Origin of the sequence: Methylophaga sp., assembly GCF_048266885.1 — a bacterium.
Classification (GTDB): Bacteria; Pseudomonadota; Gammaproteobacteria; order Nitrosococcales; family Methylophagaceae; genus Methylophaga.
Genome location: NZ_JBLWYR010000014.1, coordinates 1 through 57,671, shown reverse-complemented (window position 1 = coordinate 57,671; position 57,671 = coordinate 1). Strand labels below are relative to the sequence as shown.

Genomic DNA, 57,671 nt, shown 5'->3' with positions numbered 1-57,671 from the left:
CCGGTTTGCCAATGCCTTTTATCGATAAAATTATTTACACCCTTGAAAAGGAGAGCACGTCTTATTGGGGGAAATTCATCCAAGGCTATTACGATGTTAGTGGCTTAACTTCTGATAGTTTTGAGCAGGCTATTCAAGTTTCATCAGCAGGTTCATTTGGGCTGAGTGAAGACATGATGAAAAAAGGCATTGATTTACAATCCGCGGTTGGCACTACCACCCATTACATCGGGTTTAATATGCTCGATTCTGTAGTGGGTGGAAAGAGTGAAAGAGCGCGTAAATTGAGGCAGGCCATCGCAATCGCTATTGATCAAGAGGAATTTGTTTCTATCTTTTTTAATGGACGGGGAATACCCGCTCAAGGGCCTATACCTCCCGGTATTTTCGGCTACCGTGAAGGCAAAGACGGGCTGGATCCGTATGTATATGAGTGGCGTGACAATGCGGTGCGAACAAAGCCAATTGAATATGCTCGACAATTGCTTGTTGAAGCTGGATATCCAAAAGGCCGTGATGCTGAAACAGGTCAACCTTTAGTGCTGTACTTTGATATTTCAGCAGTTGGACCCGATGCTAAGTCGCAATTAGATTGGATGCGCAAACAATTCCAAAAACTCAACATTCAGTTAGTGATTCGTTCAACTGATTACAATCGTTTTCAAGATAAGATGCGTCGCGGCCAAACGCAGATATTTAAAGTCGGCTGGAGTGCTGATTACCCTGATCCGGAAAATTTTCTGTTTTTGTTATATGGACCCAACGCTAAAGCTATTCATAATGGTGAAAATAGTGCGAATTATCAAAACACTGAATTTGATAAATTATTTGAGCAAATGCGAGTAATGCCAGATGATGCTGAACGCCAAAAGATTATTGATGAAATGGTCAGTATCGTAAGGCATGATGCCCCTTGGGTGTGGGGATTTCATCCCAAAGAGTTAACCTTGTTTCATGCCTGGAACAAAAATATTAAACCTAACTTGATGGCAAACAATACATTAAAGTATCACCGAATCGATCCGCTATTACGAGACCAGTTAAGGGCGAAATGGAATAAGCCAACAATTTGGCCAATAATGTTATTGGTATTATTTATTTTTCTGGCAATGTTGCCAGCAGTCATTATTTATCGCCGAAAAAAATACCAACAGGCTGTGAATACTTGATACTGTTGATTTTGAATATCATCCGGTACAATTATGTGCCACACTTGTTAAGTAATTTCAGGCATCACTCAATCAGGGAGAAAAGCACGTGGATTTGGCTACTTTACTGGGTTTCTTGATTGCCTGGAGTGTAATTATCGCCACCATCGCTCTGGGTGCCGCGGCAAGTACTTTTCTTAATACCCCTTCATTTATGATCGTCATCGGCGGAACCTTTGCCGTTGTAATGATGCGCTTTACCCTTAAACAGTTTATTGGCTCAATGAAAACAGCCACAAAAGCTTTTTTGCATAAATCTGAAGACCCTAGTGAAATTATTGCCAGTGTAGTTCAGCTGGCCAGTATTGCTCGTAAAGAAGGTTTACTAGCGCTCGAAAGGCAAGAAGTAAAAAATCCAGCTCTAGCATTGGGTATTCGGATGCTGGTAGATGGTCATGAGCCTTCCGTCGTCAGAAAAGCACTAAATACTGAGATGAATGAAACCGTCAATCGACACACTATCGGCCAACAAATTTTCCAACAAATTGGTGATGCTGGCCCAGCGATGGGCATGATTGGTACCTTAGTAGGCCTAGTTCAGATGCTGTCAAATATGTCAGATCCAAAGTCAATTGGTCCTGCTATGGCTGTTGCTTTATTAACAACGCTTTATGGTGCCATGTTGGCCAATATGTTCGCATTACCGATTGCCGATAAACTAGCACTTCGCAGTAATGAAGAGCTTATGAGTAAAAGCATTATTATCGAGAGCGTAATGGGTATTCAAGAGGGACAGAATCCCAAAGTATTGGAAGAATTGCTGAAAAATTATCTGCCTTCCTCTAAGCGTGATGCTGAAGCTCCGGCTCCAGCTGAAGCTTAATCGGCATATAGACGATATAAATCATGAGTGATTCTGAAACGCAGAGTTTCAAAAAGCAACAGAAGAAAGGATTACCTGCCTATATGGCGACATTTGCCGACTTAATGTCGTTATTAATGTGCTTCTTTGTTTTGTTGTTGTCGTTCGCTGAAATTGATGCCATCAAATATAAAATGGTCGTCATGTCCTTGGAAAAAGCCTTTGGTGTGCAACGAGAAGTCGTGGATGAAGCGATCCCAAAAGGCACTAGCATCATTGCTCAGGAATTCAGTCCAGGTGAGCCTAAACCGACTCCACTGAATATTGTCAGACAGGAAACAACTGACGATACAAAAGATGTCTTAAAAGTCACAATGGATGCAGAAGCCGTTGCAGAGGCTCAGGCAAAACAAGTCGCTGAAGAAGTCGAAGAATTTAAAGAAGCACTCGAGTCCGAGATTGAGCGTGGTCTAATTGTGGTAGAAAATCAGCTAAACCGTATCGTGATCCGAATCCGTGAACGGGGGTCTTTTCCTTCGGGTGACGCTACTTTAAATCAGGATTTTGTACCCATCCTAAAAAAAATTAATGAGGTGTTAACCCAGACTGACGGGTTAATTGCTGTTGCCGGACATACGGATAATATTCCGATTAACACTTCCCGTTATCGTTCTAATTGGGAGCTATCAACATCAAGGGCAACTTCAGTGGTCCACGAGTTACTTAATTACAATACCATTCCGCCAGAGCGCTTTGTATTAGAAGGCTACGCGGATACCCGCCCATTGGCACCGAATGATTCTTCAGCTAACCGTGCGACTAATCGCCGAGTTGAAATTGTTGTATTGAAAGGTTCGATAGACAGCGACTTGACTAAGTCAATCGACGAGTTAATTCAACATGACGCAATTGAAAGTGAAATCCAACAAGTCCGTTAGACCCCAATAGATTGCTAGCAACGAAATATATCACTGCAAACAATGGTATTATTTGTAGGTTTTCGATATCGCTCATGACGCGAGCAATAGCTTCGTGAGGTGAGCGTTACAGCAGGTTGAACCGCCTTAACATAATGTGTCATTGCAAGGCCCTGCGATAAAAATTAAGAGGTGAATATGCAAAAAATTTCCGTCGAAACCGGATTGGTGATACCAATGGATCGGCCTAATGTCGACACTGACGCAATTATTCCAAAACAGTTCTTAAAATCGATTAAACGCAGTGGGTTTGGGCCTAATCTTTTTGATGAATGGCGTTATCTGGATCATGGTGAGCCTGGACAGGATTCCACTAATCGGCCGTTAAATCCTGATTTTGAATTGAATCAACCACGTTATCAGGGGGGCACAATATTATTGGCTCGAGAAAACTTTGGTTGTGGCTCGAGTCGTGAACACGCGGTTTGGGCTCTTGAAGATTTTGGCATCCGGGTGATTATCGCGCCGAGTTTCGCTGATATCTTTTTTAGTAATAGTAGTAAAAATGGCATCCTCACCATCAAGCTCGATGAAAAACAGGTTGATACATTATTCGAGCAGGTCGAGGCTAGACCGGGTTACCAGCTGACAGTTGATTTACCTGAGCAAACTATTCTGTTGCCAAATGGTGAAAAATTTCATTTTGAAATTGATAGCTTTAAAAAACACTGTTTGCTTGAAGGCCTGGATGATATCGGTCTCACCCTGCAGCATACTGATGATATTAAAGCCTACGAAGTCCGTCGTCGCGAACAAGCGCCGTGGCTGTTTTCCTAATTTTATTAATTTATAAGTAATAACATTCATGACAAAGAAAATTGCAGTATTAGCCGGTGATGGAATCGGCCCAGAAATCGTTGCCGAAGCTGTTAAAGTTTTAAATGCGTTTAAACAAGATGGTTTGGAGATTGAATTAGAATACGGTTTGATCGGCGGGGCTGCCTATGATGAAACCGGGAGTCCGCTTCCAAATGAAACTCTGCAGATGGCTAAACAGGCGGATGCCATTTTATTGGGTGCAGTGGGTGGTTATAAATGGGAGTCACTGGATATCAGTGTGCGCCCTGAAAAAGGTTTATTGGGGATTCGTTCACAATTAAACCTGTTTGCCAATTTACGTCCAGCCTTGTTATATCCACAATTAGCTGATGCTTCCACCTTGAAACCCGAAGTAGTTGCTGGTCTGGATTTAATGATTGTGCGGGAATTAACCGGTGGCATTTATTTTGGTCAGCCAAGAGGTATTCGTACCCTGGAAAATGGCGAAAAAGAAGGCTACAACACCTTGGTGTATCGCGAAAGTGAAATTAACCGGATTGGTCGAGTAGCATTTGATATTGCTCGTAAACGTCAAAGTCGTGTTTGTTCGGTGGACAAGGCCAATGTGTTGGAATGTACTGAATTATGGCGTGAGACCATGACAACCTTATCCAAGGACTATGCTGACGTCGAATTGAGTCATATGTATGTGGATAATGCGGCAATGCAGTTAGTGCGTGCACCTAAACAGTTTGACGTTATGGTGACGACTAATATGTTTGGCGATATATTGTCTGATTGTGCATCCATGCTGACCGGCTCAATTGGAATGTTGCCTTCTGCATCATTGGATGAAAATGGTAAAGGCATGTATGAACCTATTCATGGTTCAGCGCCTGACATAGCAGGGCAAAACATTGCTAATCCACTGGCAACCATTTTGTCAGCTGCTATGATGTTACGTTACACGCTTGACCAGCCGGCTTTTGCCGATCGTATCGAAAGTGCAGTGAGCAAAGTACTGGATCAAGGTTTGAGAACAGCAGATATTTTCTCCGCGGGCATGACTCGGGTGACCACTGCTGAAATGGGCGATGCCGTTGTGGCAGCGCTGTAATAAAAGAATTTAGGTGAATTGTGACTAAACAAATTGATATTGCTGTTGTAGGTGCTACTGGTGCGGTGGGTGAAGCCATGCTGGATATCCTTCACCAACGTAAATTTCCTGTCGGTAAAGTCTATGCGTTAGCCAGTGAACGTTCGGCTGGCTCAACTGTGCAATTCGGTAATAAATCGTTAATGGTTGAAGATCTGGCTCAGTTTGATTTTTCCAAAGTTCAAATCGGTTTGTTTTCGCCAGGAGCAAGTGTTTCCGAAATCTACGCGCCTAAAGCGGCGGCTGCGGGTTGTATCGTTATTGATAATACTTCGCAGTTTCGCTATGACGATGATGTGCCGCTGATCGTACCTGAAGTGAATCCAGATGCAGTAGTTGGCTACAAAAAGCGTGGCATCATTGCTAATCCCAACTGTTCAACCATTCAAATGTTGGTGGCGTTAAAACCAATTTATGACGCGGTTGGCATCAAACGCATTAATGTCTGCACTTACCAAGCTGTATCGGGCAGTGGTAAACCGGCTATGGATGAACTGGCTAAGCAAACTGCTGCCTTATTAAATGGACGTCCGGCTGAATCAGAAGTTTACCCTAAACAAATCGCCTTTAATGTGATTCCGCAAATCGATGTTTTCATGGATAACGGCTACACCAAAGAAGAAATGAAAATGGTGTGGGAAACTCGCAAAATCATGGGTGATAATGATATTCAGGTGAATCCGACGGCAGTTCGAGTACCGGTGTTTTTTGGCCACTCAGAAGCTATTCATATTGAAACTCGTGACAAAATCACTGCTGAAAAAGCCAAAGAGTTACTCTCAGCATTTGATGGCATCGTGGTGATAGATGAACATAAAGATGGCGGTTATCCAACTGCGGTCACAGATTCATCTGGCAAGGATCCTGTATACGTAGGGCGTATCCGTGAAGATATCTCACATCCTAACGGATTAAATATGTGGGTGGTTTCAGACAATGTCCGTAAAGGGGCTGCACTGAACAGTGTGCAAATTGCCGAGCTTCTGGTAGATAAATACCTCTAGGCATAGCTGAGAGTGTCAAGGAAGGGGAGTTAAATGAAACAAAAAACGTTGACCCGTTTGTCGGTAGCCACGGCACTTGGTTTCTTAACTCCCTTACCGGGTTATGCTTTTGGGCTTGGGCAGATAACCTTGCATTCAGCGTTGAATGAGCTTTTCAGGGCTGAAATAGCTGTTAATGCCTTAAGAGACGATGAACGTGGAAACCTCGAAGTGAGGTTGGCGTCTACTCAGGATTTTGAACGAGCAGGGCTAGATCGCAATTTTTTATTAACTCAATTGAAATTTGAGGTAGTCGAAGAGGCAAGTTCCACGCGGATTATGATCACATCTGATGTGCCAATAAAAGAACCCTTCTTGGGTTTTTTATTGGCCGCCACCACCGGCCAGGGCAAATTGCTGCGTGAATATACGGTTCTTTTAGATCCGCCTAAAGAGTTGTACCCCAATCGAGCAACCAGTACACCATCTCGTTCACCTGCATCGCCACAAGCAGCGACAATGCCAGCTGATTCGAGATCTCAACCTGCCTCATGGTCTCCAACTAGAGACAATATTTCAGAGTATAAAGTACAGTCACGAGATACGTTGTGGAGCATTGCCGAAAGAACGCGGCCTTCAGCGGATATTTCGATGCATCAGATGATGATTGGTCTGCTCAATGCAAATCCACAGGCATTTCAGCAAAACAATGTAAACAGTCTTTATGCCGGCAGCACACTTAACATTCCCACCACGAATGAAATCACCCGTTTATCTGCTAGTGAAGCGAAATCAGAAATAGATAGGCAAAACACTGCATGGAGGAATCGAAACACTCCACAAACTATAACCGCTGCACAAACGACCAATAACGACACTGATTCAGCTGTTATTGATAGTGAAACAGAGACTACCAGTGTTAGTGACGATGAAGAGCTATCACCAGGAAATGATGAAGCAATTTCAGATGCTGAGAGCGCACGGTTAAAGTTAATAGCGGCCACCGAAAATAGCTTGCTTGAAGCCGATCCCGACGTAACTGGAGATCCTGATTTACAACGTATTAGTGAACAACTAACACTTGCACAGGAAACGATTGAAGCCCAATCTCAGGAAAATATTGATTTTAAAAATCGTATGGACGCAATGGAGCGCCAACTCGATACGATGCGACGTCTTATTTCATTGAAAGATGCCGATATGGCAAGACTGCAAAGCTTGCTGGAACAGGACGAAACCCAGATGGATTTGGCAACGCTGGTTGATGAAGCTAATGCGATTTTAGAGGGAAGTGAAGCAGACAGCGAAGCAGCAGAAGCGACCATAGATACTGATGTCACTGATGTCACTGATGTCACTGATGACCCTGAGGAGTGGGAACCAGTTTCGATTGATAACACGGTATTAGCAGATGCTGCTGAACCGAATGTTGAGACAGCTACTTCCAACCAAGAGCCACCTCAGCAGGAAGACACCGAAACGCTTACCGACACCACTGTAGCGGGCCAAACCGATATATTAGATACCGAAGAAGGTATTGATAATGCTGAATTGGATACAGCTACAGCTGAGGTTGATGCTGCCATCAATGAAGCTGCTCAACTATTGGATCTTGATCAACAGCAGATGGATTCACTCTACCAGCGGGTTCAAGCTTTTGTGATCGCTCATAAAGTTGAATCATTACTTGCCGTATTACTGCTATTGCTAATCATATGGATGGTGATACGACGCAGTCAGCGTGAAGTGAGTTGGGATGATGCCGTTAGTAAAATCAACACCAATAAACCTGCCAAATCAGCTCCGGAAATGGGTAGTGTGAATATTGTTACACCAGTAGCAGGTGAAACGATTACAACCTCAGAAAGCAAAACAAAGTCGGTTGACGAATTAGTTGACCAAGCCGATATGTTTGTTGGATATGCTGACTACGTGCAAGCAGGAAGCGCACTTGAGCAAGCCCACCAACAAGCTCCAGACAATAAAGAGATCGTAGCAAAATTGATGTTTGTGTATTTCAAACAACAAAAGTCTGCAGATTTTATTGCGTTGCTGAATACATCAGGAATTGATGAAACCCATTCACAATGGCCGGAAATTAGAGTTTGGGGTAATCAGTTACTGCCGCATAATCCCTTGTTTGCTGAACCGGTCGAATCATCTGAACAAACTGATATTGATGAAGATTTAGATCAAGAAGAAGCTGAGTTTAAGATTGAAGAAGAAACTGTTGCAGAAGAAACCACAGCTGTTTCTTCTGAGGCTGAAGATTCCGATCATATTGAATTTAATCTGGATGATTATAAAGTCGATTCGGCAACATCTTCTCAGGCTGATGAAGTCTATGAACGCGATGAAGAAGATTTATTGCAGTTTGATACCAATTATGTGTCAGCAGGAAAAGTCACAGAGATTGAACCTGAACATTCTGAAATCGAGACTTTTGCCGAAGATGATGATCTGAGAATCGATTTGGATCAAGACAATGTATTGCAACCTGACTTGTCGGCTCCCGAAATTCTGGATTTGGATATTGATGAGTCAGAAGTTGAAACAGACACTATTGCAACAGATAACTCTGAGGAAATGTTATCTCTTGATTCGGATGAATTGGATTTAGTTGCATTTGAAACTGAAGATGATGCTTCAACAGAATCCGATGATGTTATCGAAGATTATCTCAATCTGGATAGTAGTATTGATGATGAAGAGCTGGATTTTGATCTCAGTGATTTTGATTCAATTGATGAGGCTGAAACCAAACTAGATCTTGCTGCAGCGTATTCTGATATGGGTGATCCGGAAGGTGCCAGAGGAATCCTTGAAGAAGTACTTGAGCAAGGTACTGATGAACAGAAACAACGAGCACAAGAACTGCTCGACGCTTTGTCCTAAAGAGTTATGTTGTGAGGTTAGCATTAGGTGTCGAATATGACGGCAGTCATTTTCACGGCTGGCAGTTTCAACCAAGGCAACGCACTGTTCAAGGCGAACTGCAAAAAGCCGTATCACTGATCGCCAATTCTGAAACGGAAGTTTTTGCTGCAGGTCGTACAGATACCGGGGTGCATGCATTAAATCAAGTTGTTCATTTTGACACTGAGGCGATTCGTGAGGATCGCAATTGGTTATTGGGATTAAACTCTAATCTTCCACATGATGTTTGTGTGAAGTGGGTTAGTCCTGTTTCTGAACACTTCAATGCTCGTTTTAGTGCCGTAAAACGTCGTTATCGTTATTTAATACTCAATCGAGATAGTCGTTCTAGTGTGCATCATCAACGGATGTGGTGGGTCTACAAATCGCTTGATGAATACAAAATGCAACTTGCTGCGAATTTGTTACTTGGGCAGCACGATTTTTCTGCTTTTAGAGCACAGGAATGTCAGGCAAAGAGTCCGATAAAAACGCTGGATAAATTAATTGTCACGCGTCGGGATGATTGTATTGCAGTTGATGTTGAGGCCAGATCATTTTTGCATCATATGGTGCGTAACCTGATGGGGGTACTGGTTCCTGTTGGCGAAGGCAAAAAACCTGTGGAATGGGCCCAACAAGTACTGCAAAGTCAGGATCGCAATATGGCTGGTGTCACCGCACCACCTCAAGGGCTTTATCTGACAGAGGTGATTTATCCCGACGAATATTTGCTGCCAGCAGTGTCAGGTTTTCCAGTGCTCTGGTAAAGTATCAGGCTAACTTTTAGAAAGCTGATAATCTCAAATGAGAACCCGCGTTAAAATATGTGGCATTACGCGTCGCCAAGATGCTGAATTTGCAGTTAAAAGCGGGGTGGATGCAATTGGTTTGGTTTTTTATGAACCAAGTCCACGGGCTGTGACTATTGAACAAGCTGCCGCGATTACCGCGCAGTTGTCTCCGTTTGTCAGTGTTGTCGGTTTATTTGTCAATGCGACTGCAGAGAATGTTCGACAAACACTTGAACAGGTCCAATTAAGTTTGTTGCAGTTTCATGGTGATGAATCTGCTGAGTTTTGCGAGCAGTTCAATATGCCGTATATCAAAGCAATTCGCATGCAGTCTGCCGCAGATTTAATTCAAGCTAGCAAAGATTTCTCTGCTTCATCGGCGCTTTTGTTAGATAGTTATCAATATGGGGTGCCGGGGGGAACCGGTCAGACCTTTGACTGGTCAATGATTACGGCTGTTAACAAGCCATTGATACTAGCGGGTGGCCTGACAACTGAAAATGTTGCAGAAGCTATTCGGCAAGTCTCGCCTTATGCAGTGGATGTGAGTGGCGGGGTAGAAGAGTCGAAAGGACTTAAAAGTAATAATAAAATAAGCGCATTCATGCGAGAGGTGGCAAATGCCTGAAATACAGATTGATGATTACTTTAAACATTACCCAGATGAGTTTGGTCATTTTGGCCCCTATGGTGGGCGCTTTGTCGGCGAAACATTAATGGGTGCTATTTATGAGCTGGAAGAAGCTTATAAACAGTATAAAAATGATCCAGTATTTCAGGCTGAGATGGATAAAGATCTTGCCGATTTTGTAGGTCGTCCATCTCCCATTTACCATGCTGAGAATTGGACTCGTAAACTGGGTGGTGCGCAAATCTATCTAAAGCGTGAAGATCTCAATCACACCGGTGCACATAAAGTAAACAATACGATTGGTCAGGCTTTGCTGGCCAAACGGATGGGCAAAACTCGTATTATCGCCGAAACTGGTGCTGGTCAGCACGGTGTGGCTACCGCGACGGTTGCAGCCCGATTGGGTATGGAATGTGTCGTATACATGGGTGCCGAAGATGTGGCTCGTCAGGCACAAAATGTTTATCGAATGAAATTGTTAGGTGCTGAAGTAGTACCTGTTCAATCTGGTTCTAAAACCCTGAAAGACGCTTTGAATGAAGCGTTACGTGACTGGGTCACCAATGTTGATGATACTTTTTACATCATAGGCACTGTGGCTGGACCGCATCCTTATCCAGCGATGGTACGTGATTTTCAATCGGTTATCGGACGTGAAGCACGTCAGCAAATGCTCAATACTACTGGCAAACTTCCAGATGCATTAGTTGCTTGTATAGGTGGCGGTTCAAACGCGATTGGCTTGTTTTATCCTTTTATTGAGGATAAATCGGTGGCAATGATTGGCGTCGAAGGTGCTGGTCATGGACTGAAAACAGGCCAACATTCCGCGCCATTATCTGCGGGTACACCTGGTGTATTACATGGAAATCGTACCTATCTAATTCAAGATGCCGCCGGACAAATCACCGAAACCCATTCTATTTCTGCTGGATTGGATTATCCTGGTGTGGGGCCTGAACATGCGTGGTTAAAAGATATTGGCCGTGCACAATATGTCACGGTAACGGATACTGAGGCCTTAGATGCATTCCATGAGTTGACGCGTACTGAAGGCATTATCCCGGCTTTAGAAACCAGTCATGCATTGGCTTATGTCTCAAAATTAGCTCCAACAATGTCCGCCGATCAAAGTATTCTTATTAATGTTTCAGGACGTGGTGATAAAGATATGCACACAGTTGCTGCCATGGCCGGGCTGAATTTCTGAGGAATATAAAATGAGTCGTATTAAAGAATGTTTTAAAAATCTTCAGGCAGATGGACAAACCGCACTAATTCCTTATGTGACAGCTGGTGACCCTGAACCATGGGTAACGGTACCATTGTTGCATGCTCTGGTAGAAGCGGGAGCTGATATTATCGAACTGGGCGTGCCTTTTTCCGATCCGATGTCAGATGGCCCTGTTATTCAAAAAGCCTGTGAACGGGCTTTGAAAAACGACGTCACGCTGAATTCAATTCTGGATATGGTGAAACAATTTAGAGAAAAAAATACCCATACGCCGATCGTGCTGATGGGATATGCCAATCCACTGGAAGCAATGGGATACCAAAATTTTGCTAAAAAAGCCCAAGAAGTTGGTGTGGATGGTGTGCTCACGGTGGATATGCCACCAGAAGAATCAGATGAATTCTTACAGCTGATGGATACACATGATATCGACACGATTTTCTTAGTTGCTCCAACAACTTCGGCAGAACGCATGCAGAAAATCGCCAAACATGCCAAAGGCTTTATTTATTACGTATCGATTAAAGGTGTGACAGGAGCAGCGGCACTGGAAATTAATGAAGTCACTGCCAAACTAGAAGAAATTCGTAAATACACCTCTTTACCTGTCGGTGTAGGGTTTGGGATTAGAGATGGTCGTTCAGCTGCTGCGGTGGCCCAGGTTGCCGATGCTGTAGTGGTGGGCAGTACCTTGGTACGTTGCATTGAAGAACATGCCAATCGTCCTCAAGAATTACCCGCCGCAGTGGCAAGTATGTTAGCTGAAATGCGTCATGCAATTAATGCGCGTGATTTAGCCAGCGTCTCGGCTTAATTAGAGTTAAGGTGACCCAATGAGTTGGTTTGAAAGATTATTACCGTCGAAAATTCGCACCAGTGGCCGGAGCCGCTCAGTTCCTGAAGGTGTTTGGTGTAAATGCCCAGAATGTGACAATGTTCTGTACCGTGCAGAATTGGAACGAAACCAGATGGTGTGTCCAAAATGCGACCACCACCAACGGATTAACGCTCGAGTTCGGTTGCAAAATTTTTTAGATGAAAGCAATCGCCAGGAAATTGGTACCGAAGTAAAACCCGTTGATACCCTTAAATTTAAAGATAGCAAGCGCTATCGTGATCGTATTGTTCAGGCGCAAAAAACTACCGGCGAAAATGACGCATTATTAGCCATGCAAGGTACCTTGAAAGGCTTGCCTGTTGTGGCCGTCGCGTTTGATTTTGGCTTTATGGGCGGATCAATGGGCTCAGTGGTCGGTGAAAAATTCGTCCGTGCTGCTAAAGTTGCATTGGCAAAAAAGCTCCCATTAATTTGTTTTGCCGCCAGTGGTGGGGCACGTATGCAGGAAGGTTTGTTTTCGCTGATGCAGATGGCAAAAACCAGTGCTGTGTTATCCCAGCTGGAAGAGGCCGGAATCCCGTTTATTTCTGTTATGACTGATCCTACTATGGGTGGTGTTTCTGCGAGTTTGGCAATGCTTGGTGATGTTAATGTGGCTGAGCCCAAAGCATTGATCGGTTTTGCAGGGCCACGCGTTATTGAACAAACCGTGCGTGAAAAATTACCAGAAGGCTTCCAGCGCAGCGAGTTTCTGTTGGAACATGGTGCTATCGATATGATTATTGATCGTCGTGAAATGCGGGATCGTCTGAATAATCTGTTGACCATGATGCAAAACCGAATTGCTGTATAAATAGAGTTTATGCGATTTAATAGCTTGCCACAGTGGCTGGCATGGCAAGAGCAACTGCATTTCACTGAAATAGATCCTGGTTTAGATCGGATCCGAGTGGTTTGGCAGCGAATGTATGCCGATAAAAAATTACCATTTCGAATCGTGACGGTTGCTGGGACTAATGGTAAAGGCTCGTCAGTTGCTTTATTAGCCTCGATTCTCTCTACCTCCGGCTATCGTACGGCATGTTATACCTCACCACATTTATTGCGTTATAACGAGCGCATCGTGGTAGATGGTCAAACGGCATCAGATCAACAAATTTGTGAAGCCTTTGATCGTATTGATACGGCTAGAGGTGACGTTTCACTCAGTTATTTTGAATTTGCCACATTAGCTGCCGCGGATATTTTCTGTCATCAAGATATAGATATTGCAATACTCGAAGTCGGTATGGGCGGCCGCCTTGATGCGGTGAATTTGTTTGATGCAGATATTGCCCTAATTACTCCTATTGGTTTAGACCACACTGTATGGCTGGGAGATACTCGTGAACTTATAGGGGTAGAGAAAGCAGGCATTATGCGAGCTCATCATCCGGTGGTTTGCAGTGAATCCTCACCTCCCGCCACAGTTCTTGATATCGCACAAAAACTGGCCGCGCCAGCGTATGTTGCTGGCAAGGATTATACGGCTGAAACTGATGGCGATTTATGGCATTGGCACAACGCCACTGAACAATTTAAAGTTCTGCCTCACCCGGCATTACTTGGTTGTTATCAAATCCAGAATAGTGCAGCAGTGTTACAAGTGATCAGTTTGTTGAAAACTGCTGGTATGGAAAAGATAAATGAATCCGCTATTCGGACAGGTTTACAGCAAGTCAAATTGTCGGGTCGTTTTCAGCTAATTGAAGGACCTGTCACCCATATCTTCGATGTAACTCATAATCAGCAAGGCGCAGAAAACCTGGCAAAACTGTTACGGGAGATTCCATGCAAAGGTAAAACTCATGCCGTTATTGCCATGTTGCGGGATAAAGACAGTCGGGCTGTTTTTGATGCCTTATTGCCAGTTATTGATAATTGGTTTCTTGGTGGGTTAACCGGTAATCGAGGACAATCATCAGAAGAGTTGGCTGCAGGTTTGAAAGAAAAAAATTTGGATGGCAAGGTGCATGTCAATGAAACTGTAGAAGCGGCTTATGATCGCGCATTTAAATGCGCTGTTGCTGGCGATCGTATTTTAATTTTTGGCTCATTTCACACCGTTGAAGCGGTAATGCGCCATATCCCAGATTTTATTAATGAAACCTTGTCGGTCTCAGCTTGATGTGTCTTTATACATGGCCTGAATCTGAGGTTTAAACTTTTCCAACACCAATGCTCGTTTCACTTTTAACGTCGGTGTTAATAACCCATTTTCGATGGTCCAAGGTTCCAACATTAGATAGACCCGTCGAATTCGGGCATAAGCTGGAAACTCGAATAACCACTGCCTCAGCAATCGAACAAAATGCTGTTGCAGCACCTTGCTATTAACACTGTCTTTTAATAGTGGATCCAGACCGAGCTGCTGTGCAATTTGCGGCCACTTTTCACCATTAATTACCAGTAACGCAGACAAATAAGGCTGACCTTCACCCAATACTAAAGCCTGCTCAATCAGCCCGTTGCTAATAATGGCTGCTTCTATATCACCGGGCGGGACTTTTTCACCATTATTGAGTACCAAGATATCTTTGATGCGTCCAATAATATAAATATGTCCACTATCATTTATAAGGGCTTTATCACCCGTATGTAACCAGCCATCAGCATCAATCGTTTGGGCGGTTGTTTTGTGGTTATTCCAATAGCCCAGCATATTGCCAGGCCCCTTAACTTGAAGTTCTTCATCCTGACCAATGCGTACTTCAACACCTTGAATTGGCCGACCCACACTCGCCGGATCATTGCTTGAGGGTTCGTTCACACTTATAACTGGACTGGTTTCGGTTAGTCCGTATCCCTGAAGCAAGGTTAAATCTAAGCCAATAAACATTTTAGCTGCATAACTAGGCAATGCGGCGCCACCACTGACAGCCAGACGTAATTTACCACCTAAACGCTGATGAAATTTGCTCACGACTAGTTTATTAAGTAATGGCCATAACAGTAATGAAGGGAACCAATATTTACGGCCTTGTTGATAATGAAATCTTTTCCAGCCGACATTCATTGCTGACTTGAAAATTAGATGTCGAATCCAGTTACCCTCAGAAAGTTGTTTTTGGACCCGATCATAAATTCGTTCAAAAATCCTGGGTACAGCGATCATGATAGTGGGTTGAACTTGTCGCATATCCTCGGCCAACAGCGGAATACTGCGTGAAAAGACGACTTTGGAACCTGCCATCATTGGCAAATAGTATCCACCGGTACGCTCCAAAGTGTGAGACAACGGCAAAAATGATAAGAAAATATCGTCAGGTAAAATTTCAAAAAATTGTAATGAACCGTAGGCCACGGACAACATATTTTGATGGCTCAACATAACGCCTTTCGAGCGGCCTGTGGTACCGGAGGTATAAATAATTGATGCTAATTGATCAGCTTCAGCAGGGGAGATAACGATGTCACTATCAGCTTGTTCGAGCCATGCGGCCATTGAAGTCAAAGGAGGATCGTTATCGTTCGATTCATCATTAACAATAACAATTCGTTTAAGATTATATTCTTCGGGTAAAACTGCTTTAATTGCTGACCATTGTTTTGTGCTGTTTAATATCAATAAACGTACATCAGCATCCTGCAGAATATAGGCGACATTATCTGGTCGATCATCTGGGTAAAGAGGTACCACCACTAAACCAAGACTTAATGCCGCTAAATCGAAAAAAATCCACTCTTTGCTGTTTCGTAAATTTAGTGCAACCCGATCGCCTTTTCGCAGGTTTTCTTGTTGTAAGGCTTTTTGCCAATGCTGAACTGAATCTGCAACCTGCAGCCAACTTAGACTTTGCCAACTGCCATCATCAAAATACCCGTAGGCATCCTTGTCAGGGCTGAGTTTTACTCTTTCACAAAACAAGCCATAAAGGGTTTGCGCCTTTTCAGGTGAGATGTAATCGTTGACGGCCATTATTAATCAAATAACCAGCGTAACTGGACACCAACGATATCTACCGAATTTTTATAGCGGCCTAGCAACTGATTGCCATTCGAATCTGTATCATCAATGCTGGTGTCTTTCATAAATATATGGGTATAAGCAGCATCGAAAATGATGTTGTCGCTGTAGTGGTAACTTGCCCCAAATGCCAACCAAGTGCGGTCGCTGTCAGGGATGCGGGGAGTTCGACGTTGAGCATTAGGAATAGGCGTTTCATCATAGGCAACACCGGTACGCCATGACCAACGTTCATTAGCTTTATATTCGACGCCCAATCCGTAACGCATGGCATTTTCCCAGTCTTCTGCTTTAACAGAATTTAGACTCTGTACATCTGAGTTAATACGTAATTCTTCAAAGCGATTCCAGCGTGTCCAACTGGCATCAGCCATAACTGACCACTTTGAATTCAACTGATGATGTAAAGCAATCGATGCGGATTCAGGTAAGGTCACCCGGCCAGCAATATTGCCATCCCGAATGCCGGCAGCGGCGGCAGGACCACTGAAATTCTCTGGAATACGAAATTCCCCATCACCGGTTAAGTCATGCGTGATTTTTGAACGATAACTTAAGCCCATGCGCGTGGCTTCGGTGAACTGATAAGTCATGCCAAGGTTATAACCCCAACTCCAATCATCCGCCGTTAAACGGACTCGACCATCATTTTGTTGTGAGGCACCAGCAAAAGCGCCAAAGTTGGCTGCCTGACTTAATTCCAAATCAATATATTGAAGGTTTACGCCAAATCCTAACGACAATTTTTCGGTAGTTTTAAATGCAATACTGGGATTGATATTTATTGTTAATAAATCTGAGCGAATCGCATGGTAACGCCCCTGCCAACTATCTCCATAATCGGTCACCAGACCAAATGGTGCGCCGACACCTAGACCAATTACTGTTCTGTCATTTAACGGTTGGGAGTAATAAAAATTTGGAACGGCTGCAAGTTCACCAGCGTTACTGCCATCACCACCTGTTAATGGTGTGCCGCTAATATTGGAGCCGTTATCCGAGAATTCGGCTCTTGGCGCGATTAGATTCAACCCCAGATTCATTTCTTTTCGCGATAAATTAGTCAGTCCGGCTGGATTGAAAAAGATAGTGCTGGCATCATCCGCTACGGCGGCACTACCTGAAAATGCTCGGCCCAGGCCGGTAATGCTCTGTTCTATCAATGCATAACCTGCCGCCAAAGCAGAATTGCTGGCCGCCCCGAACAAAAGATAAAAACTAAATTGAGTTGCACGAGACATGGGCATGGCAGCGTTACCTAGTAAGAATGAATTATATAAAGGGCAAAACTAGCTCAAGCATGCAAATGAAGCAAGTTTGTAATAATTAGTTACGCTGAAATAATAAATCCCAAACACCATGACCCAGACGATGGCCGCGTTGTTCAAACTTGGTCAATGGTCGATAATCAGGCCGAGGAATGTAATCTCCTGTAGCACTGATATTGGCAAATTCTGAGCTTGCAGAGAGATCCTGCAGCATTTGCTCAGCGTAATCCTGCCAATCGGTTGCCATATGTAAAAAACCAGTCGGATGAATTTTTTGTGCCAATATCGTTACAAAAGTGGGTTGGATAATACGGCGTTTGTGATGACGTTTTTTATGCCAGGGATCGGGAAAGTAAAGTTGCACACGCTCCAGTGCGTTATCAGCAATCTGAAGTTTTAGTAATTCAACAGCATCAGTACATGCCACCCGCAGATTGGTTAGATTGTTATCTTCAATCGCTTTTAATAGTTGGCCGACCCCTGGGCGATGTACTTCAACACCGATAAAGTTGTATTCAGGTTGTTGCATCGCCATTTCGACAAGCGAAGCGCCGTTGCCAAAACCGATCTCAAATACAACTGGCGCATCACGACCAAACAAGTTTTGCATATCGATCGGCTGACCATCAGCTTCAATACCAAACTTTGGCCATAAAAGATCTAACGCTTTTTGCTGGCCGGGGGTTAAGCGACCTTCACGTTTGACAAAGCTTTTCACCTGACGGAGGCGTTTACCTTCTGTCATTTTGTTCACCTTAAAATAGAGCAATAGGTCATCGATAGGTCGATGAAAAATAGCGTGACATCATACCTAAGCCCTGTGGGAAAATCCTCTGGAAGTGGTGTTTTACCCTCGCACTATTTAAATCTTAGCGAAGCGGATAGTGGTATGTTTAGGATCTCTGGCGGGGAATTCGTCCCATAGGGAAAGTGATTGTTTTTCTGTCAAGCAAGTAATTCTGGGATTGATCTGCTAATTAATACAAAAAATGGAGAACATTATTTTGATAATTGTAATGACAAAACCCCAGAAACAGTGCGAAAAAGAGTGATAAGGACTATAATGCTCCGTCTGAATATAAATTTCTGATGGATTAACGCTGCTGCAACCACGCGGCCTCGAATCCCGCTACTTCGACATTACAAGTAAACGAAAGAGAGACTCATTTTATGGTTCATCCGGTTTTAGACTCGCTCACTAACGAAGTGATCGAACGTAGTAAAAAATCTCGCACGGCATATCTTGCTCGTGTAGACGAAGCTGCAGGCCAAGGCCCTCATCGTCTGACGTTGGGTTGTGGCAATCTAGCACATGGTTTTGCTGCCTGTTCAGTGAATGAAAAAAGTGATCTTGCAGGAAACAAAAAAGCCAACATCGGGATTATTACAGCCTATAACGATATGCTGTCAGCTCATGAGCCTTACAGAGATTTCCCGCCATTAATTAAAGATGCTGCTAGAGAAGCCGGTGGTGTTGCACAGGTTGCTGGCGGTGTTCCAGCTATGTGTGATGGCATAACGCAGGGCTTTCCAGGTATGGACTTATCCTTGTTCAGCCGCGACGTTATTGCGATGTCCACTGCGGTTGGCTTAAGTCACAATATGTTTGATGCAGCAATGATGCTGGGTGTATGCGATAAAATCGTTCCGGGCTTATTAATTGGTGCATTAAGTTTTGGTCATTTACCGACCATTTTCGTGCCAGCAGGTCCGATGCCAAGTGGTCTACCTAATAAAGAAAAAGTCCGCATTCGCCAATTATTTGCTGAAGGTAAAGTTGGCCGCGAAGAATTGCTTAAAGCAGAGTCTGAGTCTTATCACAGCCCAGGTACCTGTACTTTTTACGGTACAGCGAACAGCAACCAGATGATGGTCGAAATCATGGGTCTGCATTTGCCGGGCGGCACGTTTATTAATCCAAATACGCCCCTACGTGATGAGTTAACCAAAGAAGCTGCACGTCAGGTATTGAAATTTACTGCGATGGGTGATGATTATCGTCCTATCGGTCATATGATCGATGAGAAAGCGATTCTTAATGCCATTATCGGTCTGCTGGCAACCGGTGGTTCAACTAACCACACGATGCATATCGTTGCTGTTGCGCGTGCTGCAGGTATCTTAATTAACTGGGATGATTTTGATCGTTTATCGCATATTGTTCCATTATTAAGTCGTGTTTATCCTAATGGTAGTGCGGATGTGAATCACTTCCAGGCAGCTGGTGGCATGGGCGTGTTGATTCAGGAACTGGTTTCTAGCGGCTTATTGCATGAAGACATTATTACTGTCGGTAATGAAAAAGGCTTGAAACAGTACAGCCAAGAGCCAAAAATAATTGACGGTAAATTGATTTGGCAAGAAGGCCCTAAAGAGTCGTTAGATAAAGACGTTATCGGTACCGTAGATGAGCCATTTGCTAAATCAGGTGGTGTGCATCTTATCCAGGGTAACTTGGGACGAGGTGTTTCCAAAGTCTCTGCAGTAGATGTTCAGCATCGTGTAGTTGAAGCACCTGCCATGGTTTTTGATGACCAAGATGATGCGGTTGCCGCATTCAAAAATGGTGAGTTAGAGAGAGACGTGATTGTTGTATTACGTTTCCAAGGACCAAAATCCAATGGTATGCCAGAACTACATAAACTCAGTTCACCGCTCGGTGTATTGCAAGATCGTGGTTTCAAAGTTGCATTGGTGACTGATGGTCGTATGTCTGGTGCGTCAGGTAAAGTACCATCTGCTATTCAGATGTGTCCGGAATCAGCTGATGGTGGTCCACTGACCCGAATCAAAGATGGTGACATTATTCATCTCGATACCGAAAATGGCATTATGAATGTCCTGGTTGATGAGGAAGAATTTAATGCACGCCTGTCTTGTATGATGGCTAATACCGAACATCATTATGGTAGCGGTCGTGAACTGTTTGACAGTTTCCGGGCCGGCGTTTCTTCAGCTGAAGAAGGCGCCATCAATATGTTCAACGTTGAATAATCTACCCACCAGAATTAGGGATATCTTTTTATATGAGCAAAACGATTCACGAAATTATGCAAGTTTCACCGATTGTTCCGGTGATGGTCATCAACAATGTTGAGCATGCAGTTCCTTTAGCCCAAGCGTTGGTTAAAGGTGGTCTGAGAGTGTTGGAAATTACCTTACGTACTGACGCAGCACTTGAATCTATTCGCCGCATTAAAGCTGAAGTGCCAGATGCGATTGTAGGTGCAGGTACTATTATTAATATCGAAACATTAAATGCAGCTATTGATGCTGGTGCTGAATTTATCGTCAGCCCGGGCACAACGGATACGTTGATCGAAGCCGCTTTAAAAACTGGCGTGCCATTATTACCAGGTGTTGCTAATCCAAGTGAAGCCATGCGTTTGTTGGAACGTGGTATCACTGCAATGAAATTCTTCCCAGCCGAAGCGGCGGGTGGTGTGCCAATGTTGAAATCAATTGGTGCACCGATTCCACAAATCCTGTTCTGTCCAACAGGTGGAGTGAGTCAGAAAAATGTTAAGAACTATTACAGCTTGCCAAATGTTGGCTGTGTAGGCGGATCGTGGATGTGTGCAGCGAATTTGGTAGAAGCAGAAAACTGGGATGAAATCACCCGTTTGGCTGCGGAAGCGATTGAACTCGCGACTAACTAAGATAAAACAAGCTTAAAATTAAAACCGGGTTAGTTCACTAACCCGGTTTTTTTATGTCCGTAGGTCCTGTTTAATTTTCATAACCTAGATCACTATGCCCCGTTCCAGCCAGTCTGCAATGAGCTGTCTGGCACCTTGCGTAACAATCTCAGGGTTAGTGTGCTGCAAAGCTTCAGCAATGGCTTCAGCGGCTTGCTGGCCAGTCTGACCACTATCAAGTAAATCGAGTAATCGGGCACTGACGGGATTTAATTCAATGAATTTCACCTGATCATTTGCATTGCGGTATAGCAGCAGAAAAAACGGCGTCTCTGCAGGTTTTTCCGGCAGATTATCTGGTGCGATTTGGTGAACAGGATAATGATAGGCAAAACTCCAACTTAGGGCTGAGCGTTGCAAGGTGAGTTGCAGAACATCTTCATGTGCATCAACTTCGCGTTTTTCAAAATCTGGCGTGGCAATTCCTAGCGCCAATTCCACCCATTCGTAGTGAGCTAATTCGGCGATAAATGGCATGGATGAATAATGCTGGGGATGGTCTTCCAGATAACTAACAAATTCGCGCGCAATATCATTGAATAACGGGGAACTACAGCGATGTTGACGTATGAAATCAGCTGCCAGATTGTGCCAAGTTGTTTCACCGAGAATTTGCTTTAACACCGGACAAGCATTGCTTAAAAAACTCTCAATATTGTTATAAACCAGACGTCGGTAAATCGCCATGCGGCGTGATTCAATATCAGCCGGTTCCGGTACAGAATTCGGATCACGCAGATGCGCGGTGAATTGTTGTTGGGTCTGTTTGAAATCAGGCACTTGCGACATGTTCTGATCGGTATTGAGATTGGATGTCACGAATATGGGCCACCTCATCAAATAAGGTGCTGAGCGAGGGGATATTAAAGTCACGTTCCAGCAGGGTGGGAATAACGCCGTGCTGCTGATAAGTGTGATGTAATAATTGCCAGACCGGATCAATTACATCCGCACCATGCGTATCAATAATCAAATCTTCGGCTTCGTTGTAATGGCCAGCAATATGCAGATAAGCGATGCGTTTGCTGTTAATCGCGCCAATATAGGCCTTGGCATCATAGTGGTGATTAATGCTATTTACATAGACGTTGTTTACGTCAAGCAATAGCTCACAATCCGCCCGTTCAAGAATGGCATTAATAAATTCAATCTCGTCGATTTGTTGTCCGGGAGAGGCGTAATAAGAGACATTTTCAATTACCAACCGCCGCTGCAGAATATCCTGTACCCGGCTGATGCGGTCAGCAACATACACCACGGCTTCTTCCGTAAACGGGATCGGCATCAAATCATAGAGATGCCCATCATCACTGCAGTAACTCAGATGTTCGCTGTATAAACGTACGTTGTGCTGATCCAAAAATTGCTTAATGCGTTTAACAAAAGCTTCATCAAGCGGAGCAGGGCTGCCAATCGAGAGTGAAAGACCATGGCATAACATCGGAAAGCGCTCACTGAACGCCCGCAGTTTTTTGCCCAATCGTCCCCCCATTTCCATCCAGTTTTCCGGAGCGACCTCAATAAAGTCGATAGGCGGGTGATCCAGTTGCATGATATCGTCAACAAAGCTACGTCTTAATCCAAGACCGGCTCCATTAACGGCATAACCTTGTGTTCTCATGCGGTTACTCATTTTGATTGTGATACTGAATAGACGACATCAAACACAATTTGTTACAAATAAACATGACTAAAGCTTAAGGTGCCTCTGGAATTTCAAACATTGACCTATCGACACCAACATTGCCCGTTTTAGCATCGTACAAATACACAACGGCTTTGTAATGTCCTGGTTCAGTAATTGTGGTTTTGCCACTAAACATGCCGGCTGGGCCGGTAAAGTTCAGCGTTACTTCATCGATGTTTTTATCGTCACGCATGATGATGGCTTTTGCTTCGTAGTTATCCGCCTGCCAGAGCCCATCTTTAGTGATTGGACAACCACATAACAAAGAGGCTTTGGTGTAGATATCGACCTGACCACCTTCTAACACTCGGGTCCAAGCATCAACTATGAAGCCTGTTAACGTAATAATAATGCCATCACCAAGAATATCTTTTCCTGGCACTACCCAGCTGGTCACACTGGCTTCTTGATAGGCTTGTTGATAGCCATACGGACCGATTAATTTAAAACGCAGCAATCTTGGAGTATCAATATCTACTTTCGCTAAAAAGCCGGCTGTTTTTTCATCGGTTTGAGGTTCGCCACGTTTTAATGGGTTTTCCATCAACAAAGCTGTATCGCCAGTGCCACCATTTATCCAGCCTTCATCAAGAATCTCGCCGGTTTCAGCATCTTCCACAATGGTACGGATCCCACCAACACTGGTACCAATGAATTTTGAATCAACCGCTTTAGCACGAACCATTATCTGCGTTTCAGCGGCGATGGCTGACAAGCTGATCATCATCAATGCGACTATCACCCAAAAGCGTGTATACATGTATCCCCCCTCGAAACTTTTTTCTAATAATATTTATTCATCATCATTTGATGCGGCGCACCAAGCATCATAACCGCCAATCATTGAATACACATTGGTATAACCAAGTTGTTGTAATGTTGCGGTTGCCAATGCACTGCGACCACCAGATTTGCAATAAACCACAATAGATCGAGTTTCATCTTGAAAATCAGGATGGTTCTCTATAGAAAACTCCAGCATCCCGCGAGGAATATGTCTAGCATCAGCGATATGGCCCACCGCAAACTCGTCTGGTTCACGCACATCCAACGCGATACTGTCATCTTCCAACATTTGCTGAGATTGAGAAACGCTGATCTGCTGAATCGCTGCCTTAGCTGCCTGAACGAGATCCATTGCTGTTTTTGCCATGCTTTCCTCCAAAGTTATTCAAATCTGTGACCATAGTAATCATTAATAGTTGTCTTACAAACCTTCAATATTAGTAATCACTTGATAACCAATCTGAGGATAGCACTGTTACAATGTTTTACCTTAATTCCTGTTAACCCGGCTGATCCATAACATCCACTTGAGCAACGCAAAATTTGCGTCTCAATGCAGAACGTTATATCAGTGCCTGAGATAATTATGCTGGCTTATATTATCCGCCGTATTTTGTATGCTTTTCCTATTCTGCTGGGCGTGAATGCGCTGACATTTGCGTTATTTTTTATGGTCAATACGCCTGACGATATGGCGCGTATGCAGTTGGGCGAGCGCTATATTACTGAGCAGGCTATTACCACCTGGAAACAAGAGCGCGGGTATGATCGAGATTTGTTGTGGAATGAATCCGCCGAAGGCGTTGAGAAACTAACCGATACGATCTTTTTTGATAAATCCTTAGCGTTATTCAGTTTTCAATTTGGCCAGGCAGATGATGGACGGGATATTGGTCAGGATATCCAAACCCGTATGTGGCCAAGTCTGGCGATTGCTATTCCGGTTTTTATTGTTGGCTTATTGGTCAATATCACTTTTGCTTTGATGATGGTGTTTTTTCGAGCGACGTATGTCGATCTGGGCGGGGTAGTGCTGTGTGTGATTTTGATGTCGATTTCCAGTTTGTTTTACATCATTGCAGGGCAGTTTGTTATCGGTAAGGTGATGCAGCTGGTCCCTGTATCTGGCTTTGGTGAAGGTTTCAGTACCATTAAATTTCTGCTGTTACCGGTAGCAATTGGTATTGTTTCAGGTATTGGCTCCGGTTCGCGTTGGTACCGTACTTTATTTCTGGAAGAAATCTCCAAAGATTATGTACGCACTGCCAGAGCCAAAGGTCTTTCTGAAATAAGGGTTTTATTTCAGCATGTCTTGAAAAACGCCATGATTCCAATTTTGACTGGCGCGGTTGTGGTGATACCAACCTTGTTTATGGGCAGTCTTATCTTGGAATCTTTCTTTGGCATTCCGGGGCTGGGCAGTTACACCATTGACGCCATTCATGCACAGGATTTTGCCATTGTTCGCGCCATGGTGTTTCTGGGGTCAGTCTTATACATTCTGGGACTGCTGCTAACGGATATTTCATACACCTTTGTTGATCCACGAGTACGAATGGATGGTTGATTCAAAAATTGATTTACGTGCTCGGGCATTAGATTGCTTGCTAATAAGTAACGCGGCTGAGAAAGCCCATCAAACTCGTCAACTGGCAACAGAATGTCATGAACATGGTTACAACATCGTGCATACACCTTTGCCTGTTCCAGTGAATCCAGGCCGACCGGATAAACCACAACTGGTTTCACCTCGCGATTTACCACGCCGCCGAAACAATCAACAAACCGGTCATACCACCCTGATTCATGCAATTTGTCACATCGAGTTTAATGCGATTAATTTAGCGCTGGATGCCGTTGCACGTTTTAGCAATATGCCGGACGATTATTATCGTGACTGGATGCAAGTTGCCGATGAAGAAGCCAAGCATTTTTCCATGCTGTCAGCACACCTGCAGCAAGCCGGTTATGCCTATGGCGATTTTCCTGCCCATGATGGTTTGTGGGAAATGGCACGTAAAACACATCATGATCCGTTGATTCGTATGGCTTTGGTACCAAGAGTATTAGAGGCGAGGGGATTGGATGTGACACCAGGCATGATGAATAAACTACGTGCCAGTGGTGATCTGGCTGCGGTAGAAATTCTTGAAGTGATTTTGCGAGAAGAAATAGGCCACGTATCAATCGGCACACGTTGGTTTAATTATCTTTGCGAGCAACGCGATCTTGAGCCGACATCGACATTTACCAACTTATTAAAAACCTACTTTAATGGTGAGATACGTGGGCCATTTCATATTGCAGCCCGCAAACAGGCGGGCTTTACTGATGCAGAATTGGATTGGTTAGAACTCAATCGTTAGCGGCTTCTGCGGTTTTGTTTTTCTTTTCCATTTCAGCTTTTTGACGGCGTGATTCTTTAGGGTCAGCAATCAATGGACGATAAATCTCAATGCGATCTTTGTGGCTAAGTGTGGCATCCAGCTTACAGATTTTGCCAAAAATTCCGACTTTGTCGGTATCTATATTGATTTGCGGATAACGCTCTAATATTCCAGATCGTTTGATTGCCTGTTCAACCGAGGTGTTATCAGCAACTTCCAGTGACATAATCACTTGTTCATCAGGCAGTGCATACGCCACTTCAACGGTGATTAATTTGGCGTCAACGTGTTCCATAAATTTCCTTCGCGCGTACACAAAAAGCTTCTACCAATGAACCCGATATTTGCGTGAAAACTGGGCCTAAAGCCAAATCCAATAATCGTGTAGAAAACTCAAAATCCATATCCAACTGAACTCGGCAACCTTCGTTGTCACCAATCGGACTGAACTGCCAAAAACCTTCTAAATGTCTGAAGGGACCATCAATCAACTCAATACGGATAGATTCACCGTGTTGCAGGGTATTGCGGGTCGAGAACTCATGGTGAATACCCCCTTTGGCAATATCCAACGTGGCACAAATCACCTTATCACTCTTACTGATAATTTTACTGCCACGACACCAGGGAAGAAAACTGGGGTAAGCCTCAACATCGTTCACCAGATCAAACATCTGATCCGGCGTATACATCACCAGTGAACTGCGTGTAATAGTCGTCATTTAGTGTTTCTATTGACCTCTAATGAAAATAATCAAAAGATGAAATCCAATACACCTGTCAAACTCACGAATACAACAAAAATTGCTATTGGCGTAACGTAGCGAACTAAAAAGCGCCATTCGTGATAAATCAGGTTGGATTTAATCCCCAGCTCTTCCTGAGTACTGCGTTGCGACATGATCCATCCGGCAAATATTGCGATTAACATGCCGCCCAAAGGCAACATAATATTGGCAGTAAGATAATCCAGCAACTCAAAGGCCGTCATATCAAGCCAAGTCCAGTCTTTTAGCACGTTAAAAGAGAACAAACTCAGCAGCCCAAGTAACCATATCAATATACCGACCCAAATGCAGGCATTAAGCCGTTTTATCTCAAAGTTTTCGACTAACCAGGTCACCACTGGCTCAACCAGAGCTATCGCAGAACTTAATGCGGCAAAAACCAATAGTAAAAAGAACATCGCCCCGAAAACTGCGCCATTGTTCATATGGCCAAAGGCGATTGGTAATGTTTCAAATATTAAACTTGGCCCTGCACCCGGTGCCATATTATTGGCAAACACCAGCGGAAAAATGGCCAGACCAGCCAAAATGGCAACTGCTGTATCCATAAACGAAATGGCGAGTGAGACCTTAAATATAGAGGCTTTTTTGGGGAGATATGAGCCATAGACCATGATGGCTCCCATTCCCAGACTCAGGGTAAAAAAGGCATGACCCATTGCGGCTAAAACACCCTCGGTAGTCAGTCTGGAAAAATCTGGTTTGAATAGAAAGCTCACTGCTTGATCAAAATAAACACCGGTTTGATAAGCGTATGCCACTAATGCCAGCAAAATCAGAAACAAAGCTGGCATTAAAAAACGCACAGATTTTTCCAATCCACGTTGCACACCACGGCTAACAATCAACATGGTCAGCATCATAAAAATGGTATGCCAGGCCAGCAGCTTTTCGGGATCTTTAATCAATGCTAGATGCAGGTTACGCGCACCATCCGGTGTTACACCCTCAAACACATTGAATAATAAACGAGGAACATAGGCCATGGCCTGACCGGCGATCACGCTGTAATAAGATAAGATTAAAAAACCAGCTAATACGCCAGCAAAACCAAGATATTTCCACAGTGAAGATGCTTTTTCTTCTGCTGCCAGACTGGCAAAACTATTAAATGGATTTTGTCGGCCACGTCGACCGATGAGAATTTCCGCCATCATAATCGGCAGACCGATGGCAAAGATGCAAGCAAGGTAAACCAGAACAAATGCACCACCGCCATATTCGCCGGCGATATAGGGGAATTTCCATATATTTCCTAGACCAACAGCTGCACCGGTGGCGGCGAGAATAAAGGCCCAGCGTGAAGTCCACTCGCCATGAACCGACTTTAACGGTCTATCCATATCACACTCATAACAGATAAATAGCCTCGATTCTGGGCGAAATTCCTAAAATGCTCAAGCCAAGCAGCAATATGCACATGTATAATGCCGCCATGGCCAACAAGAATAAACCGCAACAAACAGATAATACGATTGCCCGTAACCGGAAAGCGCGCCACGAATTTTTTATAGAAGAAAAATTTGAAGCGGGTTTGGTGTTGGAAGGGTGGGAAGTAAAAAGCTTACGCGATGGTAAAGCACAGCTGAGTGACAGCTATGTTTTGATCCGTCATGGCGAAGCCTGGTTAGCCAATGCGCTAGTTACCGCATTAAAAACGGCTTCTACCCATGTTGTTCCTGAACCACAACGCGACCGAAAACTGCTGCTCAATCGTAACGAGTTAAATAAGCTGATTGGCGCAGTTGAGCGCAAAGGTTACACCTTGATCCCACTCAACATGTACTGGAAGCGGGGCAAAGCCAAGATCGAAATTGCCTTGGCAAAAGGTAAGCAAATGCACGACAAACGCGCCACTATGAAAGAGCGTGACTGGCAACGAGATAAAGAACGACTGTTTAAAAACATTTAAAGAGATCGTCACGGAACTTTAAAATCCGTATAATGACCAACGTACTACAAACCTTTGGGGGCGACCTGGCTTCGACGTGGGTTACGAAACCTAAGGTGCATGCCGAGAACTCCAGTTCTTCTCGTTAAAAAGATTGGAAAATTATAGTTGCTAACGATAACAACTACGCACTAGCTGCTTAATAACCAGTGAATGCCGTTCGACCAGAGCCGTGCTTGTGCGTCTGGTATCGGGCGTCGACTCTCACAAGACCGTCTTGACGTATGCTTGGTACTGATAGACTAAAACTTAACAAGATCGCTTCTAGTTTTCCCTGTTCATCGGGTAGCTAGTAGTTAAATTAATAGATGAAATAAGCATGTAGAGCTGAAGGCAGAGGATTTGCGGACGCGGGTTCGATTCCCGCCGCCTCCACCAAAACAAAAATAAACCACCTTTGGGTGGTTTTTTTGTGCCTTAAGTTTGCTAAAAATTAAATGGTATTTCTGAACATACTATTACCTTCTAATTTAAATTCTTTCTAGCCTGCAATTGACGAATGGAACATAAAAAAGGACTTTGGGAAACAGAGTTGTTTTGTTCGCTTATTTTTCGAGAAAATTACATCAAAGTTGTAAATACCTAATATGGGGATTATAGTACCCATATTGGGTATTTTATTAATGGTGTTGTATGTCAGTAACATCCATCGCTGAGGCATTGTTTACAAAAACACAGCAACGTGTGCTGGGTTTGTTGTATGGCAAACCTGATAAAAGTTTTTATACGAACGAGATTGTTCGCATGGCTGCGATGGGGCGGGGCACAGTTACACGAGAATTGGAAAAACTCACTAGCGCGGGCATATTGATTAGTTCGAAAGAAGGTAATCAACAGCACTATCAAGCAAACCCAGATAATCCGATATTCGGTGAGCTGGTCTTAATTGCCACAAAGACATTCGGGGTAGCTGATGTCGTTCGGCAGGCTTTAACCCCCATTGATGGACAGGTTTTGTGCGCCTTTATTTATGGCTCCGTCGCGAAGGGCGAGGCAACTGTCAAAAGCGATATTGATCTGCTGGTTATTTCTGATAAGTTGGCTTATGCGGACTTGATGGAATGTCTTGTTGACGCTGAAAAGACTTTATCGCGACCTATCAATCCTTCTGTTTATGAATTAGAGCAGTTCAAACAGAAATGGCAGGAAGATAATGCATTTATTTCAAAGGCAATGGACCAACCGAAGATTTGGCTGAAGGGATCAGAAAATGACGTTAATAATAGTTAAAGAATTGAGGCGAGGCTGATCCAATTAAGTCCTGGTTCCCACGCTCCTGCGTGGGAATGCAATTCAGCTTTTCGGCAACTTCCAATCTGGCCGAATGTAATGGCAGGTATAGCCTGTTGGATAATGTTGTAGATAATCCTGATGTTCGGGTTCGGCTTCCCAGAAAGCACCGACGGGTTCTACTTCGGTAACAACTTTGCCGGGCCATATTCCGGATTGATTTACATCTTCAATCGTCTGCTTGGCAATTTCGGCTTGTTCATCGCTGGTGTAATAAATCGCTGAGCGATAACTCATGCCTCGATCGTTACCTTGTTGATTTGGTGTGGTCGGGTCGTGGATCTGAAAGAAAAACTCCAGTAATTGTCTGTAAGTAATCTGCTCGGGATTAAAGATGATCTCAATGCCTTCGGCATGGGTGCCATGGTTTGGATAAGTGGCATTTGGAATATCGCCGCCGGTATAGCCAACTCGCGATGAGACAACTCCGGGTAATTTACGAATTAAATCCTGCATACCCCAGAAGCAGCCACCGGCCAGTACGGCACGTTCAGTATTTGTCTCGCTCATTTTGTTTCACCTAAGGTTTCTGAAAACAGCTTTTTAAATTCACCATAACCCTCAATGTCCAGTTCATCCGCTGGAATAAATCGTAGTGAGGCGGAGTTGATGCAATAACGCATGCCACCGGCTTCTTCAGGGCCGTCAGGGAAGACATGTCCCAAATGACTGTCACCATGCACTGAGCGTACTTCAACACGGCGCATGCCTAGACTGTCATCAAAATTTTCATTCACATTTTCACTCTGCACTGGACGGGTAAAACTTGGCCAGCCGGTTCCGCTATCAAACTTATCAACCGAAGCAAATAAGGGTTCACCTGAAACCACATCGACGTAAAGACCAGCTTCGTGATTATCCCAATAGGCATTATCGAATGGCGGTTCAGTACCACATTGTTGGGTGACGTAATGTTGTTCTGGAGTTAGTTGTTCAACAGCATTTGGCGATTTTTTGTAATCTTTCATGATGGTTTTGCCTCTTTGCTTATTAGTTTGGATATTTATATAAACACTATAGGCAAGTTGCAGCGCTTTTTGTTCGTGATTCTGTTTAAAACTTAATTAAAAGGTCAATCAGGCAGTTCGATAATTTGAACTGCCTGATTGCTTATGACTTAAATACCTTGACCACCTGAAGCTTCAATCCGTTGGGCATTAATCCAACCAGCCTCGTCAGATAGAATGGCAGCCACGGCACCGCCAATATCATCCGGCTGACCAACCCGACCCAACGCAGTGATTTGGGCAATGTGATCATTAACTTCTTTGTTATCTCTCACTAAACCACCACCAAAATCGGTTTCAATTGCGCCTGGTGCAATGGTATTGACCGAAATCCGTCGCTCACCTAACTCTTTGGCAAGATAGAGCGTAAGTAATTCAACTGCAGCTTTCATAATGGCATATGCCACAAATCCGGGGTAGGCCAACCGGGTTAAGCCCGAGGATACGTTCAAGATCCGACCACCGTCTTTGATTAATGGCAACAGTTTTTGGGTTAAGAAAAATGGCCCTTTAAGATGTTCATTGCTCATCTGATCAAAATCGGCTTCTGTGGTTTCAATAAAGGTTTTATATGCGCCGCTGCCTGCATTGTTAATTAAATAATCAAATTGATCACGTTGCCAAATGGTTTGTAGTTGCTGTTTTACCTTATTGCTAAAATCGTTAAAACTCTCTGAGTTGCGGACATCCAGTTGCAACGCGACCGCTTTTCTTCCTTTAGCCTCAATGGCTTTTACTACCGAGTCCGCTTCTTGTTTATTGGCGTAGTAGGTAACAATAATATCTCGACCTTGATCTGCCAAATGCAAAGCCATATTTTTCCCCAGCCCACGACTTGCGCCAGTAATTAATACAATTTTATTCATTGTTAATCTCCTGATAAATTAAATTGAGATTGCGTTAGAAGGCATGACCATAACTAGACACCGAGCGAATCACCAACTCATTCACATCCACATTATCAGGTTGTGAAATAGCATATAAAACGGCATTAGCCACGGCTTCTGCGTCAAGGGACATGGTGCGTAATTGCTCTACTAAACTTGCAGCAGTTTCATCGGTAATATCGTGACCCAGTTCGGTGGTGGTGACACCCGGGGAGAGTACGGTTACCCGCAGGTTGTTCGATTCCTGACGCAAACCTTCGCTGATGGCTCGAACGGCATATTTGCTGGCACAGTAAACGGCACAAGAGGAAGCTACTGCCTGCGCACCTGTGGAAGCGGTGTTGATAATATGCCCATGACCTTGCTGATCCATGATCGGTAATACGGCAGCGATACCGTTCAATACACCTTTAATATTGATATCGATGATGCTGTTCCATTCATCGGTTTTTAAAGCACGCATCGGGGCTAAAGGCATAATGCCAGCGTTATTGAACATCACATCTACGCGACCGAAAGTGTCTTTGGCAAAGGCCACAAACTCGTTAACTTGCGTGGCATTTGCTACATCCAATTCACGATAGGCCGCTTGTCCGCCAGCTTGTTGAATCTCGTTTACAATGCTTTCAAGCCGATCGGTTCGACGTGCGCCTAGTACAACAATCGCACCTTGTTTGGCAATTGCTCTGGCGGTAGCTTCACCGATACCGCTGCTAGCGCCAGTAATCAAAACCACTTTATTTTTGACATTTTGCATAATCATTCTCCATTTGAATGTTGTGTTAAGTGACGATTCAAATGGTAGAGGTGAAGCAGGGGGATTTGGATACACAGAGCTACAACATGATTGCCTATTTCTACAAATAACTATATTTACAGCTTCTCATTCTTCTATAATGACTTTCACTAACCCATTGGGATATTTAGAAAATGAATGATAGTCAATGTGTTGAACTTGCCCAATTAGTTGATAAATTCTCTACGGAAGAGGGTATTCAAAGTACAGCGATTCCGGGCGTGAACTGCATCCGACTTACCCAAATAAATGATCAGTTGCCGAGTGTTTACACACCTTCACTGTGCATCATTGTGCAGGGCAAGAAACGAGTATTACTAGAAGATGAAATCTATCAATACCAGCCTTCTGAATATCTCGTGGTTTCTGTCGATTTACCGGTGATTGGTCAAGTCATTGAGGCAAGTAAAGATAAGCCTTATTTGTGTTTGCAGATTGAATTGGATCAGCATCAATTGGCGGAGCTAATGGTGCAGGCAAAATTACCCATTAACAATAAAACACCCAGTCAACGAGGTATTTTTGTCGGTGATGTGGATGAATCATTGGGTGATGGTGTATTGCGTTTAGCTCGTTTATTGGAGGCCACACAAGATATTCCATTATTAGCGCCGATGATTAAACGAGAAATTTACTACCGGCTGCTCAATGGACAATATGGCGATGTTATCGCTCAAATGGCACAAGCTGGCAGTCATATGCAACGGATTTCAGCGGCAATTCAAGTGTTAAAAAATAACTATAACCAACCCATCAAAATAGAAGCATTGGCGAACCAAATCGGTATGAGTGTCTCGTCTTTTCACAGTCACTTTAAAGCGGTGACCGCGATGAGCCCATTGCAGTTTCAAAAAAGATTGAGATTACTTGAAGCACGAAAAATCATGTTGGCAGATCAGCAAGATGCTGCCAGCACCGCCTATCAGGTAGGGTATGAAAGCCCTTCACAATTTAGCCGAGAATATGCGCGCATGTTTGGTCATCCGCCGAAACGTGATAAGAGCCTTATCATGAGCGAAACGTCGGTTGCCTAATTCAGCAGTCTGCCGCCACTACCTGAATACGACCCACATCCTGACCGTTTTTATCGGAATAAACATAGACCAATCGGGCACCGGCTTCTAAAACCGGCTGCATATCCGGGTTGCTGCACAGGCTCGCAAGCAATTTGGGTTTGATATCTTCCAGCACTGCAGTTGGATTCACATTATTTACAGTGACATTGGTTAATGAATAAAAATAGGTCATCAAATCACCCGGGCCCGCTAAAGCTTTATTCAGCCGAGTTTCATCATCAATTTTGATGGGGGCACGCGAATTAATTAATTTTTCAGCTTCCAGAAAGCCTTCTTCAATAGATACCTCATCAATAGGTTGCTGTTGATTGGTCGCTAAAGAGGGTGTTGATGGATCACTGATTAAATTTGAAGCCAACACAATAATAGTGATGAGCAAAATTAAACCAATCGCTAAAATTAACTTGTTATTCATGATGCTGCCCGGTGTCTTTTTAAGGTTTAAGGATAAATAGAATCCTTGCAAGCATACCGATGCGTCAGTCAAATACAAAATAATCTATACGGTAGACCCAATTAGCTGCCAATCACGCCCCCGTCATCTTTGGTAATAAGTACAGTCGTAGAACGCGGACGGGTTTTACCATCACTGGCGGGGTAGCTCAGGCCAGGATGTTGAATGTTGACCCACATGGCTTTATAGTCCGGGCTCCAGGTTATCCCGGTAATCTCACATCCTCTAGGCCCCACCAGAAAACGTTTAATTTCCCGAGTTTGTGGATTGGCACATAACATTTTATTACAGCCCATGTTGTCCATCACTGGATCGTCATCATCATAGTCAGTCAAAATCCACAAACGACCATCCTGATCAAACCCTAAGCCATCGGGCGAAGAGAAGATATCGCCCTGAATATTGCCGACTAAATGTTCACCAACTGGTTTGCCATCAGCATTCTGTGTCTCGGCTTTTTCACCGGCTACCACAAACAATTCCCAAAGAAATGTTATTGCAGCAGGATCTGCCTGATTTTCTTGAATCTTGATAATCTGCCCATGCCGATTATCTGGGCGAGGATTGGCAGCGTTGAGCGAAAACTCGTTACCACGCAGATAGTTATTGGTTAACGATATATACACATCGAGGTTATGCGGATTAATGGTTGCCCATTCAGGTCGATCCATAGGCGTGGCACCTAATTGGTCAGCTGCAGCACGTGCATTCACCAATACTTCAGCCTGACTGGCAAAACCATTTTCAGCTGTTAAGCCGGAGTGGCCATGCACTAATGGTAACCAGCGACCCGAACCATCATCATTAAAACGGGCAACATATAACGTGCCACGATCCAGTATGTCACGATGTTTATGAGGTTGGCTTTTGTCGAAACGTTGTTCCGGCACAAACTTATAGACATATTCACCACGGGTATCATCACCTGAGTAAAAAGCCATCTGCCCATTTTCAGCTAAGGCTGGGGTGACACCCTCACGGCAGAATCGACCAAACGCCGTGCGTTTGATTGGCTTACCCTCTGGATCAAAAGGATCAATTTCCACTACCCAACCAAAGCGACTAGGTTCGTTGACATAGCCTTGATGGGCAAGCGCGGCATTAGGTGTTGCATCAAATCGCTTATCAACGGTATTCCAGCCATAGTTTTTGGCTGCTTTTCCCGTTGAGATCCCATAACGATGATGTGAAACCCGAGACGAATAATCCGCTGCGTCCTGATTCACAAAATAGTTATGCCAGTTTTCTTCACACGCCAGGTAAGTGCCCCAAGGGGTAAAGCCATTCGAACAATTGTTGAGCGTGCCGATGATTTCCATAGCAGCAGGATCATCGATGGTTTTTAACAAGTCATGACCTGCCAATGGACCACTTACCTGCATTGGTGTCATGGCTGATATACGGCGGTTATAGGCAGAAGGGTAGACGCGTTGCCATTGACCATGTGAATCTTTTTTCACTTCAATCACACTGACGCCATGGGCAGCTTGTTCTTTTTTCACATCATCCAGCTGGCGCTTGCCCTCGACAAACGTAATTCCGTCCTTATGTAGAGTCGGATTCACATACTCATGGTTAATCACCAACAAGCCACGATTATTGTCATCTGGAAAAGCAAAAAAATGCATGCCATCATGATTTTGACCGGCCTGTTTTAATTGTTCCTGCCAGCTATTTGTGGCATCCGCCTGCCATTCTGTTGCACCAGTTACTACCGGATCACCCCAGGAAAAAAACGCTTTTGCCTGATAGCCATCAGCCACAACAACGCGATCAAACCCCGGATCAGTTTGAGGTTGGATGCTTTTAAAGCCAATAAAGGGGATATTCAGATTGTTTTTGCCAGCTGCAAACACCAGATTTGACGACAAATTTAATCCAAAAAATCCTATTGCAGCTGCATTTAAACTGCCTTTGAGGATTTGGCGTCGCGATAACACAACTTCATTCAAACTGGGATGGTCGCTGTGATTGACGGCGATATCATCGTGCGCTGACATATTTTGATGGAAGTCGGAAGCGGAAAGATTATTCATAGAAAGGTTATTTTTCATCAATGGATACGATATTCAAAAGTGTTAAGTACGTTGTTCACCGCTACCGCGTTGCCATTCACCATTCTGGGTGAGTAACGAAAGGTTTTGGCAGCTTCTAGAGACGGTTTTTTAAATAATGGATGACAGTTCGCTAAGACTTCAGGAGATTCCACTTGACCTTGGGTATTAACGGTATAACGCACCGTGCAATCACCTTCCAAGCCTTTTCTTAAAGCCCCCCGTGGATATTCTGGAGCCTGTTTTTCTATTGGTTTATAGCGTTCAACCGAAAAAGCTTCGGTATTGTTAGTGCTTTGCACAGTGTCCCGAATATCCGTTGACTTGGAAGCTGTTTCGATTGCCTTAGCCTGTTGCGGTAATGGGGGAGTCGTGATCGGTTCAGCTGGCTGAACAATCTGTTTTTCAGGTTGTTTAACAACTTTTTCGACGACCTTTTTTTCTGGCTTTTCGATTTTCTGCTTAATAGGCTCTGGTTTAACTTCCTTAGGTTTTTCTTCAACACGTTTTAAAGCCAGTTCATTTTCAACCACAGGTTTTGGCTCAGGTGTTTTTTGAGCGACAGGTGTCGGCTCAAACACAGGCTGAACCGGTTCCGGGATAGCCATCGGAACCGGCTCAACCGGTTTGATTTCGGTAACAGGCTTGGACAGCCTCAACATTTGAATTTTGATCGTACTCAGTTTGGGCTCATCCTGATGAGCTGGCGTCCATGAGTTCAATAACAATCCGGCCATGGCCAGATGAAATAAACCGACCAGTAATAATGTCGATGTTTTTATTCCATCATTCTCTGCTGGTGGCGTTAGAAAACGATCATCATAAAATCCTGCATCATTCATCAGGCGACTCCGTGATCAGCCCGACATCTTCTATACCGACTTGTTGTAAAGCCGCGATGGCTCTGACTACGGACGCATAATCAGTCGCTTTGTCACCACGGATAAAGAAAAGTAAATCAGGATGCTGCAGCCTAATCTGATCAATTTTCATCACCATTTCGTCCAGGGTGACAGCCCGATCAGAGCGAGACTGAACATCAACCTCAGAGCCGACATTCCAGTAATAACTGCCATCAGCAACTACCGATAAGCTCAAAATGGTTTTTTGACTATCCGTAGGCAACGCTTCGGCAGCGACTTTTGGCAGTTCCAGTTTGACGCCTTGCACCAGCAGTGGGGCTGTGACCATAAAAATGACCAACAGCACCAACATGACATCAATATAGGGCACCACATTCATTTCAGCTTTGAGGGCGTGTTTGGTAACGGGTTTTCTCAACATGATGAATTCACGCGACTTTAGCTAATGGGGTGCGATGCATAACACGCTGCAATCGCGTGATAAATTCATTACCAAAATGGTAATAACGGGTACTTAATGCACCGGCGCGTTTACTCAGCTGATTGTAAGCAACCACTGCGGGTATTGCCGCAAACAGACCAATTGCAGTGGCGATTAACGCCTCAGCAATACCCGGCGCGACGGTATTTAATGTGGCTTGTTCCACTTGAGATAAGCCAATAAATGAATTCATGATGCCCCAAACCGTGCCAAACAGACCGATATATGGGCTGACTGAACCGATGGTGGCTAAATAAGAAAGGCCTTTTTCCAATTCCACTTCCTGCTCGCCAATATTCACCAACATGGCGCGTTCAACATTTTCGACAATTTCATCTTGTGGCACGGTATTGAGTTGTCGATATTTTTCATATTCCAGCCAACCTGCCTGGAAAATAGCTGGTATGGCTTGGTAAGCAGCCATATCAGGCTGAGCAGCATCCATCTTGGTCATATCAGCAGTCTGTCTGAACTGTTGCTGAAACTGGCTGTTTTGTTTTTCCAGACGGCCCAATGCTTTGGACCGCCAGATAATCAAATACCAACTCACCATGGAGGCTAATACCAGAATAATCATCACTATTTTTACTAGCAGACTGGCATCGCTCACTAGGCCCCACATCGTCATTTCATGCATTGTTGTGTCCATGACTGACTCCTTATTTCGTTTTAGCGGATAGGCCCAGCTGGTCGGCGATAGCTGACCAAGGCACATATTTGAAATTTTGATTTTCTACCGGCATACGGTTGCGACCGTCCTGAACTACCAGCATGCCTTGTTCCCAAGGTTCACCTAAATTGACGCTGGTGACATCCAGACCATCGGTTTCCGACACACCATCAATACCTAATTCAGTATTAAAGCCAACTCGGAATACACCACGGTAAGCAAATGGGGGCAGGGCATCGAGGATGACATAACTATCATTGCCCTGACTGGAGACGACGAGATAAGCTTGTTTTTCGGTTTGATATAGAGATATACCCTCAATATCAGCTTTTAGGTGCTCACCGACGGACATTACTTCCGTCAGCTCCGTGGACTTATCAGCACCGGCATCTAAAGCCCAAACCGCTTTATTTTCTTCACCCACAAACAAACGATGGTTTTGATCATCAGCAACACAGCCTTCAGGTTGTGAACCCACGCTAAATTCACGCACCTTTTTAGCATCAATCTTGCCCTGATTATCTTGCATTTGATATTGGAAAAAACGGCCGTCTTTATCATTCACAATGGTGTAAATGTCGCCAGCCTGTTTTTTATACATACACAAGCCATAGATATCCTGACTGGCTGTTGCCACCTGACCTAACTCACTGACAAAACCAGAATCTGGATCAATCGCAAACACATGCAATGAGTTATGGTCACGATTACTGGCTACAGCCAAATCAATCTCTTTCCCGTTAAACATAAAGCCAGAACGCACATCGACATTATTTACTCTGCCGACTGGCAGGTTTTGTCGGGTTTTTCCCATCAAGTCATAAACTACCAAACCGCCTTGTTTATCGGTGCCCAACACCAAACTGTGTTGTGGTTTTTTTTGATTAATCCAGATAGCTGGATCATCTGCTGCATCGCCTAAACTCGGTACAGGATCAGTTGCTTGCTGGGGTTTTATCAGCGGGATAACAGTAGCTTGAGCTGTGTCTTGATGGGGCCATGGCAGAGTGAATGTGGCTAAACCGTCATCATGCTTAACCATGATTGTTAAGTTTTTATCGTGTAGCCGAGCACTGATGTTTTCTGGATCAGATAGCTCTGTTAACGAAAACTCAGCGTTGTGCTGCCACTTTCCATCGTTATTAAGATAGGCATGTAACGTTTTAGCCTCAGAATCGAGCATCAATAAGCCACCGGGTACGATAACCATTCCCAGTGCACTGTCTTTAAGTTGCCCAAAAGGTTGGGTGAGGGCAATTGGTTCACGGATCAGATCTGCCTCAGGGTGTGCTTGATAGGCCCAGATCCCAACGTTTTCTTCATTGATATACATCAGCGATTGTTTGTCATCGACCTGACAATATTCACTATTAGGTGGTGTACTTAAGCTACGAATGAATTTAGGCTGGGCAATGGGAGAGGTGGCATCAGCTACTAACCATTGCTCTCCATGACCTTCTTCACCTACCAGAAACAAAAAGCCATTGTGTGCTTGATCCTGATACAGGCAGACACCATCAATTTTAAACGCTGGCTGTCGTAGATAAACGGGGGTAGACCACTGTTGGGTTTTTTTATCCAACACCGCAACCATGGCTTGTTGACGATCAACATCAACCGTAGAAACTAGCAGACCTTTATCAACAAATCGTTGGTCGATAAGGCCGAAGTTACCTTTTAAAAGACTAAGTTGTTTGCCATTTTTATCTTCAATGGCAATGCCTTTATGTTCATAAGACACTAGACGATCCGCAGAAGGCATGGGCAAAGGCTGTGTTAACAATTGTGCTGCTTCAATTTGCTCACTATTATTTGAAACTGATAGCAGCTCTGCGTTTGCCATGACGGTAAAAGGGGCTGTCAGCATGCAAGAAGTCAGTGCGGTCAGTTTTAGCTTGAATTGGTTTTTTTTCATTTCGTTCACTTTAAAATTGATGATCAAGTTGGTTTAGAAATTGGTTAACGTAAAACCAAGCTTGATGGTCGGACCGTATTCTTCATACTGCGCGTTATATGAACTGCTGCGGTTGTAGACATAGAAGCTCTCGTCGGTGATATTTTTCACTTCAAGGCTGATTTGAGCATTTTTAGTCAAGAAATAGCTGGCGCCGAAATCCAAAAATACTTGTGAATCAACATATTGATCCAGTGCTTCATTATCAATGGCGGCCACTTCGGATAGATAAGACGATTTATAGTTGGTCGATAAACGCATGCTCAGCTTGTCGTTTTCCCAACCGATCATCAGATTACCCACTTGTTTTGATTGACCGGGAAGATCGATGCTACGTGTTTGTCCAAGTCCATCTATTTCAGCATCGGATTGACTGAAGGTCGCATTGGCACCCACTAACAAGCCATTCCACGGTGCAGGCAACCAGCTGAGCTTTTGAGAATAGGCGAGTTCGATACCGTAGACCTCGGCTGAATCACCATTAGCAAATGTTACCGCTTCATCAAAGTCGGCGAATAAGCCAGTGCCCGAAACATCGGTGTTATATACAAAGTCGGAAATATCTTTATAGAAAACATAAGCTGAAACCGCACCGGCTCGACCCATGTAATGTTCAATGCCGAGATCCAGGTTTTTAGAGGTCATCGGATCTAAGTCAGGATTACCAAAGCTTGCACTATCACCACTTTCTATTGAAAATCCAGGAGCAAGTGCTTCAAAGGTAGGGCGAACAACGCTGTTGGTCCAGGCCGCCCGAATTTGTGTTTTATCATCTAAATAATAAGTACCGTGCAAACCAGGCAACCAATGGTTGTAGCTGTTTTTACTGGAGATAGTTTCAAACTCTTCGTCTCTGATGCCAGTCCCTTTGGCTTTAAAACGAGTCCCTTCATAGCGCAAACCGGCAATGATGGTCCACTCATCCAGATCCAGCGTATTCATCACATAAGCTGAGTTAATGTCTTCATTCATCACATAATCGTTAATACGTGATTCTTCTTCGTTAACGTTATCGGCTTTATTTAGTTTGTTCAGTAACGCCTCAACAGCCGAGCTGCTGATGCCATTACCGAATTGATTCAAACTATAATCCACATTGCCAGCACTATATGCAGCGAGACTGGTGTCGTTGCTGCCGAAATCTTCAAATTCCCACGCCTCTAAATCATTATCTTTTTCACGACGTGATAATTTGCCACCAAATTTTATTTGTGATGCATAACCCTTTAAATCAAAGTCTCTGGCAAGATCAAACTTGATGTTTTTTTCAGTATCGGTGGTTTTTTGCTCTTCCCATTCCACGCTATCTAATTCAAAACTATTGGGATCATAATAATCTGCGCCAGCGTTCAGCGTGGGTTTTGAGGTACTGCTATAGCCAACACCATCAAAATCGCCGACAAACTTGGCACCGGCAATATGGCCGGGTGAATCTTCACTGGCGCGGCTGTAACCAACCTGTCCATTGATTGTCCACAAGTCGATAGTTTTTTCACCACCAAAGACATAAGACTGGATTTCTTGGGTTTCTTTACGATCTTTTAGCTCACGGTAACCTTCAGCGCCGTCACCAGATTCATTGGGGAGGAGGGGATCGTCAAACTCTATGCCCGCGCCATTACGTGTTTCCGTATCGGTAAACTGGCTAAATAACGTTCTTAAATAATAGTTGGTATGGATATCGGCTTTGTAATCAAAGTTAACGCCAAGCCCCAGCCGTTCACGGGTGATATCGTAATCACGCTGTTCGAGCTCTGCTAAACGAGGGCTACCTTCAAAATCCCAAGCGCCACCCGTTTCAACGTTATCAGAACCAAAATCCCGTTTTTGCCAGCTTAGAGCAGCGGCAACGCCAAAGTTATCAACGCCTTCGCCTACACTAAAAATATTACTGAATGCACCAGAACCTTTGGGGCTGGTTTGTTCGGTATTATCGTCATAGCTGCCTTCAGCAGATAGGGTATAAAACAAACCATCATGATCAAACGCCGATAAACTTCTGACATTGATCGTGCCACCGAGGGAGTTGGCATCCATATCCGGTGTCAGCGTTTTCACCACAGAGAGTGACTGAATCAGTTCGCTTGGTAACACATCCAAAGCCACGGCCCGTGTGCCATCTTCAGGTGAAGGGATATTGGTGCCATTAATCGTGACAGCATTTAACTCTGGTGCCAGCCCACGCACCGTTACAAAACGGCCTTCACCCTGGTCATTTTCAACTGAAACACCGGGCAAACGTTGCAAAGCTTCAGCCGCATTATCATCAGGTAATTGACCAATACCATCGGCGTGAACCACGCTTTCAATACTGTTTGAATTACGTTGTTCATTCAGCGCTTTATCAATCTGTACCGCTTGACCAAAAACCTGCACTTTTTCCATATTGAGTTCATCGGCTGCATGAACGCCATTACTAAGTACGCTCGCTATGCTCAACGCAATTAGACTTAGTTTATGAGTTGGCCGCTCTCTGGTTTCTACTGTCAATTTCATTACATACCCTTGTCGTCATAGTGGTGGATGCCGGCAAGTCTAGGGATGGTAAATGACAGATCGATGACAGCTAAAAATAAAAATAATCAAAATCAACAGCTTATAGGTATTTTTAGTGCTGTTCAGAGCTCATTTGACTGAGCAATGTAACGTTTTTAAAATTCTGGAAAGCCATTGTAAGCATGTAAATATTCTATTAATTCAAATAGTTAAATTGTATTAATCAAAAAGGTCAGCATTAATTAGGGGAAAAACTCCAACTTTTTGTGAGCTGATTTGACTGGTGTAGGTGTAATGAAGTTGTCATTTTTCTAGCGTAGTTTCGCCGAAAACAATCTCATAAAATCTTTTAAGAAATCGGCTAAACCAATGAAAAAGAAACCTTTTTTACAATCATATTATTTTTATGGCTTATCCATTGCCATTGCGGTGGGTTTGATAATTATGAGTATTTGGGGGGATGTTAAAACGACCTCTAAAGTGGATTGGCTTGATGTTATTTCAGAAGGGGGCATGGTCGTCCTGGCATTATTTTGGCTGGCTTTATTGTTACGGAGTCGTCCTGCTGGCCGAGTGACCCAATTACTTGCACTGGGGTTATGTGCGATTGTGTTCTCATGGTCAATGGATGTCGCTGATGAGTTCATTCGCATGCCTTCCCCACTGATTTGGCAGAACTGGCTGGAAAGCCTGCCTATTCCCTTGGCGTTATTATTATTAAGTATTGGCATTTATCAGTGGCATCAGGAAGAAATTGCCATCAGTGCCCAAATGGTGAAACGGGAACGTTATTTTCGTGAACACCGTTTATTCGACAAATTGATTCCCGTGGGTGGAGCAGCATATTTAAAGAAGCAACTAAAACTCTCACTGACGGAAAGTAAAAAACTGCAGCAACCACTCGCCTTGATTGCCATTGATTTAGACAACTTTAATATGATCAACCGTCTGTATGGTCCTGATGAAAGCGACCATATTTTGCAGCTTATCTGTCAGTTGTTAGTGCTTAATCTACGAGATGAAGATCTGATTTGTCGCTTAGCCGGTGATCGATTTGTAGTGTTGCTACACAATACCCCCGAACATGAAGCGCAACAGATGAGCATTGATTTACAAAATGCTGTCGCCAGCTTTGCCTACCGAACCAGACAATATCATCAGCGTGTATATATATCAGCCACGGTGGTCACCACCATGGCCAGAACCGATGATTCTGAGTCGCTGATGAAACGTCTGAATCTTGAGATCAACAAAACTAGACAACAACCGTCAAACGCAATCTAAGTATATGAAAACGCTTGGCTATGAAATAGACACGCCGTGCATTGCCACTCATCATCAACCGGCTTTGCTGGTGGAGTTTGCCTTGTCACGTGAGGTGGATAGTCGACAACTGTTGAGAAGCACCCGTATCCAGCTTGAAGATTTCAGATTAGCTGAAAAGCGCATTAGTCCAGATCAATACCTGACCTTAATCAATAACTGCCGCAAACTCGATAATGCCGATGACACCAGTTTTTTATATGGCCAACGTTTATGGCCGGGCTGCTTCGGTGCTGCCAGTCAAGCGCTACAACTGGTGAGTAATCTGCGTCAGGCGATAGAGATCCTCTGTGAATTCCATGCCATTTTATCGCCGTTATTTACCCCACGATTTTATGCAAACGAACAAGAGTTATTTCTGTTCTGGCAAGATGCAACTGGCAGTGATGAACAACAGCAGTTTCTGATTGAAGCGCACATGACGGCTTTTATCTCAATGGTGTCGTGGTTATCAAAAGAGAAAATGCCGTGGCGTTGTGAGTTTACCTACTCTGAGCCAACTTATATCGAGCAATATTGGGTCAACATGGGACAGGATCTGGAGTTCAACCAGCAAATGAACTGTATGCGACTGCCCATTGAGTTTCTCGATAAACCCTGGCCAAATCCTTCACAGCTTAGCCTCCAAGGGGCGATAAAAGAAACGCATAAACAGCTATTAACCTTACACAGTCCGCAAAGTTTTATTGATCAGCTTTATGACTACTTTCAAGTAAATATCACCAAACCGCTTAATCTGGAAATAGTCTCAGAAGCGTTTGGCATCAGCCCAGCATCAATGAAACGGAAACTGAAGAAACACCACACCAGCTTCCAACAGCAAATCGATCTGGCCCGAAAAAACACCGCTATATATTTGTATCAGGTGAAACATTTTAATAATCGGCAAATAGCCGAATACCTGCGATTTAAAGATATGAATAATTTCCGGCGTGCATTTAAACGCTGGACAGGGCTATCGCCGTATACCTTGTTCTGAATGGCCATCCAAATATAAGTCAGCCAAACACATGAACTTTGAACGTTGCACCGTTATGCAACCGCTCAGCGTGAAGGCAATTATAAAACAACCGTTTTAACCACTATTACAAGGAAAAATAATGAAATTACTGCCCAAATTACTGTTAAGCATTGTCCTGTTGATGAATTTGGCCCTCAACATGGCCTATAGCAGCGAGTCAGACAACAGCACAGCATTACGCTTCGTAGTATTAGGCGATGCTGAACCCAAGCCTGAAGCCAAATTTCCAAATTTGGCTGACGCGATAGCCGATATCAATCAGCTTATTCCAAGACTGGGTTTAGAGTTTGCTATTGGTGTAGGTGATATCGCCCACAAAGGCACGTTGCTGCAATACGAACAGGCTACACCCGTGTTACAAGCTTTGAATTTACCGTTTTATCCTATTATGGGTAACGAAGAGCATGGCAGTACCACCGAGCGATTTTTAACCTTTGCCAACATGTGGAACCAGGGTAAAACCACCATCGACAGTACGCGATATACACTGGAGTTTGACAGAGTTGCACTGGTATTCGCATCGCCCGATTTTGGCCGCGATTTTAACGATGATGGTATTGCCTGGTTAAAAAATGAAGTCGCCCGACTGGCACCCAAACCAGTGATGTTAGTGGTACATGGTGCTCAACAAGGTGTGTTTAAAGAAAACCCCGAAAAAGGTATCAGCCACCCAGGCTTTGTAACAGAAGTCATTAGCCAGCCGAATTTACGTGCCGTTATCTCAGGCGATTTACATATGGATATGCCAAGGGTAAACCACTCATTAGAATTAAACGGCGTACATTACATACATATCCCAGCGTTAGAGCGCACCAAAATTCCAGACGAAAGCCATCATCAAGCAATGTATCGGGTTTTTAGTGTGATGCAAGATGGCACAGTTGTGGTGGATACCTATCGAACGGGGAATCTGGAGCCATTAGCTGATTATCAATATCGCTTTACGCTCTAACCAGCAACATCTGCAGCTGGTATTCATCAAAGAATAATGGCTTATCCCCAGAAGATAATGCCAATCTAGAAGCGGATTCCCACGGGATACCGTGGGAACCAGTAATTTAGCTAAGCGACTTAGTGTGACTTCATACGCTCAATGGTCGTGGTCAGTACACGTTTCATTTTATCGGTCGCGCCGGTAAATGCTTGTTTGATGCTGGCAGCATCATGGGTGACCACATTGGGTTGATGGCCTTCTATCCGGGCTTCGATTAGGCAGCGGATATCATCAGCACCGCCTCGGTTTTCACTGTTTTGATCACTTAAATGTACTTCGATGCGAGTGACGTGTTCGTCGAATCGTTTAAGTGAATGTTGTAACTCCTCACGAATTGATTCAGTCAGCGTATCATCGCCTGGAATATGACGATCAGTATTCACCTGAATTTGCATGTAACCTCCATTGAGTGAAATAAAACGTTCTTGTTGCTGTGACAACATCGCTAATGAAACATTCCAATGTCACATCATGAACGCTGAAACCACTATAAAGAGAATAACTTTAATGGCCTTTAACCCAGAGCAAGCCGAACTATCTATGAAGCTTGTTAGACTCAATTAGTAATCCTGGTTCAGCATGAGCTTGGTCGTATTTTTAATTCAGGAGCAACGATATGCAGCATCCTTATCTATACAGCGCCATTATTGGCGTATTGACCGTGAGTTTAACGGGCTGTGGTGATACCGCTAAAATCCCGCCACAATCTGATTTCGGTCCGGATCCCGTGTTAACGGCACCTGCCAAAACGTTAATCCCTACATTAAATATCGCGCCGGCTGTGGGATGGCCTATTGATGGCAAACCTTTAGCTGCAGAGGGCCTCAAGGTAAATCGGTTTGCTATGGATTTAGATCATCCTCGGTGGATTTATGTTTTACCCAACGGTGATGTTTTGGTGGCAGAGAGTAATGGTCCTAAAAGCGAGAAACCTGATCCGGGCATCAAGGATTGGGTAAAAGGCTTGGTGCTGAAAAAAGCGGGGGCTGCCGCACCTAGCGCAGATCGCATTACTTTATTGCGAGATGAAGACGGTGATGGTGTCGCCGAAACCCGTCATGTATTCATTGAGAACCTACATTCACCCTTTGGTATGGAGCTGATTGGTGGTGATTTTTATGTTGCCAATGCCGATGCCATTGTGCGTTTTCCTTATGAAGAAGGGCAGACACAAATAACCGCTGAGCCAGAGCATGTAACCGACTTACCTGGCGGGCCGATTAATCATCATTGGACCAAAAATATTATTGCCAATGACGATGGCACATTGCTTTATGCCACGGTTGGTTCAAATAGTAATGTTGCCGAATACGGCATGGAAGTCGAAGAAAACCGTGCTGCGATTTTGGAAGTGGATCTGGAGTCAGGTGAAAAACGACTGTTTGCTTCGGGTTTACGTAATCCAAATGGCCTAGCCTGGCAGCCTGAAAGTGGCGCGCTTTGGACCACGGTTAATGAACGCGATGAAATCGGTAGTGACTTGGTGCCGGATTATATGACATCGGTGCAAGATGGCGGGTTCTATGGCTGGCCGTATAGTTACTATGGTCAACATGTCGATGAACGCGTTGAACCTCCGCGTCCTGATTTGGTTGAAAAAGCCATTAAACCCGATTATGCCTTAGGCGCACATACCGCTTCATTAGGATTGGCATTTTATGAAGCCGAATTACTCGATGCAAAATATCAAAATGGTGCCTTTATTGGGCAACATGGTTCGTGGAATAGAAAACCGTTAAGTGGCTACAAAGTGATCTTTGTACCTTTTTCCAATGGCGAACCATCAGGTAAACCTCAAGATATTTTGACCGGATTCGTAAATGGTAATGGCGATGCGATGGGACGCCCAGTGGGTGTTGTTGTTGATAACCAAGGCGGTTTATTGGTGGCTGATGATGTGGGCAACACTATCTGGCGAGTCACTCCCGAAGCTGAATAATTGGTTAGGTGGTTCCCACGCTCCTGCGTGGAAACATAGTTTCAATTTTTAAAATAAATCGGTATTTCATCATTTGTTCAGCCAAAGTTCAGTTTGGTAGGTCTATAACTGAACCGTAGCTATTGAATTAGCGACTTTAAAATTAAAGGAGCCATTTTATGAACAGATTAAATACATTTCTCTCAATCAGTGCGTTAAGTCTTGCCAGTTCCGTCAGCGTTGCCGTTGCTGAAAATAAAGAATTTGAGCACAAAAAAGTGGACAACTTGTCGACTACTATTGTTGATGGTCAGCAAAATGAGATGAAACAACCTGATGTAATTTTCCGTAAAGATACATCGGAAAAATAAAAGCCAATTTAATAACCGTTACCGAGAGCACCGCTTTTCGGTAACGGTTTTTTTTATTGCCTCAATACAAACAAACTTCCATGTTGTATGCTTTAGCAAAACCTTAGTCAGGGCAATGGCGTCTTTTATTTACCGAATTATTCGGAGCTACAAATAATGAGTCGTCCTGAAAAAACTACCATCAAAACTTCCTGCCCGAGAGATTGTTACGACAGTTGCGGTATTTCAGCCATTGTTATCGATGGGAAAATTAATCGAATTTTAGGCGACAGCGACCATGTAATGACTCATGGCGCGCTCTGTGCCAAATGTGCATTTGCTTATAACGGTGCATGGATTGATCCCAATAAACGCTTAACCCAACCTTTACGGCGTACAGGACCTAAAGGCAATTATCATTTTGAAGTGGTGAGTTGGGAAACTGCGTTATCCGATATTTCACAACGCCTGCATAGCATTATCGAACAGTTCGGCGGGCAATCTATTTTGCATACCCATTACACCGGAATTTGTTCGCTGATTGCCGGTAACTTTCCATTACGCTTTTTTAATCGTATTGGTGCTACTGAAGTCGATCCCGATACCGTTTGCAACAAAGCAGGCCACGAGACACTGGGCTTAATGTTTGGCCAGTCGATGGATGGTTTTGATCCCCGAACAGCAAAAGATACGGACTGTTTAATTATCTGGGGTGCCAATCCATCTGCCAGTGCTCCACATGTGCACAAACGCTGGTTACCTGAGATAAAACAACACGCCAAAATCATCGTCATTGATCCGATTCGCCATGAAACAGCTGATCTTGCCGATATTCATCTTCAACTTAGACCAGGAACCGATGCGGTATTAGCATTTGCCTTGCTGCATGTCTTGGAACGTAACAATGATCTAGACGAAGAATTTATCGCCAAGTCGGTGTTAGGTTGGGATGAAATAAAAGATGAGATAAGCCGCACCACACCCGAAATAGCGGCCAAAATTACTGGGGTTTCAGTCAGTGATATTGAATTAGCTGCAAAATGGTTTGGCGCGGGGCGTTCTATGCTGTGGTTAGGCCAAGCATTGCAGCGCCAAACGCAAGCTGGAAATATCATGCGTTCAGCGAGTTTACTGGTTGCAGGTACAGGCAATATTGGATTACCGGGAACCGGCTTTCTTTATATAAACGGTCCAGCAAATCGCAATATTGATATGGGCTGGCTTAGTGGTGCGGCATTGAGTTCTGTGCCAACGGAGGCTGTGAGTCATATGGATCTTGCTGCTACCTTGGCGGATGCCAATACCAGTAAGGCGTTGTTCTCTTGGAATAATAATATTGCTGCGTCCAACCCCCAACAAAAAGCCCTGCATCAGGCATTAAAGCGTGAAGACTTATTCCATGTGGCTATCGATCTTTTTCATACGGATACCACAGCGTTTGCTGATTATGTTTTGCCGGCTTCATCCTTTCTCGAATTCGATGATGTTTTATTACCGTATTTTCATTATGACGTTTCAGCGATTAACAAAGTCATTGAACCGCTAGCGGAGAGTTTGCCGAATCAAGAAATATTCCGTCGTTTAGCGGCTGCTATGGGTTTTACCGACCCGGCGTTATTTGAATCAGATGAAAAGCTGATTGATACTATTTTTGAGCAACTGAATATTCCGATAAGCTTTGACGAATTAAGAAAACAGGGCAGTGTGCCGTGGTCTGATAAACCGGTTATTCATTATGCGGATGGCCAATTCCCTACCGCGAGTGGCAAAATTGATGTGGCTTCAGATAATTGGATTGCTGCAGGGGTAAGCCTAGCCCCCAAAGCGCTCGCCGATCCGCTTCCAGCAGCGCATCACTTACGTTTGTTATCACCAGCTGATGCATTTCTGATGAATTTTAGTTATGCCAATGATGACAAAATTGCTGCACGAATTGGCGAACCTACCGTGAGCATTCACCCCGAAGAAATGGCGGCTCGGCAATTATCCCCTGGGCAAAAAATTACACTCAAAAACAACTATGGTGAGCTGGAAGTGTTAGTCAAAGCGAGTGCACGTATTCCGCTTGGGGTTGCCTTATTACCAAAGGGGCGCTGGCCATCGCTGGAGAAATCAGGCGCTAATATCAATATCCTCAATGATGGCGCAAAAACCGATATCGGCCAAAGTAGTGCTGTTCATAGTATTGAAGTTGAGCTGGTGGCAAATTAGTTATTTAAAAATCCAATTGAGAGAGTGCGGAAATCTTATTTTGATTAGTCATTAAGGTGGGTTTGTCGTTATCCTATACGCCCAATAGTCAAACCTATATCTAATCTCATGCCGCATATTCTGCTCGACAAAACCCATCCTCCCATTATCCAAGCCGCCATCAATTTAGGTGATTGGCTGCTCACTCTGGAAGATCTTTCGGTGCAAGACAAAACCGCGATTAAAGCGGTGCAGGACGCTTTAAAAAAATTGCCAGAAATCGAGGAGGATATTTTGGCGATGTATGGTTTTAGTTTTGAACGTGGTGATGCCGATAATGGTTTGGTGCGTGGCTGGGATATTTCTCTGGAATATAACGCCAATGACCCCGAGCAGCAGGGAGGCTTAGAAGTTTTCAGTTCGTATATTCCATTGCCGGATACTAATGACCCAGCCGTGTTAGCTGAAAAGAAACAACGCGAAGTCTATTTTCATTGGCCGATTGGCGATATCTGCAGCTTCATCAAAGCCGACCAGGCACAGCAATGGATTGATGATGTTCGTCAGCCATTGCAGTTTATCGAAGCCGGTGATCGCTTACGGATTGAAATCGTCCATCAACAATTTTATGCAGAGCATGAATACCCATTAATTTAAATTGAGAGGGCAGTGACTCTGAGTTTTGATAACCTCACCGAAGAACATTTGCTTAAAACGTGCAAATTTATAGTTAAACATTATTCGAGATAAAATCTTTAATATTTTGTTATTTAAGCAAATTCTCTTCATCAGATGTGCTTATTTCTTTAGCAAGCTGTTTGGAAATAGTGGGATCGGTAGCAATATCAACTGCTTCCGAGCTGATTGCAGTAGCTGGCTGATAGGGTGGTTGTTTATCAGCATTCGCAAGAGTGTTTTCATTTTGTCGATCAGTGTTCGGCTCTGCTAATTGAACACGTTGGATAGGATTGGACATATTAATTCCAGCTTCACTAAACCCGCCTTTAACCAGGCGAATCGCTTCACTACGTGCTTTGGCAAAATCACTTTCATGCTGATTAATCCAGGCCATAAAATCCAGCTCAAGCATGTCATTGCGTAAGTCAGTAATTAACACTTGTGGAGCCGGTTCAGCCAACAATCCTGGCATCTGTTGCAGAATTTCCAGACCCAATTGTCGTGCCATGGAAAGATCGACATCTGCTGAAATGGTGAGTTTAAACTCAAAACGTCGTAAAGGATTGCGTGAGTAATTGGTCATTACAGAGGTAATCATTGTGCTGTTGGGGATGCGTAAATGATTACCATCACCGGTCATCAGCACAGTATCTCGCGAGGTCAGGCGTACCACATTACCGGTAAACTCACCTATCTGGATGGCATCACCGATCTCGAAAGGATTACGTGCACTGAGTAAGACGCCCGCCAGATAGTTTTCGACAATATTGCGAAAAGCAAAACCTACGGCGAGACCAAACACACCAGCAACACCGAGTAGTGCGCCCACTAGCGCAGTCGCGTCGAGGATCTGTAACGCTATAACAAAGCCAATCCCAACCACCACGATGCGGATAATACGTTCGCCTAAATCGGCGGCCAGCTCGGAAAGACCCAGCCGATGCAACCATGCACCACGGTTACCGGCCCAGCGACCGAGCAGCCAAAAGAGCAAGATGGTAAGGATAGCCACCAGAAAAATCGGCAGACTACGAATCAGTGAAGAAATCATTTCCTCGATTTTTTGTGTAGTGGGTTGTACGCGGGTGGAAATATCCATTTGCTCATTGAGTCGGTTTTGCACGTAGATAACACCTTCAACTCGACTCGCGAGTGCCACTAGATCACGTCCGGCGCGGGCACTGGATACGCTACCGTTGAGGATCACTACACCGGCATTGACCGTGACCTCAACATCTTCATAGCTTTCGATAACAGTGAGGATTTCAGTTAACCTGTTTTCGATGGCTTGATCATCCGGTGCATTGGTGACTTGTATTTCAGCGCCTGCATCAACTAGCTCTTCGCCGGATACCGCGGGCAACCATAGCAACGTCATTATCAGTAATATCAAGCGGTAATTCATTTGCGTCTCCTGCCGGGTTTTATTCACATATACCAACCGTTACAAAACCTGATATCTGCTTTATCAACTCAAGTTATTTACAGTCTCAGTGATTTCAATGAGGATAAGCGAAATTTTTGTTGCCGGGATATGTGTTGTTTTGTGTGTTCCTGCGTTGAGCATACTCACCTTAAATAAGGAAATAAATCAGTTTGAACAGATTCAAACAAATGGGCTCTCGTCTGGTGAACTCAAAGCATATGCTTTGGGGCGTGGCTTTTGCTTCTTTTATGGAGTCACTGATCGTGCCCATTCCATTGGAAACCATTCTGATCCCGCTAATGCAAGCTCGCCGGGAAATGTTGTGGGCGATTAGTGCCATGGCATTATTGGGCTGTGTGATGGGCGCGGCGTTGGGATATATGATTGGTTTTTTTGTGTTTGATCTTATCGGTCAGCAAATAATCGCTATGTTGTCGACGCCTGAGCAGTTTGAAATCATATACCAGCAAATTCATCTACATGGTTTCTGGTATGTCTTAAGTGTGGGTATTACGCCGATTCCATTTCAGATTGCCATGCTGGCGGCGGGAGCCACCGGCTATTCGTTTTTGCTGTATATGCTGGCGACCACGATTTCTCGGGGAATACGCTATTTTGGTCTGGGGTTACTGGTGTTTCTGTTTGGTAATCAGGCGCAAAAGTTGTTTGAGGAACACAAAATTGGTGCATCAATTTTTATTATTTTGCTGATTGGCCTTATCTGGAGCGTGCTGTTATTTAGCTAGTGAATTTTTCCTTGCCTGTTAGGGAAACGATTCGTACACTTGATTAACTGTTTCAATTAATCAAGTGGTTTATGACAACTCGTTCAAATGCTCATGGTGGTCGTCGAGTCGGTGCTGGACGTAAAAAAGGCACGGTGCTCAAAGAACCGACTGCTGTGATGCGAATTCCTGAAAGTCAGAAACCACTGATTGCCGACTTTTTAGCGGCATATCGTCGCGGTCAATCTATCCCCCAGCAAGACCAGCCTACCGTTTTTGAGCGGCCGGTTATTGCACCAGCGAAACGCGACTGGCCGTTATTCAGTTCTAAAGTCGCGGCAGGTTTTCCTTCACCTGCGGATGAACATGTCGAAAAGCGGCTGGATCCTAATGAGTTTCTGATTGACGACGAAGAGGCGACATTTTTTGTCACCATCCAAGGTTATTCCATGATTGATAGTGGGTTATTGCCAGGCGATAAAGCGGTGGTGGATCGTTCTAAAAATGCCAGCATAGGCGATATTGTATTGGCCGTAGTCGATGGTGAATTTACCATTAAACTGTTGGCAAAAACGGGGCAGGGTGAGCCACGATTACTGCCGTCCAATCAGTCAGGCGAGTATAAGCCGATTGAAATCAAAGACGGTATGCAGTTTGAAATTTGGGGTGTGGTCACCGGTTCATTTCGGCGTTTTAAATAAAATGTCCCGAAGTATCGCCCTGATTGATGTTAATAACTTCTATGTGTCCTGCGAGCGGGTATTTAATCCGAAATTAGTTGGCAAGCCGGTCGTAGTGCTTAGTAATAACGATGGTTGTGCGGTGGCGAGAAGTAATGAGGCCAAAGTACATATCCCGATGGGCGCACCGTGGTTTAAATTTCAGCAAATAGCAAAAGAGCAACAGATTGTCGCTTTATCATCCAATTATGCGTTGTATGCCGATATGAGCAATCGAGTGATGCGTATTCTGAATCAGTTTTCACCGGATCAGGAGGTGTATTCGATCGATGAGTCTTTTCTGGATCTGAGCGGTTTTCAGCATCTTGATTTACTGCAATACGGCCAGCAGATCCGCCACCGGATAGCACAATGGACTGGCCTTCCGGTGAGTGTGGGCATAGGTGCCAGTAAAACGTTGGCAAAACTCGCTAATCACTGTGCCAAAAAACGACCAGAATTTGACGGGGTTTGTGATTTTAATCAATTAAGTCCTAAACAACTTAACCATTTACTTACTGAGCTGGATGTAGGTGAGGTGTGGGGCGTTGGCCGTAAACTGGCAGTTAAATTGAAAATGCAGGGTATTAACAGCGTTTTGGATTTAAAACACGCCAATGCTGAAACTCTGCGGCGCCAATACAGTGTGGTGATGGAAAAAACCGTGCGTGAACTTAACGGTATCTCTTGTCTGGATCTGGAATATGCCGTCAGTGATAAAAAGCAGATCTTGAGCTCGAGAAGTTTTGGCATTCCGGTGACCGATATCAACAGTTTGGCTGAGTCAATCAGTCTGTATACCAGTCGTGCAGCAATGAAACTGCGTCGCCAGCAGTCAGTGGCGCGGATGATTCAGGTGTATATTCGTTGCAGCCCTTATCGTAGTGGTGACGCTTTTTACGGTAGCAGTCTGATGGTGTCGTTACCGATGGCTTCTGACGATACCCGTATATTAATCAAACATGCTCTGAGTGCATTGAAAGAGATGTATCGCCCGGGATTTAACTATGCCAAAGCCGGCATTATGCTGACCGAACTGCAACCGAAAAGTGGTCAGCAGCAGGATTTGTTTGCACCGAATCAGGATGCTAAATCCGGACAGTTGATGGCGGTGATGGATGTGATTAACACCACCATGGGTCGAGATACCTTGCAACTCGCCAATCAAGGATTCAAACGTCCATGGGCGATGAAGCAGGAACATAAAAGCCCAAGCTATACGACAAAGTGGGAGGAGGTGTTAAATGTCGTTAATTAAACGCTGTTTAACTACTCGTATCACAGTTCAGAGAAACAAAAGCGATGGCAATAAATTAAGGCGAGTATCATCAAATTATCGCGCCAGATATGTTTTGGCCGAACTCAGAGAGCATTATTATGAACACCATTCGTCAAACATCAATCATTGCATTGCTAGCTACAGCTATCCTCGCAACCGCGGGTTGTGGCAATATGTCCAGCCGTGATAAAAGCACCGCTGCAGGCGCTGGTATTGGTGCAGTAGGCGGAGCCATCTTAACCGGTGGTAGTGCTGCTGGAACTGTCGGTGGCGCTGCGGTAGGTGGGGTAATTGGTAATCAGGTTGGTAAAGATTAATTACTAGCAAAACTAAGCTACAAAGCAAAAGCCCTGTCAGTGATGACAGGGCTTTTTTGTTTCAGATAAGTTGGAAATACTACGGATAAAACAGTCTGCTTTTTACATGGACTGGCGTTGTTTTCAACCTTAGCCGGTAATCTTTTATTGACCGGTAGTTTGGCCAATATCATTGTTGCCGAACGTGCAGCGAGTCAGGGAATAAAACTCGGGTTTATGGACTTTATGCGGGTAGGTATTCCCATCACCGTACTCAGCATGATTCCGGCCGCCATCTGGTTTAGCTGGGCGACCGGCATGCCTTGGTAAGATTTATTTAACCCGCATATCGTTTTTTACCGATTTCACACCGGCAACGCCGCGTGTCACGACCACAGCCCGATCAATATCAGCCTGTGAACTGACAAAGCCACTTAATTGCACAACACCTTTAAATGTTTCGACGTTAATCTCAGCTACCTTCAGGGTTTCTTCATTAAGAATCGCCGCTTTGACTTTGGTAGTAATAACACTGTCATCAATATATTCACCGGTGCCAGATTGAGTCGATGTGGATGCACAGCCACTCAACGTAACCAGAGCTGTACCACTCATAATACTGGTAATTAACATAGTGACGAACAACAAACGTTTAGAAATTTTATTCATAATTTTTTCCAGAAAAGTCGTTTAAATTGGTTTGATAAATCAAAGTAGATGCCTAACGACATTAAGGCTCGACTTCTCCAGGATGTTGAATGGAGCCAGAATAATAAAATTGATTTTGCCCATTTTTTTTAGCGATATACATGCATCTATCAGCACATGTCATTAAGGTGGTGGCATCCAAGCCATTATCTGGATAAACACTGATACCAATACTGGCCGCTAAAGTAATTTCTTCGTTGTCGACTCTTTGTGGCACCGCGATCGCTGAGAGGATCTGCTTGGCAACTAGGATGGCATCTTCGGCAAGTTCTATTTCGCCCAGTAATATCAAAAACTCGTCACCGCTACGTCGGCAAACGGTATCTGTGGTACGGATACATTGAGTGATACGCTCGGCAACGGTTTTTAATAATTGGTCACCGGTCAAATGACCGTATTTGTCATTTAATTTTTTGAATTCATTCATATCCAAAAACAGCAATGCCACACGTTTGTTATGTCGGTAGGCCATGCCAATTGATTGTGATAAACGTTCTGTTAACAGAGCCAGATTGGGTAAGCCGGTCAGATAGTCATACCATGCCAGACGGTTGGTTTTTTCCATCATCATCGCTGACTTGGCGACATCATGAAATACAATAACGGCACCAATGACTTGTTTTTCACGGTTATGGATAGGTGCGGCTGAATCTTCAATTTCAATTTCGGATCCATCCTGGGTAATCAAAATACACCCAATTGCTAGCTCGACGGTTTGGTTTTCGTGCATGGCTTTTTGGGCAGGATCTGGAGCGGTTTTACGGGATTCCCCATCAATAATATTGAATACTTTTGATAACGGTTTTCCAAGAGATTCTAGACGGCCCCAACCCGTTAACCGCTCAGCTTCACGATTGAGATAAGTGACATTGCCATCTAGATCGGTTGTCAAAACTGCATCGCCAATAGAATCGAGGGTAACTTGAGCGCGTTCTTTTTCCTCAAATAAGGCATTTTCAACTTGTTGTAATATCTTCTCTAACGCTTTGCGTTCAGATATATCTTCAATCATCAATAAACTGGCAAACGGGTAATCTGCACTATCCAGCATAGCGGCATGCAGGCGGGCCGTGTAATAGCCCCCTTTTAAAACGGACACTCAATTATTAAGCGATAGGATTAGACCTATCTTTAAGGAGTGACTATG

Annotated in this window: 57 protein-coding genes and 1 other RNA gene (1 of these 58 running past the window's edge); 33 read left to right on the top strand and 25 right to left on the bottom strand. The window is 44.1% G+C overall.

Features of this window, described 5'->3' with window-relative positions; genetic code table 11:
- The 13 genes from ACN0V2_RS08585 to folC all read left to right on the top strand — a co-directional run.
- Positions 1-1,169: the 3' portion of an ABC transporter substrate-binding protein gene (locus ACN0V2_RS08585; RefSeq protein WP_417550399.1), read on the top strand. Its footprint begins 862 nt before the window's first position; the window shows 1,169 of its 2,031 coding nt (coding positions 863-2,031); the start codon falls outside the window, past its left edge; it ends in the stop codon at positions 1,167-1,169.
- Positions 1,170-1,257: 88 nt separating this feature from the next.
- Positions 1,258-2,031 carry a flagellar motor protein PomA gene (pomA, locus tag ACN0V2_RS08580; RefSeq protein WP_417550398.1) on the top strand — a complete coding sequence of 258 codons (774 nt, stop codon included), beginning with the start codon at positions 1,258-1,260 and terminating at the stop codon, positions 2,029-2,031.
- 23 nt (positions 2,032-2,054) lie between these two features.
- A complete protein-coding gene (locus ACN0V2_RS08575; protein ID WP_417550397.1) occupies positions 2,055-2,948 on the top strand; it encodes a MotB family protein in 894 nt (297 codons plus the stop codon).
- A gap of 177 nt (positions 2,949-3,125) precedes the next feature.
- Positions 3,126-3,764 (top strand): 3-isopropylmalate dehydratase small subunit, encoded by a 639-nt coding sequence (gene leuD, locus ACN0V2_RS08570; RefSeq protein ID WP_417550396.1) that lies wholly within the window; start codon positions 3,126-3,128, stop codon positions 3,762-3,764.
- A 28-nt stretch (positions 3,765-3,792) separates the two neighbouring features.
- Complete coding sequence (gene leuB / locus ACN0V2_RS08565; protein WP_417550395.1) at positions 3,793-4,863, top strand: 3-isopropylmalate dehydrogenase; 1,071 nt, start codon at positions 3,793-3,795, stop codon at positions 4,861-4,863.
- A 20-nt stretch (positions 4,864-4,883) separates the two neighbouring features.
- Positions 4,884-5,906, top strand: a complete 1,023-nt coding sequence (locus ACN0V2_RS08560; protein ID WP_417550394.1) for an aspartate-semialdehyde dehydrogenase — start codon at positions 4,884-4,886, stop codon at positions 5,904-5,906.
- 33 nt (positions 5,907-5,939) lie between these two features.
- Complete coding sequence (locus tag ACN0V2_RS08555; RefSeq protein WP_417550393.1) at positions 5,940-8,780, top strand: FimV/HubP family polar landmark protein; 2,841 nt, start codon at positions 5,940-5,942, stop codon at positions 8,778-8,780.
- Positions 8,781-8,791: 11 nt separating this feature from the next.
- Positions 8,792-9,571, top strand: a complete 780-nt coding sequence (gene truA / locus ACN0V2_RS08550) for a tRNA pseudouridine(38-40) synthase TruA (RefSeq protein WP_417550392.1) — start codon at positions 8,792-8,794, stop codon at positions 9,569-9,571.
- A gap of 37 nt (positions 9,572-9,608) precedes the next feature.
- Positions 9,609-10,223: a phosphoribosylanthranilate isomerase gene (locus tag ACN0V2_RS08545; protein ID WP_417550391.1), complete on the top strand. Its 615-nt coding sequence runs from the start codon at positions 9,609-9,611 to the stop codon at positions 10,221-10,223.
- Positions 10,216-11,436 carry a tryptophan synthase subunit beta gene (trpB, locus tag ACN0V2_RS08540; protein ID WP_417550390.1) on the top strand — a complete coding sequence of 407 codons (1,221 nt, stop codon included), beginning with the start codon at positions 10,216-10,218 and terminating at the stop codon, positions 11,434-11,436. Before ACN0V2_RS08545 ends, trpB begins: the two co-directional genes overlap by 8 nt.
- Before the next feature lie 10 nt (positions 11,437-11,446).
- A complete protein-coding gene (gene trpA / locus ACN0V2_RS08535) occupies positions 11,447-12,274 on the top strand; it encodes a tryptophan synthase subunit alpha (RefSeq protein WP_417550389.1) in 828 nt (275 codons plus the stop codon).
- 19 nt (positions 12,275-12,293) lie between these two features.
- Complete coding sequence (accD, locus tag ACN0V2_RS08530; RefSeq protein ID WP_417550388.1) at positions 12,294-13,151, top strand: acetyl-CoA carboxylase, carboxyltransferase subunit beta; 858 nt, start codon at positions 12,294-12,296, stop codon at positions 13,149-13,151.
- A 9-nt stretch (positions 13,152-13,160) separates the two neighbouring features.
- A complete protein-coding gene (gene folC / locus ACN0V2_RS08525; protein ID WP_417550387.1) occupies positions 13,161-14,465 on the top strand; it encodes a bifunctional tetrahydrofolate synthase/dihydrofolate synthase in 1,305 nt (434 codons plus the stop codon).
- On the opposite strand, the gene ACN0V2_RS08520 is transcribed toward folC, so the two are convergent.
- The 3 genes from ACN0V2_RS08520 to trmB all read right to left on the bottom strand — a co-directional run bounded on the left by ACN0V2_RS08520 (position 14,457) and on the right by trmB (position 18,317).
- Positions 14,457-16,256 (bottom strand): AMP-dependent synthetase/ligase, encoded by a 1,800-nt coding sequence (locus tag ACN0V2_RS08520; protein WP_417550386.1) that lies wholly within the window; start codon positions 16,254-16,256, stop codon positions 14,457-14,459. The two genes, folC and ACN0V2_RS08520, sit on opposite strands and share 9 nt — an antisense overlap.
- A gap of 2 nt (positions 16,257-16,258) precedes the next feature.
- Entirely contained in the window at positions 16,259-17,551 is a 1,293-nt protein-coding gene (locus ACN0V2_RS08515; protein WP_417550385.1) for an OmpP1/FadL family transporter, read from the bottom strand.
- 79 nt (positions 17,552-17,630) lie between these two features.
- Positions 17,631-18,317: a tRNA (guanosine(46)-N7)-methyltransferase TrmB gene (gene trmB / locus ACN0V2_RS08510; RefSeq protein WP_417550384.1), complete on the bottom strand. Its 687-nt coding sequence runs from the start codon at positions 18,315-18,317 to the stop codon at positions 17,631-17,633.
- A gap of 425 nt (positions 18,318-18,742) precedes the next feature.
- Between trmB and edd the strand changes: the two genes are divergently transcribed.
- Together edd and ACN0V2_RS08500 are read left to right on the top strand one after the other, a co-directional pair.
- Positions 18,743-20,566: a phosphogluconate dehydratase gene (edd, locus tag ACN0V2_RS08505; RefSeq protein ID WP_417550383.1), complete on the top strand. Its 1,824-nt coding sequence runs from the start codon at positions 18,743-18,745 to the stop codon at positions 20,564-20,566.
- 32 nt (positions 20,567-20,598) lie between these two features.
- A complete protein-coding gene (locus ACN0V2_RS08500) occupies positions 20,599-21,231 on the top strand; it encodes a bifunctional 4-hydroxy-2-oxoglutarate aldolase/2-dehydro-3-deoxy-phosphogluconate aldolase (RefSeq protein ID WP_417550382.1) in 633 nt (210 codons plus the stop codon).
- A gap of 84 nt (positions 21,232-21,315) precedes the next feature.
- Here the strand turns inward: ACN0V2_RS08500 and ACN0V2_RS08495 are convergent, their stop codons facing one another.
- From ACN0V2_RS08495 to ACN0V2_RS08480, 4 genes are all read right to left on the bottom strand, one after another.
- Complete coding sequence (locus ACN0V2_RS08495) at positions 21,316-22,059, bottom strand: DNA-binding domain-containing protein (protein ID WP_417550381.1); 744 nt, start codon at positions 22,057-22,059, stop codon at positions 21,316-21,318.
- Positions 22,043-22,891 (bottom strand): DUF692 domain-containing protein, encoded by an 849-nt coding sequence (locus tag ACN0V2_RS08490; RefSeq protein WP_417550380.1) that lies wholly within the window; start codon positions 22,889-22,891, stop codon positions 22,043-22,045. The genes ACN0V2_RS08495 and ACN0V2_RS08490 overlap by 17 nt, the downstream gene beginning before the upstream one ends.
- A 76-nt stretch (positions 22,892-22,967) precedes the next feature.
- The gene (locus tag ACN0V2_RS08485; protein WP_417550379.1) at positions 22,968-23,717 is read right to left on the bottom strand and encodes a hypothetical protein; all 750 of its coding nucleotides are present in this window, start codon (positions 23,715-23,717) and stop codon (positions 22,968-22,970) included.
- A 33-nt stretch (positions 23,718-23,750) separates the two neighbouring features.
- Positions 23,751-24,110: a rhodanese-like domain-containing protein gene (locus ACN0V2_RS08480; protein WP_417550378.1), complete on the bottom strand. Its 360-nt coding sequence runs from the start codon at positions 24,108-24,110 to the stop codon at positions 23,751-23,753.
- A 219-nt stretch (positions 24,111-24,329) separates the two neighbouring features.
- Between ACN0V2_RS08480 and ACN0V2_RS08475 the strand changes: the two genes are divergently transcribed.
- Positions 24,330-25,310, top strand: coding sequence for an ABC transporter permease (locus ACN0V2_RS08475; RefSeq protein ID WP_417550377.1), 981 nt, complete (start codon positions 24,330-24,332; stop codon positions 25,308-25,310).
- Positions 25,303-26,109, top strand: a complete 807-nt coding sequence (locus ACN0V2_RS08470; RefSeq protein WP_417550376.1) for a ferritin-like domain-containing protein — start codon at positions 25,303-25,305, stop codon at positions 26,107-26,109. The genes ACN0V2_RS08475 and ACN0V2_RS08470 overlap by 8 nt, the downstream gene beginning before the upstream one ends.
- Here the strand turns inward: ACN0V2_RS08470 and ACN0V2_RS08465 are convergent.
- The 3 genes from ACN0V2_RS08465 to ACN0V2_RS08455 are packed head-to-tail and all read right to left on the bottom strand — an operon-like array spanning position 26,099 to position 28,261.
- Complete coding sequence (locus ACN0V2_RS08465; RefSeq protein WP_417550375.1) at positions 26,099-26,425, bottom strand: RnfH family protein; 327 nt, start codon at positions 26,423-26,425, stop codon at positions 26,099-26,101. The two genes, ACN0V2_RS08470 and ACN0V2_RS08465, sit on opposite strands and share 11 nt — an antisense overlap.
- On the bottom strand, positions 26,412-26,852 hold the full coding sequence (locus tag ACN0V2_RS08460) for a type II toxin-antitoxin system RatA family toxin (protein ID WP_417550374.1): 441 nt from the start codon (positions 26,850-26,852) through the stop codon (positions 26,412-26,414). The genes ACN0V2_RS08465 and ACN0V2_RS08460 overlap by 14 nt, the downstream gene beginning before the upstream one ends.
- A 32-nt stretch (positions 26,853-26,884) precedes the next feature.
- Complete coding sequence (locus tag ACN0V2_RS08455; protein ID WP_417550373.1) at positions 26,885-28,261, bottom strand: sodium-dependent transporter; 1,377 nt, start codon at positions 28,259-28,261, stop codon at positions 26,885-26,887.
- A 92-nt stretch (positions 28,262-28,353) separates the two neighbouring features.
- Between ACN0V2_RS08455 and smpB the strand changes: the two genes are divergently transcribed.
- From smpB to ACN0V2_RS08440, 3 genes are all read left to right on the top strand, one after another.
- Positions 28,354-28,830 carry an SsrA-binding protein SmpB gene (gene smpB, locus ACN0V2_RS08450; RefSeq protein ID WP_417550421.1) on the top strand — a complete coding sequence of 159 codons (477 nt, stop codon included), beginning with the start codon at positions 28,354-28,356 and terminating at the stop codon, positions 28,828-28,830.
- A 56-nt stretch (positions 28,831-28,886) separates the two neighbouring features.
- Positions 28,887-29,247: a transfer-messenger RNA gene (ssrA, locus tag ACN0V2_RS08445) on the top strand.
- Positions 29,248-29,502: 255 nt separating this feature from the next.
- Positions 29,503-30,099: a nucleotidyltransferase domain-containing protein gene (locus tag ACN0V2_RS08440; protein WP_417550372.1), complete on the top strand. Its 597-nt coding sequence runs from the start codon at positions 29,503-29,505 to the stop codon at positions 30,097-30,099.
- 63 nt (positions 30,100-30,162) lie between these two features.
- Here ACN0V2_RS08440 and msrA read toward each other — a convergent pair whose 3' ends face one another.
- The 4 genes from msrA to ACN0V2_RS08420 all read right to left on the bottom strand — a co-directional run bounded on the left by msrA (position 30,163) and on the right by ACN0V2_RS08420 (position 32,810).
- Positions 30,163-30,669, bottom strand: coding sequence for a peptide-methionine (S)-S-oxide reductase MsrA (gene msrA / locus ACN0V2_RS08435; RefSeq protein ID WP_417550371.1), 507 nt, complete (start codon positions 30,667-30,669; stop codon positions 30,163-30,165).
- Complete coding sequence (gene msrB / locus ACN0V2_RS08430; RefSeq protein ID WP_417550370.1) at positions 30,666-31,127, bottom strand: peptide-methionine (R)-S-oxide reductase MsrB; 462 nt, start codon at positions 31,125-31,127, stop codon at positions 30,666-30,668. Before msrB ends, msrA begins: the two co-directional genes overlap by 4 nt.
- 149 nt (positions 31,128-31,276) lie before the next feature.
- Positions 31,277-32,032, bottom strand: a complete 756-nt coding sequence (locus ACN0V2_RS08425; RefSeq protein WP_417550369.1) for an SDR family NAD(P)-dependent oxidoreductase — start codon at positions 32,030-32,032, stop codon at positions 31,277-31,279.
- A 34-nt stretch (positions 32,033-32,066) separates the two neighbouring features.
- Complete coding sequence (locus tag ACN0V2_RS08420) at positions 32,067-32,810, bottom strand: SDR family oxidoreductase (RefSeq protein WP_417550368.1); 744 nt, start codon at positions 32,808-32,810, stop codon at positions 32,067-32,069.
- A 173-nt stretch (positions 32,811-32,983) separates the two neighbouring features.
- Between ACN0V2_RS08420 and ACN0V2_RS08415 the strand changes: the two genes are divergently transcribed.
- Positions 32,984-33,883 carry an AraC family transcriptional regulator gene (locus tag ACN0V2_RS08415; RefSeq protein ID WP_417550367.1) on the top strand — a complete coding sequence of 300 codons (900 nt, stop codon included), beginning with the start codon at positions 32,984-32,986 and terminating at the stop codon, positions 33,881-33,883.
- A gap of 1 nt (position 33,884) precedes the next feature.
- Here the strand turns inward: ACN0V2_RS08415 and ACN0V2_RS08410 are convergent, their stop codons facing one another.
- The 7 genes from ACN0V2_RS08410 to ACN0V2_RS08380 all read right to left on the bottom strand — a co-directional run bounded on the left by ACN0V2_RS08410 (position 33,885) and on the right by ACN0V2_RS08380 (position 42,897).
- The gene (locus ACN0V2_RS08410) at positions 33,885-34,340 is read right to left on the bottom strand and encodes a hypothetical protein (protein WP_417550366.1); all 456 of its coding nucleotides are present in this window, start codon (positions 34,338-34,340) and stop codon (positions 33,885-33,887) included.
- Between the two features lie 101 nt (positions 34,341-34,441).
- Entirely contained in the window at positions 34,442-36,415 is a 1,974-nt protein-coding gene (locus ACN0V2_RS08405; protein ID WP_417550365.1) for a PhoX family protein, read from the bottom strand.
- Positions 36,416-36,432: 17 nt separating this feature from the next.
- Positions 36,433-37,275 (bottom strand): TonB family protein, encoded by an 843-nt coding sequence (locus tag ACN0V2_RS08400; protein ID WP_417550364.1) that lies wholly within the window; start codon positions 37,273-37,275, stop codon positions 36,433-36,435.
- Positions 37,268-37,717 carry an ExbD/TolR family protein gene (locus ACN0V2_RS08395; RefSeq protein ID WP_417550363.1) on the bottom strand — a complete coding sequence of 150 codons (450 nt, stop codon included), beginning with the start codon at positions 37,715-37,717 and terminating at the stop codon, positions 37,268-37,270. Before ACN0V2_RS08395 ends, ACN0V2_RS08400 begins: the two co-directional genes overlap by 8 nt.
- 7 nt (positions 37,718-37,724) lie before the next feature.
- Complete coding sequence (gene tolQ / locus ACN0V2_RS08390; protein WP_417550362.1) at positions 37,725-38,426, bottom strand: protein TolQ; 702 nt, start codon at positions 38,424-38,426, stop codon at positions 37,725-37,727.
- A gap of 10 nt (positions 38,427-38,436) precedes the next feature.
- Positions 38,437-40,362, bottom strand: coding sequence for a phytase (locus ACN0V2_RS08385; RefSeq protein ID WP_417550361.1), 1,926 nt, complete (start codon positions 40,360-40,362; stop codon positions 38,437-38,439).
- A gap of 33 nt (positions 40,363-40,395) precedes the next feature.
- Positions 40,396-42,897, bottom strand: coding sequence for a TonB-dependent receptor (locus ACN0V2_RS08380; RefSeq protein WP_417550360.1), 2,502 nt, complete (start codon positions 42,895-42,897; stop codon positions 40,396-40,398).
- Between the two features lie 369 nt (positions 42,898-43,266).
- Here ACN0V2_RS08380 and ACN0V2_RS08375 point away from each other — a divergent pair, with 369 nt between their 5' ends.
- From ACN0V2_RS08375 to ACN0V2_RS08365, 3 genes are all read left to right on the top strand, one after another.
- On the top strand, positions 43,267-44,181 hold the full coding sequence (locus ACN0V2_RS08375; protein ID WP_417550359.1) for a GGDEF domain-containing protein: 915 nt from the start codon (positions 43,267-43,269) through the stop codon (positions 44,179-44,181).
- A 4-nt stretch (positions 44,182-44,185) separates the two neighbouring features.
- Positions 44,186-45,199: an AraC family transcriptional regulator ligand-binding domain-containing protein gene (locus ACN0V2_RS08370; RefSeq protein ID WP_417550358.1), complete on the top strand. Its 1,014-nt coding sequence runs from the start codon at positions 44,186-44,188 to the stop codon at positions 45,197-45,199.
- Between the two features lie 121 nt (positions 45,200-45,320).
- On the top strand, positions 45,321-46,193 hold the full coding sequence (locus ACN0V2_RS08365) for a metallophosphoesterase family protein (protein ID WP_417550357.1): 873 nt from the start codon (positions 45,321-45,323) through the stop codon (positions 46,191-46,193).
- Between the two features lie 119 nt (positions 46,194-46,312).
- On the opposite strand, the gene ACN0V2_RS08360 is transcribed toward ACN0V2_RS08365, so the two are convergent.
- Complete coding sequence (locus tag ACN0V2_RS08360) at positions 46,313-46,630, bottom strand: HPF/RaiA family ribosome-associated protein (protein WP_417550356.1); 318 nt, start codon at positions 46,628-46,630, stop codon at positions 46,313-46,315.
- A 221-nt stretch (positions 46,631-46,851) separates the two neighbouring features.
- Here ACN0V2_RS08360 and ACN0V2_RS08355 point away from each other — a divergent pair, with 221 nt between their 5' ends.
- The 4 genes from ACN0V2_RS08355 (at position 46,852) to ACN0V2_RS08340 (ending at position 51,350) form a co-directional block, all read left to right on the top strand.
- Positions 46,852-48,174 carry a PQQ-dependent sugar dehydrogenase gene (locus tag ACN0V2_RS08355; RefSeq protein WP_417550355.1) on the top strand — a complete coding sequence of 441 codons (1,323 nt, stop codon included), beginning with the start codon at positions 46,852-46,854 and terminating at the stop codon, positions 48,172-48,174.
- A gap of 158 nt (positions 48,175-48,332) precedes the next feature.
- Complete coding sequence (locus ACN0V2_RS08350) at positions 48,333-48,524, top strand: hypothetical protein (protein ID WP_417550354.1); 192 nt, start codon at positions 48,333-48,335, stop codon at positions 48,522-48,524.
- A gap of 156 nt (positions 48,525-48,680) precedes the next feature.
- On the top strand, positions 48,681-50,714 hold the full coding sequence (locus tag ACN0V2_RS08345; protein ID WP_417550353.1) for a molybdopterin-containing oxidoreductase family protein: 2,034 nt from the start codon (positions 48,681-48,683) through the stop codon (positions 50,712-50,714).
- A 108-nt stretch (positions 50,715-50,822) separates the two neighbouring features.
- Positions 50,823-51,350: a hypothetical protein gene (locus tag ACN0V2_RS08340; protein WP_417550352.1), complete on the top strand. Its 528-nt coding sequence runs from the start codon at positions 50,823-50,825 to the stop codon at positions 51,348-51,350.
- Positions 51,351-51,459: 109 nt separating this feature from the next.
- Here the strand turns inward: ACN0V2_RS08340 and ACN0V2_RS08335 are convergent, their stop codons facing one another.
- Positions 51,460-52,776 carry a mechanosensitive ion channel domain-containing protein gene (locus ACN0V2_RS08335; RefSeq protein WP_417550351.1) on the bottom strand — a complete coding sequence of 439 codons (1,317 nt, stop codon included), beginning with the start codon at positions 52,774-52,776 and terminating at the stop codon, positions 51,460-51,462.
- Positions 52,777-52,967: 191 nt separating this feature from the next.
- On the opposite strand from ACN0V2_RS08335, the gene ACN0V2_RS08330 reads away from it, so the two are divergent.
- The 5 genes from ACN0V2_RS08330 (at position 52,968) to ACN0V2_RS08310 (ending at position 56,146) form a co-directional block, all read left to right on the top strand.
- Positions 52,968-53,543, top strand: coding sequence for a YqaA family protein (locus ACN0V2_RS08330; RefSeq protein WP_417550350.1), 576 nt, complete (start codon positions 52,968-52,970; stop codon positions 53,541-53,543).
- 71 nt (positions 53,544-53,614) lie between these two features.
- A complete protein-coding gene (locus ACN0V2_RS08325) occupies positions 53,615-54,223 on the top strand; it encodes a LexA family protein (protein ID WP_417550349.1) in 609 nt (202 codons plus the stop codon).
- 1 nt (position 54,224) lies between these two features.
- Positions 54,225-55,499, top strand: coding sequence for a Y-family DNA polymerase (locus tag ACN0V2_RS08320; protein ID WP_417550348.1), 1,275 nt, complete (start codon positions 54,225-54,227; stop codon positions 55,497-55,499).
- A 119-nt stretch (positions 55,500-55,618) separates the two neighbouring features.
- On the top strand, positions 55,619-55,837 hold the full coding sequence (locus tag ACN0V2_RS08315) for a hypothetical protein (protein ID WP_417550347.1): 219 nt from the start codon (positions 55,619-55,621) through the stop codon (positions 55,835-55,837).
- A 117-nt stretch (positions 55,838-55,954) separates the two neighbouring features.
- On the top strand, positions 55,955-56,146 hold the full coding sequence (locus ACN0V2_RS08310) for a hypothetical protein (RefSeq protein ID WP_417550346.1): 192 nt from the start codon (positions 55,955-55,957) through the stop codon (positions 56,144-56,146).
- A 3-nt stretch (positions 56,147-56,149) separates the two neighbouring features.
- On the opposite strand, the gene ACN0V2_RS08305 is transcribed toward ACN0V2_RS08310, so the two are convergent.
- Positions 56,150-56,449 carry a BON domain-containing protein gene (locus ACN0V2_RS08305; protein WP_417550420.1) on the bottom strand — a complete coding sequence of 100 codons (300 nt, stop codon included), beginning with the start codon at positions 56,447-56,449 and terminating at the stop codon, positions 56,150-56,152.
- A gap of 97 nt (positions 56,450-56,546) precedes the next feature.
- The gene (locus tag ACN0V2_RS08300) at positions 56,547-57,623 is read right to left on the bottom strand and encodes a diguanylate cyclase domain-containing protein (protein ID WP_417550345.1); all 1,077 of its coding nucleotides are present in this window, start codon (positions 57,621-57,623) and stop codon (positions 56,547-56,549) included.
- Positions 57,624-57,671 lie beyond the last annotated feature (48 nt).

Bases quoted from the DNA above. Each gene is read 5' to 3' on its own strand.
- ACN0V2_RS08460 (WP_417550374.1), bottom strand. From the start codon at position 26,852: ATGACGACTATTACACGCAGTTCACTGGTGATGTATACGCCGGATCAG.
- ACN0V2_RS08375 (WP_417550359.1), top strand. From the start codon at position 43,267: ATGAAAAAGAAACCTTTTTTACAATCATATTATTTTTATGGCTTATCC.
- edd (WP_417550383.1), top strand. From the start codon at position 18,743: ATGGTTCATCCGGTTTTAGACTCGCTCACTAACGAAGTGATCGAACGT.
- ACN0V2_RS08485 (WP_417550379.1), bottom strand. From the start codon at position 23,717: ATGTATACACGCTTTTGGGTGATAGTCGCATTGATGATGATCAGCTTG.
- folC (WP_417550387.1), top strand. From the start codon at position 13,161: ATGCGATTTAATAGCTTGCCACAGTGGCTGGCATGGCAAGAGCAACTG.
- ACN0V2_RS08545 (WP_417550391.1), top strand. From the start codon at position 9,609: ATGAGAACCCGCGTTAAAATATGTGGCATTACGCGTCGCCAAGATGCT.
- ACN0V2_RS08400 (WP_417550364.1), bottom strand. From the start codon at position 37,275: ATGAATGATGCAGGATTTTATGATGATCGTTTTCTAACGCCACCAGCA.
- ACN0V2_RS08370 (WP_417550358.1), top strand. From the start codon at position 44,186: ATGAAAACGCTTGGCTATGAAATAGACACGCCGTGCATTGCCACTCAT.
- ACN0V2_RS08405 (WP_417550365.1), bottom strand. From the start codon at position 36,415: ATGAATAATCTTTCCGCTTCCGACTTCCATCAAAATATGTCAGCGCAC.
- trpA (WP_417550389.1), top strand. From the start codon at position 11,447: ATGAGTCGTATTAAAGAATGTTTTAAAAATCTTCAGGCAGATGGACAA.
- ACN0V2_RS08420 (WP_417550368.1), bottom strand. From the start codon at position 32,810: ATGCAAAATGTCAAAAATAAAGTGGTTTTGATTACTGGCGCTAGCAGC.
- ACN0V2_RS08360 (WP_417550356.1), bottom strand. From the start codon at position 46,630: ATGCAAATTCAGGTGAATACTGATCGTCATATTCCAGGCGATGATACG.
- smpB (WP_417550421.1), top strand. From the start codon at position 28,354: ATGGCCAACAAGAATAAACCGCAACAAACAGATAATACGATTGCCCGT.
- msrB (WP_417550370.1), bottom strand. From the start codon at position 31,127: ATGAAAGATTACAAAAAATCGCCAAATGCTGTTGAACAACTAACTCCA.
- ACN0V2_RS08355 (WP_417550355.1), top strand. From the start codon at position 46,852: ATGCAGCATCCTTATCTATACAGCGCCATTATTGGCGTATTGACCGTG.
- leuD (WP_417550396.1), top strand. From the start codon at position 3,126: ATGCAAAAAATTTCCGTCGAAACCGGATTGGTGATACCAATGGATCGG.
- tolQ (WP_417550362.1), bottom strand. From the start codon at position 38,426: ATGGACACAACAATGCATGAAATGACGATGTGGGGCCTAGTGAGCGAT.
- ACN0V2_RS08350 (WP_417550354.1), top strand. From the start codon at position 48,333: ATGAACAGATTAAATACATTTCTCTCAATCAGTGCGTTAAGTCTTGCC.
- ACN0V2_RS08575 (WP_417550397.1), top strand. From the start codon at position 2,055: ATGAGTGATTCTGAAACGCAGAGTTTCAAAAAGCAACAGAAGAAAGGA.
- ACN0V2_RS08555 (WP_417550393.1), top strand. From the start codon at position 5,940: ATGAAACAAAAAACGTTGACCCGTTTGTCGGTAGCCACGGCACTTGGT.
- ACN0V2_RS08520 (WP_417550386.1), bottom strand. From the start codon at position 16,256: ATGGCCGTCAACGATTACATCTCACCTGAAAAGGCGCAAACCCTTTAT.
- ACN0V2_RS08470 (WP_417550376.1), top strand. From the start codon at position 25,303: ATGGTTGATTCAAAAATTGATTTACGTGCTCGGGCATTAGATTGCTTG.
- ACN0V2_RS08345 (WP_417550353.1), top strand. From the start codon at position 48,681: ATGAGTCGTCCTGAAAAAACTACCATCAAAACTTCCTGCCCGAGAGAT.
- ACN0V2_RS08410 (WP_417550366.1), bottom strand. From the start codon at position 34,340: ATGAATAACAAGTTAATTTTAGCGATTGGTTTAATTTTGCTCATCACT.
- trmB (WP_417550384.1), bottom strand. From the start codon at position 18,317: ATGACAGAAGGTAAACGCCTCCGTCAGGTGAAAAGCTTTGTCAAACGT.
- trpB (WP_417550390.1), top strand. From the start codon at position 10,216: ATGCCTGAAATACAGATTGATGATTACTTTAAACATTACCCAGATGAG.
- ACN0V2_RS08340 (WP_417550352.1), top strand. From the start codon at position 50,823: ATGCCGCATATTCTGCTCGACAAAACCCATCCTCCCATTATCCAAGCC.
- ACN0V2_RS08395 (WP_417550363.1), bottom strand. From the start codon at position 37,717: ATGTTGAGAAAACCCGTTACCAAACACGCCCTCAAAGCTGAAATGAAT.
- ACN0V2_RS08475 (WP_417550377.1), top strand. From the start codon at position 24,330: ATGCTGGCTTATATTATCCGCCGTATTTTGTATGCTTTTCCTATTCTG.
- ACN0V2_RS08515 (WP_417550385.1), bottom strand. From the start codon at position 17,551: ATGCCCATGTCTCGTGCAACTCAATTTAGTTTTTATCTTTTGTTCGGG.
- msrA (WP_417550371.1), bottom strand. From the start codon at position 30,669: ATGAGCGAGACAAATACTGAACGTGCCGTACTGGCCGGTGGCTGCTTC.
- ACN0V2_RS08380 (WP_417550360.1), bottom strand. From the start codon at position 42,897: ATGAAATTGACAGTAGAAACCAGAGAGCGGCCAACTCATAAACTAAGT.
- ACN0V2_RS08495 (WP_417550381.1), bottom strand. From the start codon at position 22,059: ATGTCGCAAGTGCCTGATTTCAAACAGACCCAACAACAATTCACCGCG.
- accD (WP_417550388.1), top strand. From the start codon at position 12,294: ATGAGTTGGTTTGAAAGATTATTACCGTCGAAAATTCGCACCAGTGGC.
- ACN0V2_RS08325 (WP_417550349.1), top strand. From the start codon at position 53,615: ATGACAACTCGTTCAAATGCTCATGGTGGTCGTCGAGTCGGTGCTGGA.
- ACN0V2_RS08305 (WP_417550420.1), bottom strand. From the start codon at position 56,449: ATGTTAATTACCAGTATTATGAGTGGTACAGCTCTGGTTACGTTGAGT.
- ACN0V2_RS08385 (WP_417550361.1), bottom strand. From the start codon at position 40,362: ATGAAAAAAAACCAATTCAAGCTAAAACTGACCGCACTGACTTCTTGC.
- ACN0V2_RS08315 (WP_417550347.1), top strand. From the start codon at position 55,619: ATGAACACCATTCGTCAAACATCAATCATTGCATTGCTAGCTACAGCT.
- ACN0V2_RS08465 (WP_417550375.1), bottom strand. From the start codon at position 26,425: ATGGAACACGTTGACGCCAAATTAATCACCGTTGAAGTGGCGTATGCA.
- ACN0V2_RS08455 (WP_417550373.1), bottom strand. From the start codon at position 28,261: ATGGATAGACCGTTAAAGTCGGTTCATGGCGAGTGGACTTCACGCTGG.
- ACN0V2_RS08500 (WP_417550382.1), top strand. From the start codon at position 20,599: ATGAGCAAAACGATTCACGAAATTATGCAAGTTTCACCGATTGTTCCG.
- ACN0V2_RS08335 (WP_417550351.1), bottom strand. From the start codon at position 52,776: ATGAATTACCGCTTGATATTACTGATAATGACGTTGCTATGGTTGCCC.
- ACN0V2_RS08415 (WP_417550367.1), top strand. From the start codon at position 32,984: ATGAATGATAGTCAATGTGTTGAACTTGCCCAATTAGTTGATAAATTC.
- ACN0V2_RS08490 (WP_417550380.1), bottom strand. From the start codon at position 22,891: ATGAGAACACAAGGTTATGCCGTTAATGGAGCCGGTCTTGGATTAAGA.
- ACN0V2_RS08365 (WP_417550357.1), top strand. From the start codon at position 45,321: ATGAAATTACTGCCCAAATTACTGTTAAGCATTGTCCTGTTGATGAAT.
- ACN0V2_RS08320 (WP_417550348.1), top strand. From the start codon at position 54,225: ATGTCCCGAAGTATCGCCCTGATTGATGTTAATAACTTCTATGTGTCC.
- ACN0V2_RS08440 (WP_417550372.1), top strand. From the start codon at position 29,503: ATGTCAGTAACATCCATCGCTGAGGCATTGTTTACAAAAACACAGCAA.
- leuB (WP_417550395.1), top strand. From the start codon at position 3,793: ATGACAAAGAAAATTGCAGTATTAGCCGGTGATGGAATCGGCCCAGAA.
- ACN0V2_RS08425 (WP_417550369.1), bottom strand. From the start codon at position 32,032: ATGAATAAAATTGTATTAATTACTGGCGCAAGTCGTGGGCTGGGGAAA.
- ACN0V2_RS08480 (WP_417550378.1), bottom strand. From the start codon at position 24,110: ATGGCAAAAACAGCAATGGATCTCGTTCAGGCAGCTAAGGCAGCGATT.